General features: G+C 72.3%; 56 protein-coding genes and 1 pseudogene (2 of these 57 running past the window's edge). 27 read left to right on the plus strand and 30 right to left on the minus strand.

Features of this window, described 5'->3' with window-relative positions; genetic code table 11:
- A protein-coding gene (locus ACIA3K_RS06310) for a hypothetical protein (RefSeq protein WP_357121764.1) crosses the window boundary here: on the plus strand, positions 1-163 show its 3' portion. It extends 131 nt beyond the left edge of the window; the window shows 163 of its 294 coding nt (coding positions 132-294); its start codon lies off the left edge, out of view; it ends in the stop codon at positions 161-163.
- Here the strand turns inward: ACIA3K_RS06310 and ACIA3K_RS06315 are convergent.
- The 7 genes from ACIA3K_RS06315 to ACIA3K_RS06345 form a co-directional block, all read right to left on the minus strand.
- Positions 147-554 carry a hypothetical protein gene (locus tag ACIA3K_RS06315; RefSeq protein ID WP_396799491.1) on the minus strand — a complete coding sequence of 136 codons (408 nt, stop codon included), beginning with the start codon at positions 552-554 and terminating at the stop codon, positions 147-149. The genes ACIA3K_RS06310 and ACIA3K_RS06315 overlap by 17 nt on opposite strands.
- Positions 555-686: 132 nt before the next feature.
- Complete coding sequence (locus ACIA3K_RS06320) at positions 687-1,862, minus strand: alginate lyase family protein (protein WP_396799492.1); 1,176 nt, start codon at positions 1,860-1,862, stop codon at positions 687-689.
- 166 nt (positions 1,863-2,028) lie between these two features.
- Positions 2,029-2,322: a DUF6510 family protein gene (locus tag ACIA3K_RS06325; RefSeq protein WP_396799493.1), complete on the minus strand. Its 294-nt coding sequence runs from the start codon at positions 2,320-2,322 to the stop codon at positions 2,029-2,031.
- A gap of 39 nt (positions 2,323-2,361) precedes the next feature.
- Positions 2,362-3,126 (minus strand): ferredoxin reductase, encoded by a 765-nt coding sequence (locus ACIA3K_RS06330; RefSeq protein ID WP_396799774.1) that lies wholly within the window; start codon positions 3,124-3,126, stop codon positions 2,362-2,364.
- Positions 3,127-3,133: 7 nt separating this feature from the next.
- Positions 3,134-3,733 carry a sulfite oxidase-like oxidoreductase gene (locus tag ACIA3K_RS06335; protein WP_396799494.1) on the minus strand — a complete coding sequence of 200 codons (600 nt, stop codon included), beginning with the start codon at positions 3,731-3,733 and terminating at the stop codon, positions 3,134-3,136.
- A 76-nt stretch (positions 3,734-3,809) separates the two neighbouring features.
- Positions 3,810-4,832 (minus strand): TerC/Alx family metal homeostasis membrane protein, encoded by a 1,023-nt coding sequence (locus tag ACIA3K_RS06340; RefSeq protein ID WP_396799495.1) that lies wholly within the window; start codon positions 4,830-4,832, stop codon positions 3,810-3,812.
- 209 nt (positions 4,833-5,041) lie between these two features.
- Positions 5,042-5,452 carry a DUF2267 domain-containing protein gene (locus tag ACIA3K_RS06345; RefSeq protein ID WP_357121748.1) on the minus strand — a complete coding sequence of 137 codons (411 nt, stop codon included), beginning with the start codon at positions 5,450-5,452 and terminating at the stop codon, positions 5,042-5,044.
- Between the two features lie 159 nt (positions 5,453-5,611).
- Between ACIA3K_RS06345 and ACIA3K_RS06350 the strand changes: the two genes are divergently transcribed.
- Together ACIA3K_RS06350 and ACIA3K_RS06355 are read left to right on the plus strand one after the other, a co-directional pair.
- Positions 5,612-5,899, plus strand: a complete 288-nt coding sequence (locus ACIA3K_RS06350) for a DUF2795 domain-containing protein (protein ID WP_396799496.1) — start codon at positions 5,612-5,614, stop codon at positions 5,897-5,899.
- 42 nt (positions 5,900-5,941) lie between these two features.
- Complete coding sequence (locus ACIA3K_RS06355; protein ID WP_396799497.1) at positions 5,942-6,610, plus strand: DUF1345 domain-containing protein; 669 nt, start codon at positions 5,942-5,944, stop codon at positions 6,608-6,610.
- A 296-nt stretch (positions 6,611-6,906) separates the two neighbouring features.
- Here the strand turns inward: ACIA3K_RS06355 and ACIA3K_RS06360 are convergent, their stop codons facing one another.
- The 4 genes from ACIA3K_RS06360 to ACIA3K_RS06375 form a co-directional block, all read right to left on the minus strand.
- Positions 6,907-7,878: a pirin family protein gene (locus ACIA3K_RS06360; RefSeq protein WP_396799498.1), complete on the minus strand. Its 972-nt coding sequence runs from the start codon at positions 7,876-7,878 to the stop codon at positions 6,907-6,909.
- Between the two features lie 169 nt (positions 7,879-8,047).
- Positions 8,048-8,857: a hypothetical protein gene (locus ACIA3K_RS06365; RefSeq protein WP_396799499.1), complete on the minus strand. Its 810-nt coding sequence runs from the start codon at positions 8,855-8,857 to the stop codon at positions 8,048-8,050.
- A 508-nt stretch (positions 8,858-9,365) separates the two neighbouring features.
- Complete coding sequence (locus ACIA3K_RS06370) at positions 9,366-9,932, minus strand: hypothetical protein (protein WP_396799500.1); 567 nt, start codon at positions 9,930-9,932, stop codon at positions 9,366-9,368.
- Positions 9,933-10,603: 671 nt separating this feature from the next.
- Entirely contained in the window at positions 10,604-10,915 is a 312-nt protein-coding gene (locus ACIA3K_RS06375; protein ID WP_396799501.1) for a MazG-like family protein, read from the minus strand.
- A gap of 212 nt (positions 10,916-11,127) precedes the next feature.
- On the opposite strand from ACIA3K_RS06375, the gene ACIA3K_RS06380 reads away from it, so the two are divergent.
- Positions 11,128-12,510, plus strand: a complete 1,383-nt coding sequence (locus tag ACIA3K_RS06380; RefSeq protein ID WP_396799502.1) for a hypothetical protein — start codon at positions 11,128-11,130, stop codon at positions 12,508-12,510.
- 58 nt (positions 12,511-12,568) lie between these two features.
- On the opposite strand, the gene ACIA3K_RS06385 is transcribed toward ACIA3K_RS06380, so the two are convergent.
- A complete protein-coding gene (locus ACIA3K_RS06385; protein WP_396799503.1) occupies positions 12,569-13,282 on the minus strand; it encodes a hypothetical protein in 714 nt (237 codons plus the stop codon).
- Positions 13,283-13,674: 392 nt separating this feature from the next.
- Positions 13,675-14,106 carry a VOC family protein gene (locus ACIA3K_RS06390; RefSeq protein WP_396799504.1) on the minus strand — a complete coding sequence of 144 codons (432 nt, stop codon included), beginning with the start codon at positions 14,104-14,106 and terminating at the stop codon, positions 13,675-13,677.
- 54 nt (positions 14,107-14,160) lie between these two features.
- Between ACIA3K_RS06390 and tsaA the strand changes: the two genes are divergently transcribed.
- On the plus strand, positions 14,161-14,574 hold the full coding sequence (gene tsaA, locus ACIA3K_RS06395) for a tRNA (N6-threonylcarbamoyladenosine(37)-N6)-methyltransferase TrmO (protein ID WP_396799505.1): 414 nt from the start codon (positions 14,161-14,163) through the stop codon (positions 14,572-14,574).
- A 21-nt stretch (positions 14,575-14,595) separates the two neighbouring features.
- On the opposite strand, the gene ACIA3K_RS06400 is transcribed toward tsaA, so the two are convergent.
- Together ACIA3K_RS06400 and ACIA3K_RS06405 are read right to left on the minus strand one after the other, a co-directional pair.
- On the minus strand, positions 14,596-15,225 hold the full coding sequence (locus ACIA3K_RS06400) for an MBL fold metallo-hydrolase (RefSeq protein ID WP_396799506.1): 630 nt from the start codon (positions 15,223-15,225) through the stop codon (positions 14,596-14,598).
- Positions 15,225-16,310: an S-(hydroxymethyl)mycothiol dehydrogenase gene (locus tag ACIA3K_RS06405; protein ID WP_396799507.1), complete on the minus strand. Its 1,086-nt coding sequence runs from the start codon at positions 16,308-16,310 to the stop codon at positions 15,225-15,227. The genes ACIA3K_RS06400 and ACIA3K_RS06405 overlap by 1 nt, the downstream gene beginning before the upstream one ends.
- A gap of 182 nt (positions 16,311-16,492) precedes the next feature.
- Here ACIA3K_RS06405 and ACIA3K_RS06410 point away from each other — a divergent pair, with 182 nt between their 5' ends.
- The 3 genes from ACIA3K_RS06410 to ACIA3K_RS06420 all read left to right on the plus strand — a co-directional run bounded on the left by ACIA3K_RS06410 (position 16,493) and on the right by ACIA3K_RS06420 (position 19,703).
- Positions 16,493-16,912 (plus strand): hypothetical protein, encoded by a 420-nt coding sequence (locus tag ACIA3K_RS06410; protein ID WP_396799508.1) that lies wholly within the window; start codon positions 16,493-16,495, stop codon positions 16,910-16,912.
- 70 nt (positions 16,913-16,982) lie between these two features.
- Positions 16,983-18,158: a low temperature requirement protein A gene (locus ACIA3K_RS06415; protein ID WP_396799509.1), complete on the plus strand. Its 1,176-nt coding sequence runs from the start codon at positions 16,983-16,985 to the stop codon at positions 18,156-18,158.
- Between the two features lie 75 nt (positions 18,159-18,233).
- On the plus strand, positions 18,234-19,703 hold the full coding sequence (locus tag ACIA3K_RS06420) for a cryptochrome/photolyase family protein (protein ID WP_396799510.1): 1,470 nt from the start codon (positions 18,234-18,236) through the stop codon (positions 19,701-19,703).
- Here ACIA3K_RS06420 and ACIA3K_RS06425 read toward each other — a convergent pair whose 3' ends face one another.
- Genes ACIA3K_RS06425 through ACIA3K_RS06445 form a run of 5 tightly spaced genes read right to left on the minus strand, consistent with a single transcriptional unit; the run spans position 19,704 to position 23,590 of the window.
- Positions 19,704-20,576, minus strand: coding sequence for an SDR family NAD(P)-dependent oxidoreductase (locus ACIA3K_RS06425; RefSeq protein WP_396799511.1), 873 nt, complete (start codon positions 20,574-20,576; stop codon positions 19,704-19,706).
- Positions 20,563-22,053, minus strand: coding sequence for a flavin-containing monooxygenase (locus tag ACIA3K_RS06430; RefSeq protein ID WP_396799512.1), 1,491 nt, complete (start codon positions 22,051-22,053; stop codon positions 20,563-20,565). Before ACIA3K_RS06430 ends, ACIA3K_RS06425 begins: the two co-directional genes overlap by 14 nt.
- A 58-nt stretch (positions 22,054-22,111) precedes the next feature.
- The gene (locus ACIA3K_RS06435) at positions 22,112-22,639 is read right to left on the minus strand and encodes a PH domain-containing protein (protein WP_396799513.1); all 528 of its coding nucleotides are present in this window, start codon (positions 22,637-22,639) and stop codon (positions 22,112-22,114) included.
- 10 nt (positions 22,640-22,649) lie between these two features.
- Positions 22,650-23,111: a hypothetical protein gene (locus ACIA3K_RS06440; protein WP_396799514.1), complete on the minus strand. Its 462-nt coding sequence runs from the start codon at positions 23,109-23,111 to the stop codon at positions 22,650-22,652.
- A complete protein-coding gene (locus tag ACIA3K_RS06445) occupies positions 23,111-23,590 on the minus strand; it encodes a hypothetical protein (RefSeq protein WP_396799515.1) in 480 nt (159 codons plus the stop codon). Before ACIA3K_RS06445 ends, ACIA3K_RS06440 begins: the two co-directional genes overlap by 1 nt.
- Positions 23,591-23,634: 44 nt before the next feature.
- Here ACIA3K_RS06445 and ACIA3K_RS06450 point away from each other — a divergent pair, with 44 nt between their 5' ends.
- The 7 genes from ACIA3K_RS06450 (at position 23,635) to ACIA3K_RS06480 (ending at position 32,891) form a co-directional block, all read left to right on the plus strand.
- A complete protein-coding gene (locus tag ACIA3K_RS06450; RefSeq protein ID WP_396799516.1) occupies positions 23,635-24,612 on the plus strand; it encodes a helix-turn-helix transcriptional regulator in 978 nt (325 codons plus the stop codon).
- Positions 24,613-24,729: 117 nt separating this feature from the next.
- The gene (locus ACIA3K_RS06455) at positions 24,730-25,335 is read left to right on the plus strand and encodes an ATP-binding cassette domain-containing protein (RefSeq protein WP_396799517.1); all 606 of its coding nucleotides are present in this window, start codon (positions 24,730-24,732) and stop codon (positions 25,333-25,335) included.
- Entirely contained in the window at positions 25,332-26,609 is a 1,278-nt protein-coding gene (locus tag ACIA3K_RS06460) for a hypothetical protein (RefSeq protein ID WP_396799518.1), read from the plus strand. Before ACIA3K_RS06455 ends, ACIA3K_RS06460 begins: the two co-directional genes overlap by 4 nt.
- A complete protein-coding gene (locus tag ACIA3K_RS06465; RefSeq protein WP_396799519.1) occupies positions 26,606-28,372 on the plus strand; it encodes an ABC transporter permease subunit in 1,767 nt (588 codons plus the stop codon). The genes ACIA3K_RS06460 and ACIA3K_RS06465 overlap by 4 nt, the downstream gene beginning before the upstream one ends.
- Positions 28,369-30,768 carry a tetratricopeptide repeat protein gene (locus tag ACIA3K_RS06470; RefSeq protein WP_396799520.1) on the plus strand — a complete coding sequence of 800 codons (2,400 nt, stop codon included), beginning with the start codon at positions 28,369-28,371 and terminating at the stop codon, positions 30,766-30,768. Before ACIA3K_RS06465 ends, ACIA3K_RS06470 begins: the two co-directional genes overlap by 4 nt.
- A gap of 72 nt (positions 30,769-30,840) precedes the next feature.
- Positions 30,841-31,464 (plus strand): ABC transporter ATP-binding protein, encoded by a 624-nt coding sequence (locus tag ACIA3K_RS06475; RefSeq protein WP_355049939.1) that lies wholly within the window; start codon positions 30,841-30,843, stop codon positions 31,462-31,464.
- Entirely contained in the window at positions 31,461-32,891 is a 1,431-nt protein-coding gene (locus ACIA3K_RS06480; RefSeq protein WP_396799521.1) for a DUF6297 family protein, read from the plus strand. Before ACIA3K_RS06475 ends, ACIA3K_RS06480 begins: the two co-directional genes overlap by 4 nt.
- 12 nt (positions 32,892-32,903) lie before the next feature.
- Here ACIA3K_RS06480 and ACIA3K_RS06485 read toward each other — a convergent pair whose 3' ends face one another.
- From ACIA3K_RS06485 to ACIA3K_RS06510, 6 genes are all read right to left on the minus strand, one after another.
- Entirely contained in the window at positions 32,904-33,935 is a 1,032-nt protein-coding gene (locus tag ACIA3K_RS06485; protein WP_396799522.1) for a poly(3-hydroxybutyrate) depolymerase, read from the minus strand.
- Between the two features lie 217 nt (positions 33,936-34,152).
- Positions 34,153-35,871, minus strand: a complete 1,719-nt coding sequence (locus ACIA3K_RS06490) for an AIPR family protein (RefSeq protein WP_396799523.1) — start codon at positions 35,869-35,871, stop codon at positions 34,153-34,155.
- A gap of 21 nt (positions 35,872-35,892) precedes the next feature.
- Positions 35,893-38,865 carry an ATP-binding protein gene (locus tag ACIA3K_RS06495; protein WP_396799524.1) on the minus strand — a complete coding sequence of 991 codons (2,973 nt, stop codon included), beginning with the start codon at positions 38,863-38,865 and terminating at the stop codon, positions 35,893-35,895.
- Positions 38,866-39,107: 242 nt separating this feature from the next.
- Complete coding sequence (locus ACIA3K_RS06500) at positions 39,108-39,788, minus strand: hypothetical protein (protein ID WP_396799525.1); 681 nt, start codon at positions 39,786-39,788, stop codon at positions 39,108-39,110.
- 208 nt (positions 39,789-39,996) lie between these two features.
- The gene (locus ACIA3K_RS06505) at positions 39,997-40,599 is read right to left on the minus strand and encodes an MBL fold metallo-hydrolase (protein WP_396799526.1); all 603 of its coding nucleotides are present in this window, start codon (positions 40,597-40,599) and stop codon (positions 39,997-39,999) included.
- Positions 40,600-40,647: 48 nt separating this feature from the next.
- Complete coding sequence (locus ACIA3K_RS06510; protein ID WP_396799527.1) at positions 40,648-41,253, minus strand: hypothetical protein; 606 nt, start codon at positions 41,251-41,253, stop codon at positions 40,648-40,650.
- 164 nt (positions 41,254-41,417) lie between these two features.
- Between ACIA3K_RS06510 and ACIA3K_RS06515 the strand changes: the two genes are divergently transcribed.
- The 3 genes from ACIA3K_RS06515 to ACIA3K_RS06525 all read left to right on the plus strand — a co-directional run bounded on the left by ACIA3K_RS06515 (position 41,418) and on the right by ACIA3K_RS06525 (position 43,876).
- Positions 41,418-42,518, plus strand: coding sequence for a DUF5919 domain-containing protein (locus ACIA3K_RS06515; RefSeq protein ID WP_396799528.1), 1,101 nt, complete (start codon positions 41,418-41,420; stop codon positions 42,516-42,518).
- A gap of 74 nt (positions 42,519-42,592) precedes the next feature.
- Positions 42,593-43,468, plus strand: coding sequence for a pentapeptide repeat-containing protein (locus ACIA3K_RS06520; protein WP_396799529.1), 876 nt, complete (start codon positions 42,593-42,595; stop codon positions 43,466-43,468).
- 165 nt (positions 43,469-43,633) lie between these two features.
- On the plus strand, positions 43,634-43,876 hold the full coding sequence (locus ACIA3K_RS06525) for a preprotein translocase YidC (RefSeq protein WP_357121644.1): 243 nt from the start codon (positions 43,634-43,636) through the stop codon (positions 43,874-43,876).
- Here the strand turns inward: ACIA3K_RS06525 and rnhA are convergent.
- Complete coding sequence (rnhA, locus tag ACIA3K_RS06530; RefSeq protein WP_396799530.1) at positions 43,873-44,337, minus strand: ribonuclease HI; 465 nt, start codon at positions 44,335-44,337, stop codon at positions 43,873-43,875. The two genes, ACIA3K_RS06525 and rnhA, sit on opposite strands and share 4 nt — an antisense overlap.
- An 83-nt stretch (positions 44,338-44,420) precedes the next feature.
- Here rnhA and ACIA3K_RS06535 point away from each other — a divergent pair, with 83 nt between their 5' ends.
- Both ACIA3K_RS06535 and ACIA3K_RS06540 read left to right on the plus strand, forming a co-directional pair.
- Complete coding sequence (locus tag ACIA3K_RS06535) at positions 44,421-45,149, plus strand: tyrosine-protein phosphatase (RefSeq protein WP_396799531.1); 729 nt, start codon at positions 44,421-44,423, stop codon at positions 45,147-45,149.
- A 49-nt stretch (positions 45,150-45,198) separates the two neighbouring features.
- Positions 45,199-46,308, plus strand: a complete 1,110-nt coding sequence (locus ACIA3K_RS06540; RefSeq protein WP_396799532.1) for a serine hydrolase domain-containing protein — start codon at positions 45,199-45,201, stop codon at positions 46,306-46,308.
- 10 nt (positions 46,309-46,318) lie between these two features.
- Here the strand turns inward: ACIA3K_RS06540 and ACIA3K_RS06545 are convergent, their stop codons facing one another.
- The gene (locus tag ACIA3K_RS06545; RefSeq protein ID WP_396799533.1) at positions 46,319-47,563 is read right to left on the minus strand and encodes a lycopene cyclase family protein; all 1,245 of its coding nucleotides are present in this window, start codon (positions 47,561-47,563) and stop codon (positions 46,319-46,321) included.
- A gap of 303 nt (positions 47,564-47,866) precedes the next feature.
- Here ACIA3K_RS06545 and ACIA3K_RS06550 point away from each other — a divergent pair, with 303 nt between their 5' ends.
- From ACIA3K_RS06550 to ACIA3K_RS06565, 4 genes are all read left to right on the plus strand, one after another.
- Positions 47,867-48,361 carry a hypothetical protein gene (locus ACIA3K_RS06550; protein WP_396799534.1) on the plus strand — a complete coding sequence of 165 codons (495 nt, stop codon included), beginning with the start codon at positions 47,867-47,869 and terminating at the stop codon, positions 48,359-48,361.
- 88 nt (positions 48,362-48,449) lie between these two features.
- Positions 48,450-49,061, plus strand: coding sequence for a class F sortase (locus ACIA3K_RS06555; RefSeq protein WP_396799535.1), 612 nt, complete (start codon positions 48,450-48,452; stop codon positions 49,059-49,061).
- 105 nt (positions 49,062-49,166) lie between these two features.
- Complete coding sequence (locus tag ACIA3K_RS06560; RefSeq protein ID WP_396799536.1) at positions 49,167-50,273, plus strand: magnesium and cobalt transport protein CorA; 1,107 nt, start codon at positions 49,167-49,169, stop codon at positions 50,271-50,273.
- A 151-nt stretch (positions 50,274-50,424) separates the two neighbouring features.
- On the plus strand, positions 50,425-50,844 hold the full coding sequence (locus tag ACIA3K_RS06565) for a YchJ family protein (RefSeq protein ID WP_396799537.1): 420 nt from the start codon (positions 50,425-50,427) through the stop codon (positions 50,842-50,844).
- Between the two features lie 88 nt (positions 50,845-50,932).
- Here ACIA3K_RS06565 and ACIA3K_RS06570 read toward each other — a convergent pair whose 3' ends face one another.
- Together ACIA3K_RS06570 and ACIA3K_RS06575 are read right to left on the minus strand one after the other, a co-directional pair.
- Complete coding sequence (locus tag ACIA3K_RS06570; RefSeq protein WP_396799538.1) at positions 50,933-52,192, minus strand: MFS transporter; 1,260 nt, start codon at positions 52,190-52,192, stop codon at positions 50,933-50,935.
- A gap of 743 nt (positions 52,193-52,935) precedes the next feature.
- A pseudogene (locus ACIA3K_RS06575) lies at positions 52,936-53,760 on the minus strand (hypothetical protein); the annotation flags it as partial.
- A 173-nt stretch (positions 53,761-53,933) separates the two neighbouring features.
- Between ACIA3K_RS06575 and ACIA3K_RS06580 the strand changes: the two are divergent.
- The 3 genes from ACIA3K_RS06580 to ACIA3K_RS06590 form a co-directional block, all read left to right on the plus strand.
- Positions 53,934-55,064, plus strand: a complete 1,131-nt coding sequence (locus tag ACIA3K_RS06580) for a peptidoglycan-binding protein (protein ID WP_396799539.1) — start codon at positions 53,934-53,936, stop codon at positions 55,062-55,064.
- Positions 55,065-55,194: 130 nt separating this feature from the next.
- Positions 55,195-55,608, plus strand: coding sequence for a VOC family protein (locus ACIA3K_RS06585; protein WP_396799540.1), 414 nt, complete (start codon positions 55,195-55,197; stop codon positions 55,606-55,608).
- Between the two features lie 60 nt (positions 55,609-55,668).
- On the plus strand, positions 55,669-55,851 hold the beginning of the coding sequence (locus tag ACIA3K_RS06590; RefSeq protein WP_396799541.1) for a glutamate synthase-related protein. It continues 1,392 nt past the right edge of the window; 183 of the gene's 1,575 nt are visible here — the first part of the coding sequence; the start codon lies at positions 55,669-55,671; its stop codon lies beyond the right edge, outside the window.

Here is a 55,851-nt window from a genome sequence, read left to right on the forward strand (position 1 = left end):
ACACGACCTGATCGGCCTGTCGATCTACCTGTGCGGGCAACTGCACGACGCGATCCGGGACCTCTATCGGCTCAATCCCGACGACGCGCCCGCGCCGCAGGCCCTGTTCGCGCGGTTCGTCGGCTGGACCCCGTACCGCCGCCCGCTCATCGCGCCGGACTGAACCACCGGGCCAGCCACGGGGTGAGCGCGACGAGCGCGACGGCCAGGGCGGTGATGACGGCCTGCCCGATCCGCCCCGGGGTGACGCCACCGGCCGGGTCGAGCACGTAGTTGGCGTACCCGTTGGCGGCGGCGTCCGTCACCAGCACGGCGCAGCCCAGCGCGAGCCCCGCCGAACGGCGGGCCGCCAGCAGCAGCGCCGCCAGCGGATCCCACAGGGTCAGGGACGCGAAGTAGACCGCGAGCCAGCCGGGCAGCGCGAGTTGCGGCCGGAGACCGGGGACGAACAGCTGGAGTACGTGCACCACGCCGCCGTACGCGACGACCAGCACGGCCGCCGCCACGACCAGCCGAACCCGCAGGGGAACGCCGCGCCACCGACCGGTACTCATCGGGCCAGTCTGCCGCGTGGCCCCGGCACGAGGAGCACCCTGATCGACTCCGTTCACTGATGTAGGGGTGTCCGGGGCACTTCGACACCCCCACTTCGGCCAAACGGAGCCGATCAAGGGCTGAACCGCCGGCTACGCCGGGTTGTTGGCGTGGGTCAGGGTCTCCCAGGCCACGAAGAGGTTGTTCGTGCCCTGGGGACGCTTACGCTCGGTGTAGCTCTGGGTGTTGGCCATGCCGATGCCCATCCGGTTGTGCAGCGCGTTGAAGCCGACCTCGGTGATCGGGCCGAGGCCGAGGACGACCGAGCCGCCGCACACGCTCGACGGCACGGCGGTGCCGTTCTCGTACTTCGTGTGGAAGCCGAGCGCGTGGCGCAGCCGGTCCTGAAGCTCCGGGTAGAGGTCGCCGCCCTGGATGCGGGTGGTCTCGGCGACGTGCGAGATGGCGGAGAGGCTGTAGCCGGTGTGGACCCAGTCGCGGCAGGTCTCCTGCGCGTGGCCGTCGGTGTAGGTGGCCTGGCCGTGCCAGCGGGAGACGAGTTCGGCGGGCGTGTCGACGCTCGTGGCCGGCGGGTACAGGGGTCGGGCCCCGTCTGCGGCGATGTAGATGGACGCGGCGGCGGCGGCCCGGAACCGGGCGAGCGCCCGGTCGTACGACGTGCGGTCCTCCAGGAAGATCGAGATGCCGATCGCCGCCTCGGCGAGGGTCAGGTCCCAGTTGCTGGTGCGGGAGTCACCGGCGATGACCACGGGCAGGTAGACGGTGCGCAGCATGGTCGCGAAGCGGGCCTGGTTGGGCCAGTTGCCGTACGTGTACCGGATGATCTCGGCGGCGCGCGGCCACACCGAGCCGGCCCAGCCGGTCTGCAACGGGGCGTTGGCGTTGGTGTGCCGCTGGATCGTGGCGGACCAGGCGTCCATCAGGGCGATGGACTTCTGCGCGTACGCCGAGTTGCCGGTGATGTACCAGGCCAGCGCGTCGGTGTACGCGGCGATGGCGTCCTCACGCTCGTCGGTGCAGCCGTAGTTCGGGTTGGAGGTCTGACCGCACTCGACGGTCGCGCGCGGTGCGGGCACCCGGGACAGCGAGGCGTACCGGCTGCCCATCATCTGGTTGTAGGCGTCGCGCCACGGCTGCTCGCCAGCCTGCACCTTCGCCTTGACGAAGTCGAGCTGCGGCCGGCTGACCAGCACACCGGGATGGGTGAAGGTGGCCGGGGCAGCCTGGGCGCTCGGGGGTGCGGTGATGGTCACCGCGCCGGCGGCGAGCGCGATGACCACCGCCAGGAGTACGCGTCGACAGCGCATGGGGGCTCTCCTCAGTACGGGTGGAGGAATAGTCAACTGTCTTAACAGTTGACGGACATCCGACCCCATACCGGGAAAGCGGGCAAGAAGGCATCGATAAATTCAAGACTATGGAAAATCAAGTATTTATCCACTATCCAGCGCTCGCCCCCGCTGAGCTGCCCCGTCAGAGCGGCTCGGGAAGCGCCTGCTCCATCGGCATCGGCACCTGGAGGTAGGTGACGCCGCGCATGTCCAGCCAGGCCCGGTCCGGCCCGCGCACCAGCCGCACCATCACCGACTCGCAGGACGGGCAGCGGCCGACCAGACCCGGGGCGTGCGAGTAGACGTGCAGGCTGGCCATCGAGCCGGTCATTCCGCAGTTCTCGCAGCGACCCATCGCGGTGCTCAGGTCGACGGCGAACAACTCGCGCAGCGGGCCGTCGAGCATGTTGCCGTCCAGGTAGGACATGTTGGTCATCGGATCTCCTCGACAAGACGGTGAGCGGCGGGCGCGCTCTCAGCCGGTGGGGCCGAAGCGTTCGGTCCTGATCCGCCGCGACTGATGGCCCAGCCCCACCAGCAGGTCGGCCACGGCCTCCACGAACCCGGTCGGACCGCAGACGTACGTGAGCGGTTGCAGATCCGGCGGCCAGCCGTGGGTGTTGACGTCGGCCAGGCCGACCCGGTGCGGCTCGCCGCGCCACCCGTCGGGGGCCTCGCGCGTGTAGACGTACGCCACGTCCAGGCCGAAGTCGTCGCGGCCCCGACGGCGCAGCTCGTCGGCGTAGATCACGTCCTGCGGCGTCCGGACCGAGTAGATCAGCCGGAACGGCACCTTGCTGCCGAACTCCCGCCGCGCCCGGATCATCGCCATCAGCGGGACGATCCCGGAACCGCCGGCCACGAGCTGCACCGGATCGGTCTGCTCCGGACGCCAGATGAACCAGCCACCGAGCGGTCCGCGGATCTCCACCGGGTCGCCGGCGGCGAAAACATCGATGAGGTACGGGGACACCTCGCCGTCGTGGACCCGCTGGACGGTCACCTCGATGCGCGGGCCGCCGGGCCCGTCCACGACCGGCCCGGCGATCGAGTACGACCGGGCGGCCTGGTAGCCGTCCGGGGCGGTCAGGCGCACGTCGACGTGCTGGCCGGGCAGGTGCCCCGGCCAGTCGGGCACCTCCAGGACCAGCGTCTGCGCGGACGGCGTCTCCACCCGGCGCTCCACCAGCCGGGCCACCTGCCACTTGATCGGCGCGCGGGCCGGGGTGCCCGTCGCCACGGCCCGCTCAGTCACCCTGGTACCGCTGCTCGCGCCACGGGTCGCCGTAGTCGTGGTAACCGGCGGTCTCCCAGAAACCCGGCTCGTCCATCGTCTTGAGCCGGATGCCACGCACCCACTTGGCGGACTTCCAGAAGTACAGGTGCGGCACCAGCAGCCGGGCCGGGCCGCCGTGCTCGGCCGGCAGCGGCGCGCCGTCGAAGGTGTGCGCCACCCACGCCCGGCCGCCGCGCAGGTCGTCCAGGGGCAGGTTGGTGGTGTAACCGCCGTAGGAGTGCGCGAGCGCGAAGTGCGCGCCAGTGTCCACACCCTCGAGCAGGGTGTCCAGGGAGACGCCCGTCCAGGAGGTGCCGAGCTTCGACCAGTGGGTGACGCAGTGGATGTCGACGGTCGGCGTCTCCTGCGGAAGCGCCATCAACTCCTGCCACGACCACCGGTACTCGGCGCCGTTCTCGGCGGCGATGACGAACTCCCAGGTGTCCAGGGAGACCCGGGGTGTCGGGCCGGCCGAGAGCACCGGGAAGTCCTCGGTCAGGTACTGACCGGGCGGCAGGGCCGGCTCCTGTGATCGGGGCCGACCCGAAAAGCCCGGTGACACGATTCCCATTGCACAGTCGTACCACCCGGGCCGGCCGGGGCGGGAGCTTTCCGGCGTACCCCCTCGTGGGCCCGGCGCGGCGCGGTCAGTGCCGTTCGGTCACGACCTCGCGCTCGGCGGGCGTGCCGCCCCGGGTGGCGCGCAGGCTGGTCAGGGTGACCACCACCAGCACACCGATGATCACGCCGAGCGAGGCCAGCGTGGGGATCTGCGGCACGCTCTCCCAGATGCCGTGCGCCCAGTGCAGACCCAGCTTGAGCCCGATGAACGCCAGGATGATCGCCAGGCCGTAGCTGAGGTGCACCAGCCGGCTCAGCGCCGCGTGCAGGACGAAGTAGAGCGCCCGCAGGCCGAGCAGGGCGAAGGCGTTGGTGGCGAAGACCAGGTACGGGTCCTCGGTGATGCCGTAGACCGCCGGCACCGAGTCGACGGCGAAGACGATGTCGGTGGCCAGCACCGCGACCACCACCAGGGCGAACGGGGTGAGCGCACGCCGCGCGCCCTCCCGGACGGTCATGCGGGTGCCGTGGTAGTCGTCGACCACCGGCATGACCTTGCGCAGCAGCTTGACCGAGCGCATCTTGTTGATGTCGACCTCCTGCTCGTGCCCGGAGAGGGCGTCGCGCAGGAGCTTCACCGCGGTGGCGATGAGGATGATCGCGAAGAGCAGGAACGCGAAGTCGAGGGTCTGCAACGCCGCCGCGCCGAGGGCGATGAAGACCGCCCGCAGCACCAGGGCGCCCGCGATGCCGTAGAGCAGCACCCGCTGGGCCAGCACGGCCGGCACCGCGAACGCGGCCAGCAGCAGCATGAAGACGAAGAGGTTGTCGACCGAGAGGGACTTCTCGACGAGGTAGCCGGTCAGGTATTCGACGCCCTGCTGGGAGCCGTAGCGGGCCCAGAGCCACCCACCGAACGCCAGCGGCAGGGCGATGTAGAAGGTCGACCAGCCGATCGCCTCCCGCATGGACACCTCGTGCGGCTTGCGCGTCACCAGGAAGTCCAGCACCAGCAGGAGCAGCACGCCGGCGATCGTCACCGCCCAGAGGGTGGGCGTACCGATCGAGGCCAGGTCACTCGCCGCGGCCAAGGGGGACAATTCGGTCATGGGGTCTCCTCGAACACCGTGTCATGTTCGAGGTCTCCTTCACCCATCACCCGATGGGCAACCACCCGAGGCACGCCGGGCGTGCCGTACTGACCGGAATGGTTCGTGGGAAGTACTCCCCTCGCCACGACCAGGTTAGGCCAGGCCGGATCGACACGCCAAGCCGGACGTCGATGGTTGCCCTGGCCAACCGCTGTGTGCCCCCGCCCTCAGGCGCGGCGCAGCGTCGCGCCGGGGGCCATCGCCTGCTCCACGAGATCCCGGTAGTCACGCGGCAACTGCGTCGCCACGTCGTCGAACTCGCCGCCCGTGATCGCCTCACGCAGAGTGGTGAACACCGCCCGGACGGCGTCCCGCGCCGCCGGCTCCTCGACCCGCGCCCGCAACGCCACGCGCGCCACGAACTCGGCCGCCCCGAAGCGGTCCGCCTGCTCGGTGCTCGGACTCGGCTTGAGCACCAGTTGCAGCGGCTGCGGCAACTGGGCCGCCAGGTCCAGCACCTCGCCACCGGTCAGCCGCTCGGCGAACGTCTCCAGCACCGCCCGGGTCAGCTCGACGGCCTGCTCCGACGACGTACGGGTGCGCTGGGAAACCTGGTCGACGAAGGTGTCGTAGTTCATCGCGTACTCCCTCGAACGGTGTCTGCGGCGCCTGCGGGTACCCGCGGCGCCCCGCTGGAAACGACGCCGGATTTCCCCTACCGACCCGGGCGTGACCCGGCGGCGGACGGGTAACCGCCGCCGGACGCGACCAATCCATGCCCCGAGGGAGCCCCAGACATGGCGAGCTACGCGGACGTCCTGCAGTACCTGTCGAGCCTGGACTACCCGGCCGAGAAGGACGACGTGATCCGCGAGGCCGAACGCGAAGGCGCCCCGCCGGACGTGCTCAAGGCGCTGCGCGCGCTGCCCCCGGTCGACTACGCCAACGGCACCGAGGTGGCCCGCTCGGCCGGCATCGAGGCCGCCCCCGAGGTCGGCCCGGCGCAACACGCGACGGCCCAACGCGCCACGCAGGCCCGGGACAAGAAGCACAACCGGGTGTCGCAGCACCTGCGCGGCATCTGACCGCGCGGTGGAGGCGTCCGCAGTGGCGAGCCGGCGTCGCGGATGACCGGCGCCGGTCCGCTGTCCCGCCCGCCGGACGGAGGCATCCCCGCCGCGACGCAGCTCGTCATCGTGGCGGTGGTCGGCATTGTCGTAGGCAGCGTCTTCGCTCTGACGCTGTCGCCCGCGCTGTCCCCGCTGGCCGGCTGGGACGCCGCCGCGCTGAGCTGGCTGGTGCTGGTGTGGCGCAAACTGTGGCCGATGGACGCCACCCGCACCGCCCAACTCGCCGTGCACGAGGACCCCAACCGGCCCACCCGGGACGTGGTGCTGCTGATCGCCTGCCTCGCCAGCCTGCTGGCCGTCGGGCTCGTCCTCGCCAGCGCACACGCCGCGCCACCCGGAGTGCGCCGCGACCTGTACGGCGCGCTCGGCGTCCTCAGCGTGGTGCTGTCCTGGCTGGTCGTGCACACCGTCTTCGCCGCCCGCTACGCGCGGATCTACTACACGGGCCCGGACGGCGGGGTGAACTTCAACCAGAGCGAACCGCCCCGGTACTCGGACTTCGCGTACGTGGCGTTCACCGTCGGGGCGACGTTCCAGGTCTCCGACACCAACCTGACGAGCAACGAGATGCGCCGGACGGTGCTGCGGCACTCGATGGTGTCGTACCTGTTCGGCGCGTTCGTCATCGCCGTCACGGTGAACCTGCTGGCGGGGTTGGCACGCTGAGTGTGTCGGCGCGGGCCGGTGCTCGACGGTCTTGCCGGAGCTGCCGGACGCTCGCCGGGACAGGCGGGCGCCCCTTGGCCACGAACCGCGACCGGGGGCGCCACGCAGGCCTGCCCAGGCGGTGAACCACGTCCGAACCGGTCGCAGTCACCAGGCGGTGGATGCCCGCCCGAACCGAGCGGTCAGCACTGCCGGGTACAACCATACGACAGAACATCCTCCGTACGGTCAGTTTTTGCTGAACTGTGGGCCAGCCCACGTCAGCTCCCGGCGGCCGTTGCGGAGAACGCGTCGGGTCAGCCGTGCAGACCGCCGGTGCGATCGCGGGCCTTGAGCCGGGTGGTGGGCAGGGCGGGCGCGGGCAGCGGCGACGCCGCGTCGTCGGCCACCACACCGAAACGCCGCCCGGCCATCCAATCCTCCCGAGCCGTGGCGATCTCCTCGTGCGAACGGCCCACGAAGTTCCACCACATGACCAGCGGCTCCTCGAACGGCGTACCGCCCAGCAGCAACAGCCGCGCCCCCGCCCCGCCGCGCACGGTCAGCTCACGCCGACCCGTACCCAGGTAGAGCAGCGCCCCCGGCTCGAAGCCCACCCCGGCGGCCTCGGCCGCGCCGGACATCGCCAGCACGGCGTACTCGAAGTCGGGTCGCAACGACAGCGTGGTGGGCGCCGACCCGCCCAGCTCGAGCTGCACGCCCACCAGCGGGGTGTGCACCACCGCCGGCGACCGCTGACCGGCGAACTCGCCCACCAGCAGCGTCGCCTCGACCTCACCGTCGCGCCAGCGCGGCAGGTCGGCGTGGTGGGCGAAGTCGGCCGCGCCGGCCCGCGCCGGGTCCGGCAGCGCCACCCAGAGTTGCACCCCGTGCATGACCGGCGGGTGCGTGGCCGGCGACCGCTCCGAGTGGGCGATGCCATGCCCGGAGGTCATCACGTTCAACTGGCCGGGTCGGATCGCCTGGACGTTGCCCAGGCTGTCCCGGTGGATGATCTCGCCGTCGAGCAGCCACGTCACCGTCTGCAGCCCCGTGTGCGGGTGCGGCGGAACCTCCATGCCGGGTCGCTGCTCCACATCGTCCGGGCCAAAATGGTCCACGAAGCACCACGCGCCGACCATCCGTCGGGGCCGCTGCGGCAGCAGACGCCGCACCGTCGTGTACCGACCGAGCGGCACGTCGTGGCCGGGCAGCAGCACGCTGCCGGGATCGACGTCGGCCACGCCGGGCGGTCGGGTCTGCGCCAGCATCGATTCGGTACGCTCCACCGCCCGACTGTACGCTCGCGCGCTCCCCCGACAGCCGCGCTTCCGGTTCGGGGTGACCGCCACCTCAACCGCCGGGGCGTTCAGGCTGGCGCTCGAATCCCGCCTGACGTACCCCGGCCTCGATTCTTGTCACCGCGCCTCGGTTCTCGTCACCGCGCCTCGGTTCTCGTCACCGCGCTTCGGTCACCGTCACCGCGTTGACGCCCGCGACCAGGTCCAGGAAGATCCGGTTGGGCGAGCGGTCCCATCCCGGCGTGCTCACCAGATCCCCGGCGGCGACCCCGTTCCACCGCTGGTCGCGGACCACCACCGAGCCGGCGCCCGCGCCCGCCCGCACCCGCACCGGCGGCGCGCCCGGCACCCGGACGGACAGCCGGTTGGTCCCGCCGGTCAACCGCACCGCCATGACGCCGCGATCCACGGGCGGCAGGATGAGGTCGGTGCGAGCGGAACCGCCGACAAGGTCCACTCCCAGCAGACGCGCCCGCGCCAGATCCAGCACCTGGTCGCTCACCCCGCCCTCCAGGCGAAGACGCCAGGCGACCCGCTCGCTGAGCAACACCCGTACGGCCCGTCCGTCGGACGCGCCGGCGGCCACCACGCCGAGCCGGACCGTCTCCCCGTCGAGCACCGGCCGGGCCGCCACACCCGTGCCGGACGGGCTGCTGATCCGGTAGAGGTCGTCACCCAGGTCCGTCACCCGCAGGTCGAACGACGTCAACCCGTCGACGAGCACGAAGGTAGCCTTCTGCCGGCCCGCCAACGGCGCGGTCATCGTCTGGTCGGACGCCGCCGCAGCGTCCTGCCTCGTGTCCTGTGGACTCGTGTCGCTGTAGGTCTGACCGAGGCGGTAGGGGTCACTCACGATCACCGCGACCGCCATGACCCCGAGCACCAGTACGACGGCAGCGGCGGTCAGCAGCAGGCGGGCACCGACGGACCAGCGTCCCGACGCGACCTCCGCTTCCGGCGACCCCACCTCCGTGTCCTGCCGCGATCGCCGTGCAACGTCCCGGCCCGCAGGTGAGCCCGCGTCGTGCGCTGGGCGCGGACCTGCGGCCTGCGCCGGTGGCCGGCCTGCGGCCTGCGCTAGGCGCCGCTCTGCCTCCTGCGGCGGGCGCAGCCCTGTCTCGGGCGGCGGTTCCGCTGTGCTGGTCTCCCGGTCCCGGCTGGCCGGCTCGGACCCCGGTTGGCTGGTCGCCGGGTCGTCGGCCGACAAGTGCGCCGCAGCCGTCCGAGCTGCCGCCATAGTCTGCGCGAATTGCCGACCTGCTCGGCCTGTCGCCTGATGCTCGCTGCCGTCACCCACCACGGCCATGCCCTGTCCCTCCGCCGGTCCCCGCCGGAGGGTACGGGCGCGATCGTCGATCGGATCACCGCGCGCCGACAACACCACTGCGCTACGTCGCCACGCGGAATCCTGAACAGCGCCTGGAAATGCGGCGATGGCCGGCACCCGTTGTCGGGTGCCGGCCATCTGCGGTCTCTTAGCTGTTCCAGTACTGGCCGACGAGGTCGGTGGCCTGCTGCTCCCACTGGGCGTAGGCGTCGGGGTAGGCCGAGACCTGCACGGTCTGGGCGGCGTCGGTCAGGGGCATGTCCTGCCAGCCGTCGACCTGGCGCAGGCCCTTGAGGAACGCGGTCGTGGAGTACTCCGGGTCGGTGATCTGCTCCGGCGTGCCCCAACCGGAGGTGGGGCGCTGCTGGAACAGGCCCAGCGAGTCGTGGTCGTTGGCGTCGCCGAGGTGGCCCAGGTTCTCCAGCTTGGACTCCTGCAGGCTCGTCGCGATCGAGATGACCGCCGCCCGCTCGGGCAGACCCGCCTTCTTCGTGGCCGCGATGATGGCCTTGACGTTGGCGCTCTGCTCACCGTTGAGGGTGATGTGGGACTGGTCGCCCTGCGGCTTGGGTGCGGTGGTCTGCACGGCTGCGGTGGCGGGTTTGGCGTCCACGGCCGGGGTGGCGGCGTGGGCGGCGATGGGGCCGGCGAAGACGCCACCGGCGAACGCGAGACCAGCAACAGACAGCATGCTCTTACGGAAGATCGTGTTCATCAGGGGTTGCTCCTTCGGGGGTAGGAAACACCCACACACCACCCGTTCGGGGGGATCGGTGACGCGGGGTGTCAGCACCTCGTCCGGGCGCTTGCAAAGTCTGGGGGGGCCTGCGAGCCGGGGGGCTCGTGGCGGCCGGTCCGTGTGTAACGACCTGCCGGCCGGGGCCATTCCCCGCAGGCGGCGGCCCTGTCATCAGGGGTGCTCGTCGCGCCGGGACCAGGTGTAACGACCCGGGGCTCGGGGTCATTCCCGGGGCCCGGGGGGGGCGGTGACCCGCCTTTGCTCTGCTTCAACCAAGGAAACACCTGCCCAACCGATAATCGGACACCGGGTGTCTCCTCGGTTGAAGCAGAGCAAAGGACGCGCGGTGATGAGGCCCGACCCGACGGGCGGCAGGCGGTGACCTGAGACTCCTGCGATCGTCGGGGGACCACGACGCCCCGGCGCGCCACCGACTCCCCTGCCCACCGAGGCACAGCCGGTCACCCCGTGAAGACCCCCCACAGCCGGACATACAGCCGGCCAGGCGCGATCGGCGGGCGCAACCGAGCGATGATCGGCTCGACGTCGCCGAAGTCGGGGTGTCCGGGGCCGGTTGATCGCGCGGTATCGGCGAACTCGTGTCGATCACGACGCCCGCACCACCGTCGGCGGCAGGGCGGTGGGCCTCACTCCCCCAGGCGAGATCGGACCTTGTTCGCACACGACTCCAGAACGGTCTGCGCGTCGAGTCCCAGGCTCTCGATCGCCACCAGCGCGGTGAACACCACGTCGGCCAGCTCGGCTGCCACATCCTCGCGCGTGTGGGTGACACCCTTGCGCGGATTCTGCCCGAGCAGACCGATCCAGGCGGCCGACGCCTCGCCCGCCTCCTCGGTCAGCTTCAGGATGCGGCAGGTCAGTTCCGTCTCCCCGGTGCCGTTCGCGGTGTCCAGCCAGCTCCGCGCAGCACGGGCCGCCGCCCAGATCGAGTCGTCCACGACGACAGTCAACCGCATCGGACCGGACCGACCGACGATCGGCCCGCGCCGTCGAGACCGAACGCCACCTGCTTCCTTCGGAGCCTGACCGTTCGGTCAGCGTAGCCATTGACTCCGGTCGACGGCGGTCCTAGGTTCAGGGCGCTACCGGCCGGTAGGCAACCGTCCCGCCTGGTCGCCCCGCAGGCGACATCCGTCCGATGGGGAGCACGATGCTGTCCGTACCCGTTCGCACCCTTCGCCGCCTGGTCGCCGCCACCGCGACACTGACCCTGGCCGTCGGGCTGATCGGCCCCGCACCCGCCGCCGCAGCAGCAGGCGCCGCGGCGGATCGCGGCACCGACGGCGGTCAGCCGCTGCCCGGTTACACCTTTCAGAACCCGCCGCTGACGCCGTTGACGGTCGGGGGCAAACAGACGACGGTCCGTCAGGGCGTGCACCGGCACGCCGCGTACATCATCGAGGTTCCCGCCCGGTGGAACGGCGACCTGGTGCTGTGGGCGCACGGCTACCGGGGGCAGGGCACGGTGCTCTCGCCGGAGCCGCCGGGCTTCGAACTGCGCCAACGGATGCTGTCCCAGGGGTACGCGTGGGCGTCGTCGTCGTACGACCGCAACGGCTTCGACATCCGCTCCGGGGTGCTTAGCACGAAGGATCTCGCGGAGCACTTCGGACGGACGGTGCGCCGGCCGCACCGCACGTATCTCGCCGGGGTGTCGATGGGTGGGTACGTGCTCGGTCGCTCGCTGGAGCAGTATCCCGGCTACTACGACGGTGCCCTGCCCATGTGCGGGGTGCTCGGCGACCAGACGCTGCTCGACTTCTACCTGGACTACAACCTGGTCGCGCAGGCGCTCGCCGGGGTGCCGGCCTATCCCACGCCGGCCGACTACCTGAGCAACGCCGTGCCGCGCATCCAGGCGACGCTGGGACTGGCCGGGCTCACGCCGACCGGCCCGGACACGACCACCGAGCGGGGCAAGCAGTTGCGGGCCGTGACGGTGGACCGTTCGGGCGGGCCGCGTCCCGGCGCGGAGGCGGCGTTCGCGGTGTGGAAGGACTTCCTCTTCTCGATCATGGTGACCGACGGCGGCGACTCCCCCGCCCAGCGGCCCGGGCAGCTCGCCACGAACCTGCTCACCCGCTACCGCCCGAACAGTCCGGTCGACCTGAACTCGACCGTGCGGCGGGTCCCGCCGGAGAACGTCCGGCAGCGGCTCCTGCCGACGCTCACGGAGGTGCCGCGCATCGCCGGCCGTCCCAGCGCGCCGGTGGTCAGCCTGCACGACCTCGGCGACCTGTTCGTACCGTTCAGCATGGAGCAGGCGTACGCCACCGACGTGGCACGGCACGGTCGTAGCCGGCTGGTGGTGCAGCGGGCCATCCGGGCCGCGCAGCACTGCGAGTTCAGCCCGGCCGAGGCCGGCGCCGCCTGGGACGACCTGGTGTCCTGGGTACGCACCGGCAAGCGCCCGGCCGGCGACACCGTGACCGATCCGGCGGTGGTGGCCCGACCCGACTACGGCTGCCGGTTCAGCGACCGGAAGGCGTACGCCGCCGGGGATGGCACCCGCCGCCTCTACGCCCCCTGCTGACAAAGACGAGACCGGCCGGCCCCCGCGACGGGAGCCGGCCGGTCTGTTCAGGATGCGGTCACCAGAGCTGCTGGACGATGTCCGCCGCCTGCTCCTCCCACTGCGCGTACGCGTACGGGAAGGCGGAGACCTGCACCGTCTGCGCGGCGGTGGTCAGCGGCAGGTCCTGCCAACCGCCCACGTTCTTGAGGGCGTCGAAGAACGCCGTGGCGGCGTACTCCGGGTCGGTGATCTGCTCGGGCGAACCCCAACCGGACGACGGACGCTGCTGGAACAGGCCCTGCGAGTCGTGGTCGTTGTACGCGCCGAGGTGGCCGAGGTTGTAGAGCTTCGACTCCTGCAACGAGGTGGCGACACCGATCACCGCGCCACGGTCGCCGACGCCGGTCTTCTTGGCCGCGTCGACGATCGACCGGGCGTTGTCGAGCTGCGCCTTGTCGAGCGGGATGCGCGACTGCGCGCCCTCGATGCCGTGCGGGATCAGCTCGTCGCGGCTCGGCTTGCCGGCCGGCGGCTTGCCGGTGGCGGAGCCGGTGGTCAGGCCGGATTCGACGGGCTGCTCCTGGTGCTGCACGTGGGTCGTGGCCTTGCCGGTGGCGAGGTCGATGGCGGCGACGGCGCCCTGGTGCGGGCCGGAGGTGACCGGGGCGGCGGTCGCGGTCGGCGCGAGCGCCAGACCACCGAGGGCGGCCACACCCACCACGCTGAGCGCGGTCTTGCGGTACGAGTCCTTGGCGATGGCGGGGAGCCATCGAGTGAAGTCGGGCTTCACGATGGTTCCTTTCGATCGTGCGGAGCGCTCCGGGGTGAACGCCCCTCGGGAGGGACCGCGGGAAAGGGGTTTGGGCTCCGGCGGTACGGGGGACACAACCGGGTTGACGAGTCGGTCATTCCGGAAATGCCGGAGTCACCCCGAGCTGGGGACCCGGTCACTCCCGGAAATTCGGATGGCCGGCCGGACCCGGGTGCCGGGTGGGCGGAACCGGACCATCGACGCAGACGGGTCAACCCGGATGAGCCACGCCGAACCGGACGAGCACGTGCCAGAGCTGCTTGAGGTGCGCAAGGGTGTCGGCCAACGGACCGGGATGACGGGACCCCGGAACTCGGCGTCGACCTCCTCGACGGGCAGCGCGAAGCCGGGGTGCCAGCGCAGCGTCGCCGTCACGGCGTGTCCGGCTTCGTCTCCAGCTCCTCGAAGACGGTGATGTGCAGATCGGCGGGGGCGTCGAGGCGCGCGTTGCGGGACTGCCACGGCGTCAGCGTCGGCGGCGCGACCTCGCTCGCACCGGCGGCAACGAGCCGGGCCGTGGTCGCGGCGGCGTCGTCCACCTCGAAGGCCACCCGGATGCGCGGTGCGACCTGACGGCCCACCTCGACCTCGTCGATCAGGCGCTTCTGCGCCGGGTTGGCGATCTCCAACGTGGCCCGGCCGGCGTCCAGGATCACCACCCGTGCGTCCCCGTCGCTGGTGAACTCGGCCTCCACGGGCAGGCCGAGAGCGTCCCGGAAGAACGCCACGGCGGCCTCGTGATCGGCTGCCTCCACGACGAGGCGCAGCTGACGGACGACAGGTACGGGGTGCTCGGCGGCCATGCGCCGGATCGTAACGCCCTAGTCTGGCGGGGCACCGTCCCGAAGGGAGCAATGATGGTCGACGCGTACCTGCTGCGTCCGGTCGGGCGGGTCGCCTCGCCGCTGACCGACGCGGCGACCGCGCCACGGCAGGGCGACGAGGGCTCCCCACCGGCCTGGCTGGTGTTCGAGCCGCCGGTCGAGCCCGCCCTGCGCGACCTCGACGTCGGCGCGGAGCTGCTGGTGCTGACCTGGTTGGACCGGGCCCGGCGGGACGTCCTGGCGGTGCGTCCACGCGGTGACGAGACCCGCCCGCTAACGGGTGTGTTCAGCACCCGCTCCCCGCACCGGCCCAACCCGATCGGGCTGCACCGGGTACGGGTGCTGGCGGTGGACGGGCTGCGCGTCGAGGTCGCCGACCTGGAAGCCCTCGACGGCACCCCCGTGCTGGACGTGAAACCGGTGCTGGGCGCGGCCGACGAACGCTGACGCGTCCGCCGGCCGCTCGGGTCAGCGCCCGCGGGCCAGCCACTCCGGCAGGTGCGGGGCCTCCGCGCCGATGGTGGTGTCGTCGCCGTGGCCGGTGTGCACGACCGTGTCCGGTGGCAGGGTCAACAGTCGGGTACGGATCGACTCGACGATGGTGTCGAAGTCGCTGTACGACCGCCCGGTCGCGCCCGGCCCGCCCTGGAACAGGGTGTCGCCGGTGAACACCGCGCCCAGGTCCGGGGCGTGGAAGCTGCACGCGCCGGGACTGTGCCCCGGGGTGTGCAGCACCTCCAGGGCGGTGCCGGCCACCTCGACGCTCTGCCCGTCGCGCAGTTCGCCGTGCGGCGGCAGGTGGGGGTGGACCAGGTCCCAGAGCACCCGGTCGTCGGCGTGCAGCAGGATCGGGGCGCCGGTGGCCTCGGCCAGTTCGGGAGCGACCCGTACGTGGTCGTCGTGCGCGTGGGTGGCGAGGATCGCCCGCACTCGGCGACCGTCCACCAACGCGAGGATCGCGGCCACGTCGTGGGGCGCGTCGAGGATTACGCACTCGTCGTCGTCGCCGATCACCCACACGTTGTTGTCCACCTCGAAGGTCTGCCCGTCGAGCGAGAACGTGCCGGCGGTGACCGCGTGGTCGACCCGGACGGTCATCAGAACACCACCACCGAACGCAGCACGTCGCCGTGGTGCATCCGCTCGAACGCGTTCTCGACCTCATCGAGGGCGATCTCCTCGGTGACGAAGGCGTCCAGGTCGAGGCGGCCCTGCCGGTACAGCTCGGTGAGCATCGGGAAGTCCCGGCTGGGCAGGCAGTCGCCGTACCAGCTGGACTTGAGCGCGCCGCCGCGCCCGAAGACGTCCAGCAGCGGCAGCTCGATCTGCATCTGCGGGGTCGGCACGCCAACCAGCACGACCGTGCCGGCCAGGTCCCGGGCGTAGAACGCCTGCTTCCAGGTCTCCGGTCGGCCCACCGCGTCGATGACCACGTCGGCGCCGAAACCGCCGGTGGCCGCGCGGATCGCCTCGACCGGATCGGTGTCGGAGGCGTTCACGGTGTGCGTGGCGCCGAACTTCCTCGCCCAGTCCAGCTTGCGACTGTCGGTGTCCACGGCCACGATCGTCGTGGCGCCGGCGAGGGCCGCGCCGGCCACCGCCGCGTCCCCGACGCCGCCGCAGCCGATCACCGCGACCGAGTCGCCGCGGGTCACGTTGCCGGTGTTCATGGCCGCGCCGAGGCCGGCCATCACGCCGCAGCCGAGCAGGCCCACCGCGGCCGGCCGCGCCGCCGGGTCCACCTTCGTGCACTGCCCGGCGTGCACCAGCGTCTTCTCGGCGAACGCGCCGATGCCCAGCGCCGGAGCAAGTTCCGTGCCGTCGGTGAGGGTCATCCGCTGCTTCGCGTTGTGGGTGTTGAAGCAGTACCAGGGCCGGCCGCGACGGCAGGCGCGGCAGTCGCCGCAGACCGCCCGCCAGTTGAGCACCACGAAGTCGCCCGGGGCCACGTCGGTGACGCCCTCCCCCACCTGTTCGACGATGCCGGCCGCCTCGTGGCCGAGCAGGAACGGGTAGTCGTCGTTGATGCCGCCCTCGCGGTAGTGCAGGTCGGTGTGGCAGACGCCGCAGGACTGGACCCGGACGATCGCCTCACCGGGGCCGGGGTCGGGCACCACGATGGTGGTGACCTCGACCGGTGCGCCCTTGCTGCGGGAGATGACTCCCCGGACTTCCTGGCTCACTGCGCCTCCTGGTGGTGGTCGGTGGCGGGACCCGGGGCCGGGCGGTGAAGCGGGCTCGGCGGTGGGCCCCGGGCGAACCTACCGCGATCACCACGGCCGGCCCAGTCGGCCGGGGGGCGGGTTATCGCGGGTCACGCGGGGTACGCGGGCCACGATTCGGACCACGGCCACCGGGAGTGATCATGAAAATCGCGCACCTGCCGCTGCGGGCCAGCATCGGCGCGTACTTCCTCGACTCGGGCCTCGGCAAGCGGAGCCTGGAGGGCGAGGCCGCGCAGGCCGTGCACGGGATGGCGGTGGCGGCGATGCCGCAACTCGGTCAACTGGACCCGCCGCGGTTCGCCAAGCTGCTGTCGTACTCGGAGATCGCCCTCGGGGCGGCGCTGCTCGCGCCCTTCGTGCCGACGCCCCTGGTGGGGCTCGGCCTGACCGCGTTCGGCGCGGGTCTCGTGCAGCTCTACCTGAAGACGCCGGGGATGCGGCGGCCCGGCAGCATCCGACCGACGCAGCAGGGCGCCGGCCTGGCCAAGGACGTGTGGCTGGTCGGCGCCGGCCTGACGCTCGTGCTGGAGGGGCTGACCCACCGCCGTCGGCGCGGCTGACCTGGCGGAACCGCGCCGCCGGCACCCGCTATCGTGTCGCCGACCCCGACGGTCGGCCTGAGGAGCTGCGGTGACCCACAGTCGTTCGGTGCGGCCGTTCTACCGGCCCATGCGGCCCCGTCGCCGGGACGAGCCACACCGCGCGGCCACCCCACTGGAACTCTTCTTCGACCTGTGTTTCGTGGTGGCCGTGGCACAGGCGGCGTCCGCCCTGCACCACGACGTCGCCGAAGGGCACCTCGACCACGCGCTGCGCAGCTACCTGATGGTGTTCTTCGCGATCTGGTGGTCGTGGATGAACTTCACCTGGTTCGCCTCGGCGTACGACACCGACGACGACGTCTACCGGATCACGACACTGGTGCAGATCACCGGGGCGTTGATCCTGGCGGCGGGGGTGCCGCGCGCGTTCGCCGAGGGCGACTTCACCGTCATCACCTACGGGTACGTGGTCATGCGGCTGGCCGCCGTCGTGCAGTGGAGCAGGGCCGCCGCCGGCGATCCGACGCACCGGGCCGCGGCGCGCAGGTACGCGATCGGCGTGACCGTCGTGCAGCTCGGCTGGCTGCTGCGGCTGGCGCTGCCCGACGACTGGGGCATGGTCACGTTCCTGCTGCTGGCGCTCGCCGACCTGCTCGTTCCGGCGGTGGCCGAGCGGCCGGGCATGACGCCCTGGCACCCCGGGCACATCGGCGAACGGTACGGGCTGTTCACGCTGATCGTGCTCGGCGAGGCGGTGCTGGCGATCTCGGTGGCGATCCAGACCGGGCTGGACGCGGGCGACCACGGTCTCTGGGCGCTCGCGGCGGCCGGCGCGGTCATCGTGTACGCGCTCTGGTGGCTCTACTTCGACCGCCCGGTCGAGGCGCCGGACCGGCTGCCGTACTCCCTGGTCTGGGGCTACGGCCACTACCTGATCTTCGCCGCGATCGCCGCCGTCGGCGCCGGCCTGCCCGTCGTGGTGGACCACGAGCGGCACCTCGCCCACGTGTCCGGTACGACCGCCGCGTACGCGGTCGCCGTGCCGTTGGCCGTCTTCCTGCTCACCGTCTGGGTGCTGCACGTCCGCCGTCAGCAGCACGGCGCGGTGGTGGTCGCCTATCCGGTCGTCGCCGGGGTGGCGCTGCTCGTGCCGCTCGGACCGGCTCCGGTGCCGGTGCTCGCGCTGCTGCTGGTCGCCCTCGTGGCCGTGACGGTGGTGCTGCGCAAACGTGACGTCGGGGCCGTCACGAGCCGCGCCGCCTGACATCGATCTGGATCAGACATCGATCATCCGGCCTGCCGGCGCGCGGGACGACCCGAAAATGGGCAGAATTGCGGGATGCTACGCCGCCGATGGTTGCTGGCCGACCAACTCGGGCCACATTTCCTCGACGACCCCGATCAACCGGTCCTCCTGGTGGAGATCCGGGAGCTGTTCCGCCGCCGCCCGATGCACCGGCAGAAGGCGCACCTGATCCTCTCCGCCCTGCGCCACCGCGCCGCCGAGCTGGGCGACCGGGCGTTGCTGCTGCGCACCGACACGTTCCGCGAGGCGCTGACTCAGGTCGGCGAGCCGGTGGAGGTGTGCCACCCGCACTCCCGGGCCGCGCTGGAGTTCGCCCGCTCGGTGCCTCGCCTGAGCGTGCTGCCACCGCGCGGCTTCATCACCAGCCAGTCCGACTTCGCGGCCTGGGCGGACCGCACCCGGCGCGGCCCGCTGCGGATGGCCGACTACTACCGGCAGGCCCGTCGCCGGCACGACGTGCTGTCCGGGCCGGCCCGGATCTCCGCGCCGGCCCCGACGCCGCGCCGCCCGCGTGGTGAGGCCCCCGCCGTGCCCGCCACCCCGCCGCCACCGCCGCCCATCGTCGAGGACGACATCGACGCGCAGGTCCGCCGCGACCTCGACGGGTGGGCGGCCGACGGGGTGCGGTTCGTCGGTCGGGACGGCCCCCGGCGGTACCCGGCCACGCACGACGAGGCGCAGGCCCGGTTGGCGCACTTCCTCGCGCACCGGCTGCCCGGGTTCGGCCGGTACGCCGACGTGATGAGCGCCGACGACCCGCTGTTCGCGCACTCGACGCTCTCGTCGTCGTTCAACCTGGGGCTGCTGCACCCCGAACCGGCCGTGCGCGCCGCCGAGCAGGCGTGGCGGTCCGGCCTCGCCCCCCGTACGGCGGTGGAGCCGTTCATCCGCGGGCTGCTCGGTTGGCGGGAGTTCCTCTGGCAGTTGTACTGGTACCACGAGCCGCAGTTCCGGGGCGCGAAGTGGCTGACCGCGAGTGAGCCGATGCCGCAGTGGTTCGCCGACCTGGACGCCGACGCGGTGGAGGCGCGCTGTCTGGCCGACGTGCTCGCCGCCGTGCGTGACCGGGCCTGGACGCACCAGAGCCCCCGGCTGCTGGTGCTGGGCAACTACGCGTTGCAGCGCGGCTGGCGTCCCGCCGAGGTGGCGGACTGGTTCCAGCGCTGCTTCGTGGACGGCACCGACTGGGTGATGAACGCGACCGTGATCGGCATGAGCCAGTACGCCGACCTGGCCCGGGTGGACACTCGCCCGTACGCGGTGGACGGCACCGACATCGACGAGATCAGCGATTACTGCGCCGGCTGCCGGTACGCGCCGGAGCGGGCGCTCGGCGAGTTGGCCTGCCCGTACACCGGGGGTTTCGAGAGCTTCCTGCACCGCAACCGGGAGCGGTTGGTGGCCGACCCGCGACTGGCCGCCGAGCTGGCCCGCCGCGACGAGCCCGAGCACCGGGAGGCGGTGCTGGCCCAGGAGGAGAAGCGCGGCGGCAGCCCGCCCTGATCAGGTGGGGTCGGCGACCGGCGGCGGGACCGGCGCGGGCCGGGTCACGCCCCGGTTGAGGCCGACCATCAGCACCCGGTAGTACGACGCCGGCATGATCCGGGCCAGCAGGTCGGGCACCTTCGCCGACCAGCCGATGAGCACCCGGCCCCGCCGTCGCTCGACGCCCCGCAGGATCACCTCGGCGGCCCGCTCCGGCGCGATCGTGAGCAGCTTCTCGAACTGCGCCCGACCGGCGGCATACTCCTGGGCCGGCACGCCGCTGCCGACGCGGGCGTTCTCGGTGATCCGGGTCCGGATCCCGCCCGGGTGCACCGACGTCACGCCGATGCCGTCGTCGACCAGCTCGTGCCGCAGCGCCTCGGTCAGACCCCGGACGGCGAACTTGCTCGCCGCGTACGCGACCTGCCCGGCCGGCGCGATCAGCCCGAACAGGCTGGAGATGTTGACCAGGTGCGCGCCCGGTTCGGCCTTGAGCGCGGGCAGCAGCGCGTGCGTCACCTGTGCCACCGCCCGGAAGTTGATCTCGATGACCCAGCTGAACTCGTCGAACGTGACCTGGTCGAACCGGCCGCCGAGGCCGACACCGGCGTTGTTCACCAGCAGCCGGATCCGCGGATGACGCTGGCCGATCTCGGCCGCCACCCGCGCGGTGGCCGCCGCGTCGGCGAGGTCCACCCGATACGTGTGCACGCGCCGGTCCGGGTGGGTGAGGCCGATGGCGGCGACGACGGCGTCCAGCCGCTCGGCGTCGCGGTCCAGGAGCACCAGGTCGGCGCCCCGATCGGCCAGGCCGTGCGCCAGCGCCGCGCCGATGCCACTGGCCGCGCCGGTCACCACGGCCGTCGCGCCGGCGAACTCAAACCTCCGCACGATCGGTGCTCCTTCCCTGGCGGGCGCGGCGGGAGAACCGCACGCCCTCGTCGGCGAGCCGGCCGTGCCGCATCAGCAGCACGTCGCGAACGTAGTTCTGGTGCAGCCGCCACGGCGTCCGCGCGCCCTGCCGGGGCAGGGCGGCGACACCGCGCAGCACGTACGAGGAGCGCAGGTCGATCAGCGGCGCCCGCTCGTCACCGGGTGGCGGCAGCGGGGTGACGACCTGCTGGCCGGTGCGGTCCAGGTGGCGCAGCAGCCGGCAGACGTAGCCGGCGACCAGGTCGGCCTTGAGGGTCCACGACGCATTGGTGTAGCCGATGGTCAGCGCGAGGTTCGGTACCCCGGAGAGCATCATGCCCTTGTAGGCGACGGTGTCGGCCAGGTCGACGTCGACACCGTCGACGCGCAGCGTCAGGCCACCGAGGGCGAGCAGGTTGAGCCCGGTCGCGGTGACCACGATGTCGGCGCTCACCTCGTCGCCCGAGGCCAACCGGAGGCCGTCGGCGGTGAACGTGTCGATGGTGTCGGTCACCACCGACGCCCGGCCCTGCGACACGGCGGTGAAGAGATCGCCGTCGGGCACCACGCAGAGGCGCTGGTCCCACGGGTCGTAACGGGGCGAGAAGTGCCGGTCGACGTCGTACCCGACCGGCAGCAGGCGCGTCGCGGCCCGGCGCAGCAGCCGTCTCACCAGCCCCGGCGCGCGCCGGCTGAGCTGGAACGTGGCCGTGGACAGCAGCACGTTCTTCCACCGCACCACCGGATACGCGACGCCCGCCGGCAGCCGACGCCGCAGGGCGTCGGCCAGCCGGTCGCGTGCGGCCAGGGCGATGACGTACGACGGTGAGCGTTGCAGCATCGTCACGTGGGCGGCCCGTCGCGCCAGGGCCGGCACCAACGTCACGGCGGTCGCGCCGCTGCCGATCACCACCACCCGCTTGCCGGCGTGGTCGAGGTCGTCCGGCCAGTGCTGCGGGTGCACCAACCGCCCGGTGTACGCGTCGACGCCCGGCAGAGCGGGCGTGTAGCCCTCGTCGTACCGGTAGTAGCCGGTGCAGGCGAACAGGAACGAGCAGGTCAGCACCACCGTCTCGGCGGTGTCGGTGCGCTCGGCGTACACCGTCCAGCGGGCGGCGTCGCTGTCCCACTCGGCGCGCGTCACCCGGTGGGAGAAGCGGATGTGCCGCTGCACGTCGTACTCCCGGGCCGTTTCGCGCACGTACTCGAGGATGCTCGCGCCGTCGGCGATCGACCGCGCGTCGGTCCACGGCCGGAACGAGTAGCCGAGGGTGAACATGTCCGAGTCGGACCGGACGCCCGGGTAGCGGAACAGGTCCCAGGTGCCGCCGACCGCGTCGCGCGACTCCAGCACCGCGTACGTCTTGTCGGGACAGTCGCGGCGCAGGTGGCAGGCCGCGCCGACGCCGGACAGGCCGGCGCCGACGATGAGCACGTCAACGTGGTCGGAGGGCATCGCTTCCTCCATCCGGGGCGGTGGTCGGACCCTAACACCGCGACCGAACGGCCGTTAACTAGCGCCGGACCACCTGCGGGCCGGAACGGCGGGAAGCCCGCTCGGCGTCGAGCCGAGCGAGCATCCCTTCGAAGTCGTCCGAGGAGAGGACCGGCCCGACGTCCTTGCGCCAACCCATCTCCCGCGAACGCCGCTGCACCGCCGACTCGAACGCGCCGCCGGTTGTGCGCACCCAGCAGGCGTCGCGCACGGTGGGTTCGCCGAGGAACAGCGCGGGACGCGCCTCGAACCCGGTGACCTCCGACCACCGGAACGTCCGCGTGCGGAAGATGTGCCGCAGCCGTACGCCCTCGTCGTTGACGTAGATCCCGGTCAGATGCATCCGGAGGGCGAACGTCAGCCACACCCCGAGGATCGGCAACGCCCCAGCCATGCTCAAGGCGTCGCCCCGGTGGACCGTGCCCCCGGCCAACCCGCGCCCGACAAAGACCACCACGAACGCCGCCATCGTCGACCCAGCCAGCACCATGAATCCGGTGAACACCTGCCGGAAGCCCCACGGATCCATCCGCCCCCATCTGCGCATGGCCCGCAGGCTAGTCGGTGGACGCTCGCGTCGATTCCATGATCCAGTTCGTCTCCCAGGTGCGTTCGCCGTCGACCGAGAACGCCTGCTCCCAGCGGGCCGTCGTCGCGGTGATCCCGGACCAGATGAACCGGCACCGGACCGGACGCCCCTCGTGCTGGTCGTCGGCGTAGAAGCGGCCGACCCCGTCGACGAAGCGACCGACCACCGGCGGCTGCTCCAACTCGCCGCGACCGCTGTTCATCCAGTAGATCGACCACTGCTCGCTCGCCGGGTCGAAGATCCTGATCGTGGCACCGGAGAAACCCCTGGTGGGAAAGGTGATCTCGTCGAAGTTGCCACCCCCGCCGAAGAAGCTGCGCGCCACCGACACACCGGGGAACTCGTCCCACTCGTCGCAGCCGGTCAGCCGTTCGCGGAGCCGCCGGTTGACCACGTTCCAGGTGCCCACGTAGAAGTCGAAGTCGCCCATCAGTGGCCGACCGGCCCGTCCGCCCGCGAGTCGCCCAGGTAACCGGCCAGGTCGGGCGTCTCCGGGGCCAGCAGGTGCCGGACCCAGGCGGTCCGCTCGTGCTCCAGCACCGCCAACTCCCAGACGCAGCCGACCTCACGCCGTCCCAGCTCGACGAAGTGGGTCGGGTCGTCGTCCGGGCAGTCCAGCACCGGCTGACCGGCCACCGCGATGTGCACCTGCAACGCGTTGTCCCACACCCAGGTGTACGCCAGCAGGTAGGCGCCGGTGTCCGCGCCCCGGTGCAGCACCACCCACCCGGCGGCCGGCGTGCCGTCGCGCACCGCGCGGGCCAGCAGCGCTGGCAGTACGTCGTAGGCGGCCTTCTCCACCGCCGGTTCGATCGGCTGCCCCGGCTGGTCGATGTGGTAACGCTTGAGCTGCCAACCGTCCACCACGATCGGCTCGAGCGTTCGTAGATCCTTGTCGTCGAATGCCATGCCTGGACGGTAGGACCACTCCACTGACAGCTAGTGTCAGTGGAGTGCGGGCCAGTCGACTCATTTCCGTCCTGCTGCTGCTCCAGTCGCACGGCCGGCTGACCGCCGGCCAGCTCGCCGAGCGGCTGTCCGTCTCCCCACGCACCATCTACCGCGACGTGGAGTCGCTGCACGCCGCCGGCATCCCGCTCTACGGAGAGGCCGGGCACGCCGGCGGTTACCAACTCGTCGACGGCTGGCGGACCCGGCTGACCGGCCTGACCGCCGAGGAGGCCGAGCGGCTGTTCCTGGCCGGGCTGCCCGGCCCCGCCGACGAGTTGGGCTACGGAGACGTCGTGGCGGCGCTGCGACTCAAGCTGCACGAGGCGCTGCCGACCACGTTGCGCGACCGGGCCACCCAGCTCCAGCAGCGCTTCCACCTGGACACACCCGGTTGGTACGCGGACGGCGACGCCTCCCCCGAACTGGCCCGCACCGCCGAGGCCGTCTGGCGGCAGCAACGCGTGCGGGTGCGTTACCGCGGTTGGCGGGGTGAGGTGACCCGGGTGCTGGAGCCGTACGGCCTGGTGCTCAAGGGCGGCCGATGGTACGTGGTGGCCACTCAACCGGGCCGGTCCGAGCCGGCGACCTACCGGGTCAACCAGATCCTCGCGCTGACCCCCCTGACCGAGGAGTTCGACCGGCCGGCCGACTTCGACCTGCCAGCCTGGTGGCGTGAGCACGTGGTGCGGTTCCGCGCCCGACTGCACCAGGACGAGGCCACCGTACGCCTGTCCCCCGCCGGCCGGGCGCGGCTGCGGGAGATCGGCAGTGATCCGGTGGTGGCCGCCGTGGACGCCAGCGCCGGTCCTGCCGACGCCCAGGGTTGGGTGACCGCCGTGCTGCCGATCGAGTCGTTGACCCACGCCCACGGCGATCTGCTGCGCCTCGGTGCCGACGTGGAGGTGCTGACCCCGGTGGCGCTGCGCGAACTCCTGGCGGCCACGGCCGCTGGGCTGGCTGCCCTCTACGGCTCCCGGTAGGTGCCGTCGCCCTCCACAATGGAAGATCGGCGGGACATCGACTGTCGGCCACGTGTGCCACCCTGGGACGGTCGCCAGCGGTCACCGGAGGTGAGGGCAACGTTACGACTACGCGCGATGGTCGCCGTCCCCGGCACCGGGCCGGTCACCCTCGACGTCGCGGCCGGCGAGACGGTCGCGCTGGTCGCGCCGCCCCGGGTCGGCACGGCTGTGGCCCGGGTGCTGGCCGGCCTGGCCGCCCCCGTCACCGGTCGGATCATGGTGGGCGAGCGGGACGTCACGGCCCTGCCGCCGCCGCGCCGGCAGATCGGCTACGTGCCGGCGGGCGGCGCGCTGCTGCCGCAGCTCACCGTGCGCCGCAACATCGAGTACGGCCAACGCAAACGCGAACGGGTGCACGAGATGGCCGACGACTGGACGGCGACGGTGGTGGAGCGGCTGGAGTTGGCGCCGACGCTCGACCTGCTCCCGCACGTGCTCTCCGACGCGCAGCGGTTCCGGGTCGCGCTGGCCCGGGCCGCCGTCTGCCTGCCCGAGGTGCTCGTCGTGGACCTGCCCGTCGACCCCGCCGGCGGCAGCCGCCTCGGCGACCTGCTGCCCCGACTCGCCCCGTCGCAGACGCCGGGGGTCGCCACACTCGTCTGCACCGCCGATCCGTCCACCCTGGCCGAGATCCCGACGCGGCACCACCTGGTCACCGAGCCCGATGAGGTCCCACGGTGAGTCCGGCCGGCGGCCTCACCCGTCGTACGCTGCTGCGCGCCGCCGCCGTCGGCGCGGCGGCGACTGCGGCCGGGTGCGGCGGCGGCACCCGCTCGGTACAGGTGGCGGTGGTCTGGAGCGGCGGTGAGCTGGACCGCTTCCGCGAGGTCGTGGCCGCGTACCCCGCTCCGGTGCGGGTGGTCAGCGCCGGCAACGACATCGACGCGTTCCTGCGCGCCCGGCACCTCGCGGGCACCTCGCCGGACGTGGCGATCCTGTCGCGTCCCGGCCTGGTCACCGAGTACGCCGCGCGGGGCTGGCTGCGCCCGGTGCGACCGTCGACCGAGTACGCGGTGCCGATCGGTCTCGGCGACCTGCTGATGGCCGGGGGGCAGCGCTACGGCCTGTGGGTCAAGGCCGCGCACAAGTCCCTGGTGTGGCATCTGCCCGCGATGCTGCCCGAGCCGCCGACGAGCTGGGACGAGCTGGTCTCGCTGACCCGCCGCCTCGGCGCGCTCGCCCGCGACGGCGGCCCGGCGCCCCTGGCCATCGGCGCGGCGGACGGCTGGGTCCTCACCGACTGGTTCGAGAACGTGCTGGCCGACCTCGCGCCCACCGCCTACGACGCTCTCGCCGCGTCCGAGGGGGGTGACTGGCAGGGCCGGGCGGTGCGCGACACCCTGGACCGGCTCGCCGAGCTGTGGAGCATCGACGGCGCGTTCCCCGGCGGTGGCAAACGTGCCCTGCTCACCCAGTACGAGGAGTCGGTGATCCAGGTGGTGCGCTCACGGCGGGCGGTGATGGTCTTCGAGGCCGACTTCACCGCCGAGGTGGTGGGCCGGTTCCGCAGCGGCGCCGAGGAGCCGGTCACCTTCCGCTTCCCGAGCGCCGGGGCGGGCAGCGGCGCGCTGATCGTCGGCGGCGACGTCGCGGTGGCCTTCGACCACGACCGGGGCGGCCTGGAGCTGGTCGAGTGGTTGACCCGGGCCGACTCGTTCGGTCCCTGGCTGCGGGCCGGCGGCTACCTGTCGCCGAACACCACGATCGCGCTGACCGAGTACGCCGACCCGGTCCGCCGGCAACTGGCCCGCGAGATGCGCGGCCCGGACACCCTGCACTTCGACCTCTCCGACCAGTTGCCCGGTGCGTTCACCGGCTCGGACGGCGTCGGCATCTGGCGCATCATGCAGGACTTCTTCGCCGACGTCACCGGCGGCGTGCCGGCCCGCCGGGCGATCGACGACGCCACCGGGCAGCTCGCCGCGGCGGCCCGCGACGCGGGCGGTGACCGGTGAGCGAGACCCGGGTGCTCGGCGAGCTGGCGGTGCTCGACGACGTGGGCCCGCCGCGCCGGGGCCGCGCCTACCCGGCGGCCGGTGCGACCTCCGCGCTGCTGCTGCCGGCCGCGCTGCTGCTCGGGGCGCTGGTGCTGTGGCCGGTGCTACGCACGCTGCACGCCAGCGTCACCACCGACGGTCGCTGGGTCGGCGCGGAACACTTCCGGGCCGCCCTCGCCGCGCCGCACACCGGCGCGGTGGTCGGCCGTACGGTGCTGTGGGCGGTGCTGGTGCCGGCCGTGGTGACGGCGCTGGGCTACCTGTTCGCCGTCGTGTCGCGCCGCTCCCAGGAGGGCGGCCTGGTCCGCCTGATCCTGCTGGTGCCGGTGGCGTTGCCGCTGGTCGTCACCGGCGTGACCTTCCGGCTCATGTACGACCCCGACCCGACCCGTGGCCTGGTGACCCTGCTCGCCGCGCGGGTGACCGGTCGCTCCAATGAGGACGCCCCGCAACTGCTCGGGCCGGGCCTCGTGACGGTGGCGTTGATGTCGGCGTTCGTCTGGGCGTGGGTGGGGCTCGCCGTGCTGGTCTTCCGGGCCGCGCTGGACCGCGTACCGCCGAGCCTGGCCGACGCGGTACGCGCCTACGGCGGCGGCCGGCGACACGTCCTGTGGGACGCGCAGTGGCGGCCGCTGTTGTTGCGTACCGTCGCGGTGGTCTTCGCCCTGGTGGCGCTCGGCACGAGCCGCACCTTCGACCTGATCCTGGTGATGACGCCCGGGTCGGTCCGCGACGACGCGGCGGTGCTCGCCCTGCGGGTGTGGCAGACCTCGGGTGGCACCACCACCGGGCAGGGCGCCGCGCTCGGCGTCGTCTGGCTGGCGGCGGTGGCCGCCGGAATGCTGGTGGCGGCGTTCTTCGTCCGCCAGGCGTGGCCGCCGCCGCGCGTCGAGGCGACGCCCGACGCGGCTCCGACGCTGCCGCCGCGCCGGCTGTTCCGGGTGCTCGCCGCCGCCGCTGCGGTGGCCTGGCTCTTTCCGCTGGTGGTGCTGCTCGCGACTTCCGCGCACGGGCAGGTCGACGCCGCCGCGCAGGGCTGGTGGTCGGCCCCGCCCGGCGCGGGCTCCTACGAGGCCCTGCTCGGCGGCGACGAGCTGTGGCGGGCGCTCGGCTTCACCCTGCTGCTGGCCACCGTCGTCACCGCGACGGTTCTCGTCGTCGGGCTGCTGGCCGCCTACCCGCTGGCGTGGCTGACCGGGCCGGCCGCACAGGCGACCGGCCTGCTGCTGATGGCCGCCACCGTCGTCCCGGTGCAGGTGATCGCCGGGCCGGTCAACGAGGTGCTCGGTTTGGTGCTCTCCTCCGGCACCGCACGCGGGTTGGCGCTGGTGCACGTGGCGCTGGGGGTGCCGTTCGCGGTGCTGGTGCTGCGTAACGCGTTCGCCGACCTGCCGGCCGACCAGGTACGCGGCGCTCGGCTGGGCGGCCGGCGGTGGTGGGGCACGCTTCGTCGACTGGCCCGGCACAACCTGCCGGCCGTGGTCGCCGTCTCCGTGCTGGAGTTCGTCCAGGTCTGGAACGACCTGGCGGTGGGCCTGCTGTTCAGCGGCCCGGAGGCCACTCCGCTCGGGTTGTTCCTGGCCGGGCAGAGCCGCGGCTTCGTGTCCAACAGCGGGGTCCTGGCCGCCGGTTCGGTGCTGGCCTCGGTGCTGCCGGTGGCGCTCATGGTGCTCGCCCGGCGGCAACTCGTCCCCGGCCTGGTCTCCGGGGGCGTACGGTGACCCGCCCCGCCAAGGCGCCCGGCCGTGGGCCGAGGTGGCCGTTGCTCGCCGCCGTCTTCTCGCTGCTCGGCGGCGTGCTCGGCAACGTGGGCATCAATCTGCTCTCCGAGCTGGTGAGCAGCGCGCTCGGCCCGGCCGCCGAGCTGCTCGGCCCGGCGAGCATCGTGGTCGGGCTCGTCGGCGCGATCGGCTTCGCGGTGTACGCGCATCAGCGCCGGGCCGGGCGGGAGACCGGTCCGGAGCCCACCGAGGTGGTCAGCACGCCGGCCGAGGATGTGCCGACCCTGCCGTACACGGCGGGGTTCACCGGCCGCGACGAGCACGTGCGGGCGGTGCTGGACCTGCTCGGGCGCGAGCACGCCGTGGCGGTGCTGGGCCGGCGGGCGGTCGGCACGTCGGCCTGCGCCATCGAGGCGGCGAACCTGTGCCGGGCGGACTTCCCGGACGGGCAGTACCACTTCGACCTGCGCCGGGGTGGACGACCCCGTTCTCCCCGGCAGGTGCTCACCGCGTTGGCGGGGGTCCTGGGCAGCGCGCCGCCGGTGTCCGGTCGGCCGGACGCCCTCGCGGCCGCGGCCGCCGCGATCCGCCGCAAGATCGACGGTCGCAAGATCCTGCTGGTCCTGGACAACGTCGACCGGCCCGAACAGGTCCGCGCGCTGCTACCGCCGACCGCGCGTACCTGTCGGCTGCTGCTGGCCGGCGGACCCGCGCTCAGCGGGTTGAACGGAGTGGTGGAGCACTGGATCGCCGAGCCGGGCCCGGACGAGGCAGTCGAACTGTTCGCCGCCGCTGGCGGCGCCGCCCCGGCGGCCCGGGTCCGCCGCGCCGACCCGCGTACCGACCCGGCCGTGCGCGAGATCGTCGACCTGTGCGGCCGGCAGCCGCGCACCGTCCGCGCTCTCGGCTACCGCACGGCCCAGCACGGCTGGCGGCACATCGACGTCCTGGACGCGCTGCGCCGGGCGGTGCGCACCCCGCCGCACCAGCGGGTCGCCGTCTCGCCGGCCGCCCAGCTCGTCACCGAACGGGACACCGCCTACCGGGCGTTGACCCGCGAGGCCCGCCGGCTCTACCGCCTGATGTCGCTGGCGCCGGCCCCGGTGGACCGGCCGACCATCGCCGCGCTGGCCCGCCGGCACCCCGAGCGGATCACCGGGCTGCTGGACCAGTTGGCCGCCGCCGCGTTCGTGGTCGGCGCCCCCGGCGACCGGTACGAGGTCCGTCCCCTGCTCGCAGCCAGCGCCCGCCTGCACCTGCGCGACGCCGATCCGGCCCGTTCCCGGGTCGCCGCGCAGGCCCGACTCACCCGGCATCTGGCCCGGCGGGCGGAACGGCACGCCGCCAACCTGACCGTGCTGGGCTCCCCGCCGGACCGGGAGTGGTCGCTGCCGCTGGACGACGACCCGTACGGCTGGTTCGACCTGCACCAGGAGTTGCTGCTCGCGGTCGTCCGGGTGCCCGCCGGGGCGGCCGAGACGCTGCCCCGACGGGTACGCCGGTGGTGGTTCCGGTTGGCCGTGGCGCTGTGCGGGTGGCTCGCCCACGTCGAGCGGCTCGACGAGTGGGAGCAGGTGTGCCGCACCGTCCTGGCCACCCCGACGGCCGACGACCGACCGGAGATCGCCGGCTGGGCGCACAACGAGCTGGGCGTGCTGCGTCGACGTCGGCACGACCCGCAGGGGGCGGCGGCGGCGCTCACGCTCGCGGTGGCCGAACGCGGCCGGCGGGGCACCGCCCAGGCGCGGATGAACCTCGGCCTGGCCCTGCTCGACCTGGGGCAGCTCGACGACGCGGTGGAGCACCTGGAGCTGTCCCGCCGGCACCGCTCGTCCGCGGACCGGGCCGGGCACGCCCTCACCCAGCTAGGGCTCGGCGCGGCGCAGCTGGCCCGGGGCGAGCTGGACGCCGCGCACCACCATCTGGTGCGGGCGGCGAACACGTTCCGGTCGGTGGGTGACGCGCGCGGTTACGCCGCCGCGCTGACCAACCTGGTGCTGGTGCACGCCAGCCTCGGCGAGCACCTGGACGCGGCGCAGGCCTGGCGTGCCGCGCTGCGCGAGTACGAGTCGGTCAACGACGCGACCAGCCGGGCCGCGGCGCTGCTCAACGCGGGCGCGACGCTGCTGACCAGCGCGCCGGGGCAGGCGCGGACGGCGTACGAGCTGCTGGCCGAGAGCCGACGGCTGCGCGAGGACGTCCGGCCCACGGCGGGGCTGGGGCGTACCCTGCTCTACCTGGGCGACGCCGCCGCCGCGCTGGGCGACCGGTCCGACGCGCGGCGGCTGTGGGCGGACGCGGCGACGGTCGCCGAGGAGGTCGGCGACGACCGGGCGCTGGCCGCCGCCGACGGACGCCTGGTACACGACGTCGACGCGCCGCCGGCCACCCCCTGAGCGGTGTGTCCCCCCGGGTCGGCGTGATGTCGATCGCTCGTCGTGGTCGGTGGCGTCGGTCTGGGAGAGTGTGTGACCGTGGACGCTCTCTCGGTGCGGGGACTCAGCCGCAACTTCGGCAACCTGGTCGTGCTCGACGATGTGACCTTCACGCTGCCGCCGGGCCGGATCGCGGTGGTGCTGGGGCCCAACGGCAGCGGCAAGACCACTCTGCTGCGCTGCGTGGTGGGCGCCGACCGGCCGGACGCGGGCGAGGTGCGGGTGCACGGGTACCGGGCCGACGAGACCGACCCACAGGTGCGCTCACTGGTGGCCGCCGCCCTGGACGACATCGACTTCTTCCCCGACCTGTCCGTGGTCGAGCACCTGGAGCTGGTCGCGTACGCCCACGGGGGCAACGCCGAGCCGGTCGAGGAGGTCCTCACCGAGCTGGGCCTGGAACCGGCCCGTGATCAACTCCCGGTCACCCTGTCCAGCGGGCAGCGCCGCCGGCTCGCGCTGGCGTCCTGCTTCGTCCGGCCGCGTCGGGTGCTGATCCTCGACGAGCCGGAGCAGCGCCTCGACGTCGCCGGACGGCAGTGGCTCGCCGACCGGCTGCGGCGCGAACGCGACGCCGGCACCACCGTGCTGATGGCCTCGCACGACCCGGAGCTGATCGACGCGGTCGTGGACGAGCGGATCGAGATCGGCCGGTGACGGCCGCGCCGACCACGATCGCCGAAGCGCCCGCCGGGCTGCCCACGGCCCGACAGGTCCGTACGCACCTGCGCCGCGCCCGCCGCCGCCACCACGAGCACTCGCTCGGCGATGTGCTTGGCGACGCCTACGTCATGGTCCTGTTCGTGGGCATGTACGGCTGGTTCGCGATCAGCGCCAGCCGCAACATGCTGGACTCCCCCACGGTGGGGCAGGCCGAGCCGGGGGTGCGGTGGTGGCTGGCCCTCGCCGCGCTGCTCGCCGGCGCCGGGCTCGTCTGGCGCGGCCTGCGCGCGTTCGGCCCGCTGCTGGTCACCCCGGCCACGCAGAGCTGGGTGACCAGCGCGCCGATCGATCGGCGGGCCTGGCTGGCACCGCGCCTCGCGGTCCTGCTGACGGGCGCGGCGGTGGGCACGGCCGCGCTCGGCGTGGCCGTGGCGGCGCTCGGCGGTGTCAGCGATCCGGCCACCCTGGGCTGGGCGGCCGCCGCCGGCGCGGGATGGGGCGCCGCCACGCTGGCGCTCAGCGTCGTCGCCCAGGGCAGCCGGGCGGGACGGCGGTGGCCGGCCCTGGCCGGCGCGGTCCCGATGGTGGCCGCGGCCGTCATCACCGCCGTCGTGGTGCTCACCGGCCGCCTCGGCGAGGGACTGCCCCGGCCGTCGTCGACGCCGACCATCGCGCTGGTCGCCGTCGCCGTGCCGCTCGCGGTCGTCGCCACGGTGTTGGCGGTACGCGCGCTGCCCCTCGTCGACCGGGCCACCCTGACCACCGGCGCGCAGTTCGCCAACGCCGCCGCCACGGCCACGATCCTGCTCGACCCGAGCCTGCTGACCGGCCTGGTGGAGAGCCGTCGTTGGCGGCGGGTCGGCCGGGTCCGCAGCAGCCGATTCCTGCCCGGTCCGGGCTGGTGGGCGTTGCTCCAGGCGGACGTCCGACGACTGCGCCGGCACCCCAGCGCCCTGCTGATCTGGGCGGGTCTCGTCGGTGTCCAGTACGCGGCCGCGCTCGCCCTGCCCGGCCTGGCCGGGGCCGCGCAGGTGGTGCTCGCGTACCTCGCCGTCGACCGGCTGACCGGCGGGCTGCGCGCGGTCAGCCGGTCAGCCGGGCTGCGGCGTGCGCTCGGCGGTAGCGACGCCCTCCTGCGCGGCGTCCACGTGGTGGTGCCGGCGATCGGCGCGGGCCTGTGGTGGCTGCTGACCCTGCCGAGCCTGCCCAGCGTCGACGCGGGCCCGACCTGGCTCGCGCCGACGCTGGTGCTCGGGGTGGTGGCCGCCGCCTTCCGGGCCGGCACCCGCCCGGCGATCGACTACGGCGGCGCGACGGTCAACACGCCGTTCGGAATGGTCCCGGTCGACCTGCTGCGGCAGGGCTCCCGGGGGCCGGCGCTGCTCGCGGTGGTCGTCCTGCTCCAGCTGTTCCTGGGCTGAGGGCCGTCGCCGTCAGCCGTCCAGGCGGCGGACCATGTTCATGATCGTTTCGAGCTGGGCGCCGCCCTTGATCGGGAAGTTGGTCGCGCCCAGGTAGCCCCACCAGTCCCAGCAGCCGTTGGGGTTGCTCAGCGCCGTACCCGCCTGCGGATAGAGCACGACCAGGTTGTTGGTGTCCGCGTACTGGTTGAGGTTGGCCCGGTCGACGAACGCCGTGCCCACCGACCCGGCCCCCTGCACACAGCCGTGCAGCGCGACCAGCAGCCGGCACGACTGGCCGGCCGCGCACGCCGACGGGACGTACGCGTAGCCGTTGGCGTCCATGCTCAACCCGTTGGCCCAGCCGTTGACGGCGAACGTGTTCTGGTCGAAGCGCACGAGCGTGCCGCCCAGCGTTCCCGTGTTGCGCGCGTTGACTCCGCCGAGCAGTTTGCGCAGCAGGGCGTTCTGCGGGTCGGTGCCGCAGTCGTTGAGGTAGGGCGACGCGGTCGCCGTACATCCCAGCGTGCCGTACGGGGTTACCCACGCGTGACCGGCGGCCGAGCCGCTGTCGTACTGCACGCTGGCACCGAAGCGCTGGTAGTAGCGGACCAGGTCGTCGGTGACGGACTTCTCGACGGCGGTGTCGTTGTTGCCGTGGAACACGTACACCGGGTCACCGGAGAGGTTGCCGACCGGGTCGACCCAGCCGTACGACGCCCAGGTGCGGGTGTACGTCTCCAGCGCCGACACGTTCGTCGGGTAGATGTTGTCACCGCAGCCGTAGAGCGCCTGGGCGACGGTGTTCTGGGAGCAGTAGTAGGGGCCGGCGGCGAAGACGGCCGCGCCCCGGATCCGGGACGAGTAGGCGACGTGCAGCTGGGTGGCCATGTAGCCACCGGAGGACACCCCGGCCACGTACACCCCGGAGATGTTGTAGGTGCCCAGCGAACCGGACACCGGCGGCGTGGTGGCGGGGGTGGCGGCCTGGGCGGGGGCCGCGACGGTCAGGATCAGCAGCAGGACGGCGGTCAGGGCGGTGGCGGCTCTGCGCGGTGTGGTCATGGACGCTCTCCTCGGCAGCGCCGGCGGGGGCGTCGACGCGCGCCGAAGCTACCGTGACGTGGACCACACCCGACATGAGCCCGACCGACACGCTTGTCGATGCCATTGTGTGCGCCGCCCACCCACGAGAGTCGTGGTGACGCGCCTGCCGAGGTCCCATCCGGACCCTGTCGAGCTGCCCCGAAAATGGGGCTTCAGCGGTCACGAGTCGCGGCTGTCATCCCCCTAACACCGCCGCTCGGACGGCGTCGGCGAACCGGCGGTTGCGGACCATCTGCCCGAGAGGTACCCCACTTCGCTGTTCGACGTCGATGATGCGGCCGAGCGTGGGCAGGAGTTTAAGGACAGCCTGCTCGGAGGCACCGGGATCCCACAGCAGATCGAGCAGCCGCCGACACTGCTCGCTGGCGCGCCGGGGATTGGTGGTGAGGCGCTCTGTCCCGAGAACCTGCCACCGCAGCGCCGCCATCAGGTGATACCGCGCGGGTCGGAGCGTGGTCCGGATCCGCCTGGTACGCAGCAGCCACTCCAGGCGGTAGTGTGCGGCCGCCGCCGCGTAGTACGCGTCCGGGAGATGGTCCTCTTGGAACAGAGCACCGCGATGACGCTGGGTCAGCTCGCGGTAGTGACCGGCCGCCGCCGGTTCGCCGAGGAACATCGCGGCGTAGGCGCGGGTAAGTTGGGCTCGGTTGACCACCCGCGTCTTCTCCACCTCGTTGCGGGCTGCGTACTGCTTGGAGCGGCGCTCGTACCACAGTCGATGCGCCGCCGGTTGCGCCGCGAACCAGTCCTCCAGCCGTCGATGGAAATCCTCCCGCGTCGACAGCTCCTCCTCGCTGACCGCAGTTTGCCGGTTGGTCGCGGCGATGATGCCGGCGATGACCTTCTCGTCCTCGCTGTGGACGATGCGCACGCTGACCTGCACGTCGTCGGTGAGTCGGTCCCGTTCGTCGAACAACACGTGACAGGTCTGGCAGCCGTTGACCACTTGGAAATCCCGGATGTGCACCTCGTCGCCAACCACGTTGAGTCCTCGGGTGACGATCGTGACGCCATTGTTCAGGACGGCGAAGCGACGGTGCTGAAGTGGATCTCTGATCGCGTCCCGGATCTGGCCGTTGACCCCGTTGTAGCCCTGGAAGTCCCGTACGTTCTCGTGGAACAGAGCCTTGCGAATGTTGCCGGCCGGATCGGTCAGCACCTGGGACACGAGTTCGCGGGCTGGCAGCAGGCCGAACAGTGACTGGACCACGCCGGGCATGGTCGGCGGTGAGAGCTTCTTGAGCATTTCGAAGGTGGCCGGCACCGCCTGAGTGGCGCGCTTGTACAACTCACGCAGTTCGTCTCGGGTCACACAGCGCACGTCGACCACGTCGAATCGGCCGGAGCGCATGAGCCCTCGCTCCGCCGATGCCGCCTTCTTGCGGAGCAGGTCCGCCACCTGTCCACCGGTGGTGACATACCGGACGTGCAACTTGGGCCGCCCGCCGGAAAACTTCGCGATGTTCGCGTAGACCGCCCGGAGGCACCCTCGGAGATTCTCCACATCGGGGGATGCCGGGTACGGCAGGTCAGCCTTGTCGACGACGTGCGCGAGGTTGTCTGCCAGGTCGGCTATGACCTTCGATTCGAACTTGGGGCTGGTCTTCGCCTGCACGACGATGATTTGTACGTCCAACTGACGTGCCTGTTCGGTCGCCGCCCGGACGTCCGCCTCGTCGTGGAGCAGATCACCGTTCACCAGAATGCCGAACACGTCGATGCCGAGGTCATTGCCGCCACCCATCCGGAAAGCGTCAGGGGTGAAGTCGCTTTCGTAGAACGAGCTGAGCACGCAGAAGCCCGCGAAGGCCTCGAACGCCTCGTCCGGTGGCAACCCAACAAGGTCGTGGTCGGTCTGGAACTGCCGAACCAGGCTGTTGATGACGATGTCCATGCTGTTCCCCTTGCAAGTCTGTCAACTCCGGGCGCGGACCAGTACCTCTTCCACGGTGAGTGCGCTCGTCGGGTGGTGGCTGAGGCACATCGGTGTTGCCAGCTTCTGGAAGCCAAGTCCTTCACCCACGGCGTAGAACTGCCCGGCGGTCAGCCGGGAGATGTCCAGGACCGCGCTCGCCTTGGCCTGCGCCACCTCCCTCGCCGCCGCGATCTGGATGGGGCTGTTGAGGAAGCCGAAGAACTGGGTGGCGGCGTTGCCGACGATCCGGTTGTGGATGCCCTTGGGCGCCTGCGTCGCGAAGATCAGGCCGAGGCCGTACTTACGGGCCTGACTGGCCAGAGCGAGCGTGCTCTCCGTGCAGGCCGTCAGCGCGCCCGAAGGCGCGAGCGTCTGCGCCTCGTCCATCACGAAGAGGCCTCCGAGTGGGCGATCACCGGCGGGATGCTGCTTGATCCACGCGAACAACGCCATCTGCAACTGGTTCACGAAGCCCTGCCGCTGCTCGTTGTTGGGCAGCCCGACGAGGCTGATCACCGAGATCCGCGCGCGTTTGCCGGCCGACGGGGTCAGCAGGATGCCCGGGTCCAGGGGCACGCCGGCTCCGCCGAACAGCGGATCGAGGATCATCGCGGCCTTGAGGGTCTCGGCCATGTCGTGGGCCAGCTCACCGGCACGCGTCAGCGTGGTCGCGGTGTCGGGCAGGTCCGCGAGCATCGCGACGAAGTCGCGAAGACCGGTGCCCCCGGTGCGCGCGAAGTACCCCAGCGCCTCGCGCAGCACCGCCCGTCCACGATCCATCTTCGCGGTCTTGCCGCCCATGCGCGCCCGCGGCGCGAGCCCGGCCACCGCCGTGTCCAGGGCGAGCGCGAGTTCGTCAGGCTCGTCGAGCACGGCGGCGAAGTCCGGCAACGGCTGCAGACTCAGCGGACGACCAGCCTCACGACGAGGGGTCCACACCACCACGTCCGTGCTCGCGAGGTAAGCCGCTGCCCTCTCGGCGTCTCCCGGCTGCCACGACGACGGGGCTTCCGGCCACGGATCACCGAGCCGCGCCAGGTCGTTGTTGGGATCGAGCACAATCGTGGAGACCCCCTGCAGGGCACACTCCTCGATCAAGCGCCGGATCAGCACGGTCTTACCCGATCCCGAACCGGCGAAGATGGCCGTGTGCTTGCGCAACGACTCCAACGGCACCCGGACCTCCGCGCCGGTCTCGACCACCGTTCCGAGAAACAGACCGGCGCCGCCGTTGGTCTCCGAACGCCGTACCCCGCCGGACGGATCGTGGGTCGCCGCCGTCCGGCGGGGATCGCCGCCGTCGCCCACCTCGCTCGGTGACGGTCCGGCTGGATCCGGACGATCCGATGGGCCGGTGGGCCGCCCAGGGCCGCAAGGTCGCGCAGCCGTAGTGCCCGGCGGCGCACCGAAGACCGTCCGAAAGAGCGTGGTGTTCCCGGCGGGGCGGCCCAGTCGCAGCCAGTCATCGAGTGCCGGATCGTTCTCGTCGAGCAGGACGGCCAGCCCGGCGAAGGTGCGCAGGTCGTCGATAGACACCCCAGTGATCAACCCGCCCGCGGCCTGGAACTCGTGCAACAGACGTCGAGTGACCGGCCCCTTGGGCCAGAGGCTGTTACGCAGTAGTACCGCACGCCTCTTGCTGATGCGAGGATCCAGTCTGACGAGCTGTCGGAGCCGCTCGATTCGTGCCTGCACGGCTCGGTGGTGAGTGTGTGACAGCGCACGAAATGACCAGTGCGCCTCATCCTCGGTCTCCTCGTCGAGACTCTCCCGGAGCCAGGCGTGCATCGATGGGTTGCCGTCCTCGCCGAGCACGACCTTGTATCGCCCGTGCAGATCTCCCTGCTCGACCGTCCATGCCCGCAAACCGGCTCCGAGAAGGCGGGGCATGTCGATGTCCTCGCGGGCCGGATCCATGACATGGTCGACGTCGAGCGATTCGCGCAGCTCAGCAAACCTCCTTTGCACGGACTCGATGTCCTGCGGCCGAGCGGCCGGCTCCGGATCTGGCGGCGCGACCTGTTGGTCCAACTCGTGCAGGGGTTCGACATTCTCGGTCATGAGGCAGACGCGTAGGTGCTCGTCCACCCGCTCGAGCAGGGATCGCGGTGTGTAGTCGGGAGCGGCGGCGAAGGCCGCCGGCAGCACCGGCCAGGTCGGGTACGGCGGCGTGAATCCGACGGACTCGAACAACGGGCCGAAGCGTGCGGCAACCAACTCCGTTCCGACATCCGGGGACGGCAGGCGACTCAGCCGTGTCTCCCGCCGAAACCGGTCACGTACGGAGTCGAGCGTGTGGTTACTGATCAGTTGCCAGGAGGTCGGCAGGCACGCCACCACCGTCACCGTGCGACGCAGTGCTTCTCGCAACTGCATCAGTCCATGCCCGAGATCCTCGGCGACAGCCACAGACTCCGTTGGCGCGGCTTCGGGCTGGCTGTGATCGACAACGGAGGTGCGGGCCTGGGCGATGACAGTGTCGATCTGATCGACCGCGAGCATGCTGGCACCGGTAGTCGCCAGTAGCCGCGAGACCTCCTCGGCAATTTCCTGTGCCGTCTTTGTCCGACTTGTCAGACCCCAGCGGGCATGTTCGCCGGGGTCTTCATCGGGGATGGACGTCAGGAACGCCTCGCCCAGATCCTGAATCGCGTCGTCCGTGGCGGCCAGCAGCACCAGCGCTCGCACCGTGTACCGGCACTCGCGCCCCAGGTCGGGCTCCGCCCGTCGCAGGGCGGTCACGAAGGCGTCGAGCGCGTTCGTGGTCAACTCCTGTCGACCACGAACCTGGTCGCGTAGCTCCCGTCCCACGCCGGCGCGCTCACACAGCCGGTCGAGAAGCACCTCCAACTGCGTATGTCGGTAGGAGCCGGAACGTCGCAGACCGCGCAGAAGCGTCTGCACGACGTTGGGCCAGAAGGCCCTGCCATCGGAGATGCCGAGGAGAAAGAAATAGCCGCCGCCGCGTTGCACCTGCTCACGTGCCCAACGCAGAAGGTGGGTCTTGCCGGCGCCGTGCTGCCCTTCGAGGACCAGCCCGAGCGGGCTACGTCCGGTGCTGGTGACCGCTTCTCCGTACGCCCGCAGGAGGGCAGCCCCGGCCTCGCCGTTGAGCGCGTCGATGTGGATGTCCAGCGGGGACCAGACGTCCTCCTGGGTGGGTGCCCAGTCCAGCCGCCGCAACTCCAGCAGGGCTTGCCGCTGGGTCTCGTCGATCATGACTGGTCGATTGTGATGAGGTGCTTGTCTTCACCACCGATGACGACCGCCGCGTCCCGGACTGCCTGCGTCAGCGCCTTACGATTGGGATCCGGCTCGAGCTGGATCTCCCGACGCCGATCCATCGTCCGGAGCACACGATCGAGATCGTCGCGGGCCACATCCTCCAGGCTCCGACGCAGGCGCGCCAGGCTGACCAGGCTGCCGGGCGTCTCGGCCAAACGCAGGTACGCCTCCCGTACCCGATCCTCGATCCCGTCCGGCTCGCCCGCCACCCGGTCGTCTCCCACCAGGGCAGGCTGCCCGTCCACGTCGGTGGTGCCCGGCGGGCCGACGTACAGGTCAGCCAGCTGCAGATTGTGGGCCGTGAGAAGGCGGTTCAGGTGCGTCAGCGTCCCGTAGTGCAGCAACCAGGCGGACGAGACCCGATCGGGCGCGGCCGAGCCAAGCTCGTGGCGAGCACGTTCCCAACCCTTCTCGGTCAACTCGTGAATGATCGTGCCGCGCAATCCCTTACGCCAGGCGATGAACCCGGCTTCTTCGAGTTCCTGCCGGACGCTTTTCTCGATCCGCATGCGGAACTGCTCGTACAAGTCCGGATTGGACGCTTCCGAGACGTGGGTCATCAGCGCCACGAGCGCCTGCCGAGCTGACGTGCCGAGAGGATTGGTCGACATGAGGCAATTCTCCGGTTGTGTGCGAGGGGGCACGGACGACGGCATGCCTCAGGGACCGGTCGTGGATGGGGAGACCACGCCGCCGAGAAGAGCATCATTGCGGCAGGGTTGAATGAGCGCGAGCCCGCAAAGGCACCTGAAAGGCGTGAAGCGCTGTCGTATTCCGGACTTTCGATCAAGACTGAAAGACATTGATTCCGCGCGTCGCTCAGGCGGTGTCGCCCGGTGCGAGGTGGCGGTAGCCAGGGACGGTCTCGGCGAACCAGCCGGCCACGCTTGCCAGGCCACGGTCGTTGAGCTGCGCGTCGTGGATGGGGTACGCGGCCTCGGCGCCCACCGCGCGGGCGAAGCGGATCGCCTCGTCGAGGCGGAGCCACGACCCCTGGGCGGGCACGAGCAGGGTGCGCACCGGCTCGTCCGGCACGTGCACCGAGTCGCCCGGGTGGTAGAGCCCGTCACCGACCAGGTAGCCGAGGTTGGGACAGTCGGGCTGACCGTCGTGGATCACGGCGTGCCGGCCGCCGTGGGCGCTCACCGGGATGCCGGCGGCGGTGAAGCGCTGCCCCGGACGTACCCGGGTGACCGGCAGCGGGGCGAGGTCGGGCAGCCGGGCCCCCTCGGGGGCGTACACCGGCACGCCGAGTCCGGCCAGCCGCAGCACGTCCACGTGGTCGGTGTGCTCGTGAGTGATCAGGACGGCGTCCGCGCCGACCAGCGCGCGCGGTTCGCTCCAGGTGCCCGGGTCGAGCACCAGCACCCCGCCGTCGTGCTCGACGCGGACGCAGGAGTGCGTGAACCGGGTGATCCGCATCCGGTGACGGTATCGTCGCCTTCGCCCGGGAGTTGGCCGTCGACGGCGTCACCGTCGTCCCGGTGACATGCGGACGATGTAGAGGAACTGCGCTCCGAACGCCGCGAGCGCGACCGCCACCCCGGCGACGACCATCAGCCAGTGCCAGTCCCCGACCATGCCGAGCACCAGAGCGACGGCCGACCCGACCAGGGCCGCGTTGACCGCGCCGACGAGCGCGGCCGTGGTGAGCAGGAACTCCCAGCGCCCGGGCCGGGTGCCCACCAGCATCCGGGCCGCGTCCGCGTCGTCCTCGGACGCCACCGCGTCGACGAAGAAGTCGTGTTCGCTGGCGAGACGGTGATGGTAGTAGGCGCGGATGCGCTGGATCCGCCTCATGTCCAGCGAGTTCTCCACGGTGGTCTCGACCAGCCGCAGGAAGGTCAGGATCCCGATGATCACCAGGATCGGCAGCACCGCGCCCAGGTAGGGCCGGACCACCTGGTCGTTGCCGGCGGCGAAGCCGAGGCCGATCAGGGCCGCCGACAGCACGGACAGGAAGATGGTGGCACGGCCGGTGGCCTCGTCGATGGTGCCGGCGCGGGACGTCTGCAGGGCGTAGTGCTCGGTGTTGAGGACGCTCAACAGCGCCTTCTCGCGTTCCGCGTCGTCCACACCGTCACCGTCCGCGCTCGCCCGACTCCGATACCGTCAATCTACGAGTGACACAGCGGGCCCGGCCGACGAAACCGCCGTTTGCGAACGGGACAGCGAGCGGCAAAGCCGGCACGTATCCTCCGCATCTCGGTGGGCATGGGCCACGGACGGAAGGGGACCGGATGCCCGAGTGGGCGGGTCGGGGCGACAGTGGCGGCCGGCAGCGACGCGCCTTCGTCGTCGGTGGGGCGCTGCTCGGCGTCGCGGTCGTGATGCTGCTGGCCGCCTGGCGCAGCAGCGGATTCCTCAGCGACCTGCTGCTCAACATCGGCTCCAGCGTGGTCCTCGCCGCCATCTCGTACGTCATCTTCGACCCGCTGTTCGAGGAGGCCCGCCGGGCGCGGGTGCAGGAGCACCTGAGCTTCGACCAACACGCGTTCGTGGCCCGGCTGCACCGCTGCGCACGCCGGGTACGCATCCTGGACACCTGGACGATCCTGCTGGAGGACACCCACCGGGAGGAGACGTTGCGGGCGGTGCGGACGGCCCTCGCGAACGGCGCCCAGGTACAGTTGCTCCTGCTCGACCCGGACTGCACGGCCGCCCAGCAGCGCTCGGAGGAGTTGGAGAGGCAGCGGGTGGACGTGCCGCGCCAGATCCGTACCAACCTGCGGCACCTGGCGCTGTTCCAGGACACCCTGGACGCCCGGTTGCGGCGCCGGTTGCAGGTTCGCCTGTACGACGCGTCCCCGTCGATCCAGCTCTACCAGTGGGACAGCCGGGCGCTGATCTCGTTCTTCCCGATCGGGAAGCTGTCGTTCAACGTGCCGCAACTCGAGGTCGACATGGACAGCCCCTGGGGTGGGTTCGTGCACGCGCGTTTCGAGGAGCTGTGGGAGCACGAGCAGGCAACCGTCAACTTGGAGCGGTACTGGTCGGTCACGGTGACGCTGCGCCACGACGACTCCGACGTGGTCACCATGCAGGTGCCCTACGTCAGCGTCGACGGGCAGCACTACGTCGACTGCGGCGGCGTCCAGGTGAACGGTCCGCTGACCGTGCGGGCCGTGCTGCCACCGCGTGCCGCAGGTGGCACTCCAGCGATGTTCGCGCTGGCGGAACCCGTCGAGGAGGACCCCACCCCGGCCGCCACCGTGCGCCGGCACTTCGATCAGAAGTACGGCGACGGCCAGCGGGAGATCCACCGGCTGGTGCCGCCACCGGGCGGTCCGCGTACCCCCGATCCTCGCTCCGCGGCGGCCAGCGACGCGCACGGACGGTGACCCCCGGGCCGGGCGGTGGCGACGGCCCCCGGGACAATGGGGTCGCCGCCCCGATCGCCAGGAGGACCGTTTCCGTGTCGACGCACCTCGCCCAGCCGTCGGGGTCGGCGCGTCTCGCCGCCGACTGCGCGCGCTGCTTCGGGTTGTGCTGCGTGGTGCCGGCCTTCGCCGCGTCGGCCGACTTCGCCATCGACAAGCCGGCCGGGCGGGCCTGCCCGAACCTGCGCCCGGACCACCGCTGCGGCATCCACACGGAGCTGCGGGAGCGCGGATTCGCGGGCTGCACCGTCTTCGACTGCTTCGGCGCGGGGCAGCAGGTCGCGCAGGTCACCTTCGGTGGGCGGGACTGGCGGGACGCTCCGGAGACCCTGCCGGCGATGGCCGAGGCCTTCCGGGTGCTGCGCCCGTTGCACGAACTGCTCTGGTATCTCACCGAGGCGCTGTCGCTGGACCCCTCGGCCGGGCTACGCGCCGAGCTGGACCGCGCCCGCGTCGAGATCACCGGGCTCGCCGAGGGCGATCCGACCGGCCTGCGCGTCGTGGACGTCGACGCGCACCGGGCCCGGGTCAACCCGCTGCTGTCGCTGGCCAGCGAGGCGGCGCGCGCTCCCGGAGGCCTCGACCGCCGGGGCGCCCAGCTCCTCGGCGTGGACCTGCGCCGGACGGACCTGCGCCGGGCCAACCTGCGCGGCGCGCTGCTGATCGGCGCCGACCTTCGCGGCGTGGACCTCGGCCTGGCCGACGTCACGGGTGCGGACCTGCGCGGGGCCGACCTGCGCGGCGCGGACCTGCGGACGACGCTGTTCCTGCACCAGGCGCAGCTCGACGCCGCGCGCGGTGACGCGCGTACGGCCCTGCCGGCGACGCTGACCCGGCCGCCGCACTGGACGGCGCTCGCGCTCACCCCGGTGCGCGCCCCCGCCGCGAGCCGCCGTGGGCGGCGACGCTGACGACGGTACGAGGTCCGCGTCCACCGGCTGATCCCCGCGCCGACCGAGCGCCCCGTCGCCGACAACCCCGGTCGCCGAGCCGGCGGCTGCCGGCGGACGAGGTTTCGTGGGTGACGCGCCGGGTAGCCACCGCCGACGCGGACCGGCACCGACGGGAGGCACGGCGTGGGCTACCGAAAGCGTGACGGTGAGCTGCCGGGCGACCCGCAGCACAGCGAGGACGAGGCCGGCCAGGTGCCGTTGGTGCAGGTCGAGACGGACACCGAGGTCCCCGCGCCGGCCGACACCGACGAGCGGCCGGACATCGTGACCGAGGGCGACAATTCAGGTGTCGCCGGGGGCTCGTCGGGCAGCAGCGGCGGCGGGTCGAGCATGCCGGGGCACCCCGACGCGACCCGCCGGGGTTAGCGGCTCGCCAGCGCCGCACGCGCCTCGGTCATGCCCTTGTTGGCCAGACCGTCCGCGCGCTCGTTCTCCGGGTGACCGTTGTGCCCCTTGACCCACAGCCAGGTGACCTCGTGGCGCTCGCAGGCCGCCTCCAACCGCTGCCACAGGTCGGCGTTCTTCACCGGTTGCTTCGCGGCGGTACGCCAGCCGTTGCGCTTCCACGACGCCAGCCAGCTCGTGATGCCGTTGCGCACGTACGTGCTGTCGGTGTGCAACTCGACGGTGACCGGCCGGTTCAGGCTCTCCAACGCCTGGATGGCCGCCATCAGCTCCATCCGGTTGTTGGTCGTCGGCGTGGCCTCGCCCCCGCACAACTCGCGCTCGTGGTCGCCGTAGCGCAGCAGCGCCCCCCAGCCGCCCGGCCCGGGGTTGCCGCTGCACGCCCCGTCGGTCCAGATCTGCACGCCCCTGCCCTCCGCCATGGCAGGCAACCTACCGGGCGGCGACCCCGCGCCGGCCGTTCGGGGGCCGCCACGCCGGGACCGGAGGCACTAGGGTCTGCCGGATGGAGCGGCATGTCGCGTTCGACCGTCTGCACAACTTCCGCGACCTCGGGGGTTACCGCACCGAGGACGGGCGCACGGTTCGCTGGCGGTTGCTCTACCGTTCGGACTCGCTCGGCAAGCTGGCGGGCGCCGACCTGGACCGGTTCGACGCCCTCGGTGTGGGCACGGTGATCGACCTGCGGTATCCGTGGGAGATCGCCGCGCGGGGTCGAGCGCCCCAGATCGACGGCCTGGCCTGGCACAACCTGAGTATCGAGCACCGCCCCTACGACCAGGCCACGATCGACCCGCAGCTCGACCCGTGGCGCTACCTCGCCGATCGGTACGGCGAGGTCGCCGAGGACGGGGTCGCCGAGCTGCGCCAGGCGTTGCAGGTGGTCGCCGCCGCCGAGGCGCCCCTGGTCTTCCACTGCGCGTCCGGCAAGGACCGCACCGGTCTGCTGGCCGCGCTGCTGCTCGCCCTGCTGGGCGTCGACGAGGAACAGATCGTCGCCGACTTTGCGCGCACCGAGCTGGCCACCGAACGCCTCATCGCCGACTGGCAGGCCCTCAACCCGGACCGTGAGCTGCTCTGGCCCGGGTACGGACGTGCTCCCGAGGCCGTCATCCGGCACTTCCTGGCCGACCTGACCGCCGCGTACGGGTCGGTGGTCGGCTACGCCACCGACCGGCTCGGCGTCGACGAGGCGTTGACCGCCCGGCTCCGTGACCGCCTCCTCACCCGATGAGGGAAAATCGCGCGCACCGGCGCGGTCCGATCTGTCAGAGTCGTTCGCCGTGGACGGAAACTGGGACGGCCTGGGGGCCGACGTACGGCGCACGATCGACGAGCTGATCGCCACCGGGCGCGAATCCGGGGTGCAGGTCGCCGCGTACCTCCACGGGTCGCCGATCCTGGACGTGCACGCCGGGAGCGCCGACCGGGCCACCGGCCGCACGCTGACCGCCGACACCCCGATCTGGAGCGTCTCCACCGGTAAGGCCCTCACCGCGACCGTGACGCACGTGCTGGCCGAGCGCGGCGAGCTGGACTACGACCTGCGGATCGTCGACGTGTGGCCGGAGTTCGGCCGGCACGGCAAGGACGGGATCACCCTGCGGCACGCGCTCACCCACACCGCGGGTGTGCCCGCCCTGCCGGTGGACGTGACGCCTGCGGACTTCACCGACTGGGACCGGATGTGCGCGATCGTGGCCGACGCCGAGCCGATCGCCGCGCCCGGCGCGGTCAAGGCGTACCACGCGTGGACGTTCGGCTGGCTGGTCGGTGAGGTGGTCCGCCGGGTGACGGGCCGGCGCGTCTCGGCGGTGCTCGCCGAGGACGTGGCCGGACCGCTCGGCGTCGCGGACGAGCTGTACCTCGCGGTACCGGCCGCCGACCTGGACCGGCTGGCCCGGGTCGAGGACCGCAACCTGTCGGCGCTGTTCGACTTCGCGAGCGCCAACCTGCCGAACTTCGACCGGGTCGCCCCGCCCGGCGTCCGTCCGGGCGCGCAGGTCGGCAGCCGGGCCGACGTCCTCGCCGCCGAGGTGCCGGCCACCGGCACGATGACCGCTCGCGCGGCGGCGCGGATGCTCGCCGCGCTGATCGGCGAGGTGGACGGCGTACGGCTGATCTCGCCGGCCCGGCTCCGGGCCGTGACGACGCCGGACGGGCCGCCCGGCCCGGAGTGGGTGTTCGGGCAGGAGACGACCTGGGGACTCGGGTACGCGGTGGACGACGACGGCTCGTTCGGCGCGGCCGGTAGCGGCGGCAGCCTCGCGTACGCGTACCCCGAGCTGGGGTTGACGGTCGCGGCGACGAAGACCCTGCTGGCGGCCGGCGACGGTGACCCGATGGAGGACCTGCGGGTGCTGATCCGCGACACGGTGTCGGCCCGGCGCTGACCGGGTCGGGTCAGTTCTCCGAGTCGGGAACGGGTCGCTGCGGACCGCCCACCACGGCCGCCGGGATGGCCGGAGCCGGACGGGCGGGCCGAAGGCGGTCGCGGAGGCGTTGCGCGGCGTCACCGGCCGTGGCGGCGATCATCGGCCGGAGCCGCGTCGAGTTCATGATCGCGATCTCCTCGGCCGGGGTGGTGACGCCGTCGAGGAAGCGCAGGACCCGCTCGGCCGGGTTGCGGTCGAAGAGCCGGTCGAAGAAGTCGGGCCCACCCACGCCACCGGAGTCCAGCGCCCGCAGCGCCACCGCGTCCATCCAGCGGTGCCGGGCCGGATAGGCGGGAGCCGGCACCGGCGGCCGGCCGGCGGCGAGCGCGCGGGCCACCTGGTCGGCCTGGCGGTACATGGCGGAGAAGGTGAAGCCGGTGGAGGGGCGGGTCGCGCCACCGGCCGTGCCGAGGCGTACGACGCGCGGGGAGGGCCGGGCCGGGAACGGCGCGTCGGTCATCGGGATCACGCCGTTCTCGACCTCGCGGACCCGCAGCCCGCCCGGGTCGAGCCCGAGCAGGTCGCGGTAGTCGGCCAGCGCCGCGTCGTACCCGGCGTCGGTGAGCAGGTCGGGCGAGAACTCGGTGTACTCGACGAGGGCGTACCGGTCGCTGACCGGGAGCACGTACCCGAAGGAGACACCCCGGGCGGGCTGCGGGGTACGGAAGTCCATGAGCACCGCCCGCCGCGGGTCGAACACCGGCCGGTCGGCCTCCAGCCACCAGCCACGAAAGTGCTGCAACCAGGTCGTCCGGCCGGCGCGGGCCGGTGGCCGGGGGCGGGAGTCGAGCGCCCAGCCGGCCCGGATCGCACGCCCGTCGCCGGTGCGTACGACCACCCCGGTGCCGTCGTCGCGGACCACGTCGGCGGGTGCCGCGATCCGGATCGCGTCCAGCCGGCGCTCGGCCTCGGCAGCCCGGTCGTAGACCGGGCCGGAGCGCAGCATGGCGTACCGCAGGGGGGTCAGGTCCAGGACGCGACGCCGCGCGGGCGTAACCACCTCGACCTGGTGCCAGCTCGCGCTGAGCAGCGGATCGAGGTCGGTGTCGGGGTGGCCCCAGAACGCCCAGGTGCGGTCCTGACCGCGCCGACGGACCGGGTCGACGACGGCGATCCGCAGGCCCCCGACGCCGTGCCGGTCCAGCGCGGCGAGCACCAACGAGGCAGCGCCCCCGCCGCCCACCAACACAAGATCAACGTCGAGGCGAGTCACGGACACCACGCTGCCACACACCACTGCCAGGGCACCCGTCGCACCGCGATCTTGCAGTTGCGGTGGCGACATACAGGGCATGGCACGCATGTCGGCGACCGAAAGTGCAAGATCGGCGCAATCTCGTCGGCCCGCACCAGGACCCGCCTTCGGGTGGACACGTGACGGCAACGAAGGTTTCTCATTTTCACCTGATCGGGGTCCCAACCCACCTAGTGTTGGGCACACCGGTGCTAGTCACGGAGTTGGCCACCCGAACGACGTCCCACGCAGTCAGCGGACGAAAAGTGAGGGAAGACGCGTATGAAGGTCTCAACAGCACTCTGCTCGGCGGCGCTCGGCGTGGGTCTCGGCACGCTCCTGCTGCCGGGCGCCGCACTGGCCGACACCGTCGTGTCACCGGCCACCACCCCGGTCGGAGGAACCGTCGTGCTCACCGCGACGACCTGCAACCCGAAGTCGGGTGACGTCATCTTCCGGGTCACCGGACCCAACCGCGACGAGAACGTCCGATCCACCACGGCCGCCGCGGGCGGCGGGCTCAGCGCCGAACTGTTCACCGCCGGGTTCACCCTGGGCACGTACACGGTGGCCGCGACCTGCGGCGACGGCAGCTCGGCGGGCAGCGCCACCTTCACCGTCACCCCGATCGGCGGTGCCCCGGCCGGCTCGGGCGGCGACCACCGAGACGGACGCGACGCCGGCGCGCTCGCCGCCGGCGGCACCCTGCTCGGCACGGCCGCCGCGGGCGCGGTGCTGCTGGTACGCCGACGCCGCCCGGTGTCGACCGTCGCCTGACCGGCGACCGCTCCATCCCAAGAGGACGGGTGCCCGTGCCGGTACGACCGGCGCGGGCACCCCGACGAGCCCTTACGGAGGTGCGCACGTGTGGTGGCGGCGAAGCCTGCCGGCGGTGGTCGCCCTCCTCGGCGTCAGCGGGCTGGGACTGATCACGGTCGGCCTCACCGCCGACCCGGAACGGCCACCCGGGCCGTCGTCCGACGCGCCGACCCGCACCCGTCCCGCACCGGACCTGGCCCCACTCCCCCACGCAGCGCCCGTCCGGGTGCGGATCCCCGCCATCGACGTACGCGCCGAGATCGTCCCCGTCGGCGCTGACTCCGCCGGGGTGCTGGAGGTGCCGCCCCTGGACCGGCCGACCCTCGCCGGCTGGTACCGGTACGGGGTGAGCCCCGGCGAGACCGGCAACGCCGTCCTGGTGGGACACGTCGACTCCCCGGCCGGCCCGGCGGTCTTCTTCGACCTCGGACGCCTACGCGCCGGGCAGGAGATCCAGGTGACCCGGGCCGACGCGCGGGTCGCCACATTCACCGTGGACGGCGTCCACGCGTACCCGAAGGACCACTTCCCCAGCGGCCTGGTCTACGGCCCGGCGGACGTCGCCGGGCTACGCCTGATCACCTGCGGCGGCCGGTTCGACGACGCGACCGGCAACTACGTGGACAACATCGTCGTCTTCGCCACCCGTACCGCCTGAGGTGAGCGCCGCACTGTCGGGGGCCGGACGCCGCTGCGCGGAGTCCGGTGGCACCATGCCCTGCGAGCACCGTGGCCGCGACGGTGCGCGGGGAGGGGGCGCGTCGTGGATCAGCGAGCGGTACGGGACCGGGCCGGTCGGGGCGTACGCGCCCTGGCCCGTCGACTGCTCGGCCGCCCCGGCGGCGAGACACCCGCGCCCCGCCGGTCCAACCCGGACGCGGTGGTCGACTGCGCCGTGTACGTCAAGGGTCGCCGGGAGCCGGGCCGGCCGCACTACGACGACGCGTACGCGCACGCCCGGCATGGCCGCGACGCCTTCGTGTGGCTCGGTTTGCACGAGCCGGGGCCGGCGGTGCTCGCCGCGGTGGGGCGTACCTTCGGCCTGGACGAGCTGACCGTCGAGCAGGCGCTCGCCGACGGGCACCGGCCCACGGTGCAGCGACACGGACCGGTCACCCTGCTGGTGCTGCGCACGGCCGGGTACGTCGAGCACGCCGAGCTGACGGACACGTCCGAGGTGATCGACACCGGTGACGTGATGGTGCTGCTCGGTGACCGGTTCGCCGTGACCGTGCGGCACGGCGCGGCCGGGGCGCTGCGCGACGTCCGCGCCGACATCGAACGCCGGCCGACGATGCTCGCCGCGGGTCCCTGGGCGGTGGCGTACGCGGTCTGCGCCCGCATGGTCGACACGTATCTGGAGGTGGCCGGGCACGTGGAGCGCGACCTGGAACGCGTCGAGGAGGCGGTGTTCGCCCGCGACCGGTCGGCCGACATCCAGCACATCTACCAGCTCAAGCGGGAGGTCGTGGAGTTCAAGCGGGCGGTGCTCCCGCTCCAGACGCCTCTGCGGACGCTGCTCGACCCGACCCGCGACGGACCGCCGCGTGCCCTGCACCGCTGGTTCGTGGACGTCGACGGCCGACTGGGTCGGGCCGTGGACCGGGTGGCCGCGTACGACGACCTGCTCACCTCGATCGTCCAGTCCCGCCTGGCGCAGCTCGCCGTCGAGCAGAACAACGACATGCGCAAGATCGCCGCGTGGGCCGCGATCGCCGCCACGCAGACCGGCATCGCCGGCGTCTACGGCATGAACTTCGATCACATGCCCGAGCTGGCCTGGCGTTACGGGTACGCGGGCGCGCTGGCCCTGATGGCGGTGGCCGCGCTCGCCCTGTACCGCCTGTTCCGCCGCTCGGGCTGGCTCTGACCCCTTTCCCGCGATCTTGCACTTTCGGTCGCCGATATGCACCCTTTGCCAGCAATGCGGGGACAGTAAGTGCAAGATCGGCGACGGGTCCGGATCAGGGTCGGCGGCGGCCGGTCGCCGGGGCCAGCCGGTGGTGCGGCAGGATGGCCGGGTGGGCAAAGCGGGACGAGGCCGGCGGGCGAACGCGACGACCGGCAAACTCTGCCCCTGCGGCACCGGCCAGGCGTACGCCGACTGCTGCTCCCCCGCGCACGTCGGCACCGCCCCGGCGTCGACCGCCGAGGCGTTGATGCGCTCACGGTTCAGCGCGTTCGCGCTGGGCGACACCGACTACCTCCTGCGCAGTTGGCACTCCTTGACCCGGCCGGAGCAGCTCGATCTGGACCCGGCTCAGCGGTGGATGCGGCTGGAGATCGTCGAGACCGAACGCGGTGGCCTGCTCGACGCCACCGGCACCGTGACGTTCCACGCCCACTACCGCGCGGCCGGCCAGCCGGGCACGCTCACCGAACGCAGCCGCTTCGCCCGCGAGGAGGGCCGCTGGGTCTACGTCGACGGCGACCAGTCGTAGCGGGACGCCCGAGCGCGTACCAATTGGTCCGCCGACTCGCCCGGGCCGCCGGCATCGCGACCTGGGCGACCGCCGCCGGGCCGCGCCTTCAGCCCGGGCCGCGCACACCGGCCGCGGCGACTCCGCCGCGCACGGCCGCGGGGCGCCGGCGGCGGATCAGCAACGCCAGGCCCACGATGAGGTACGCCCCGGCGGCCACCGCGAACGCGACCGCGTTACCGGCTGCCGTGGCGACCAGCCCGTACCCGGCGTACGTCCCGATGATCAGCACGTCGGTGAGCATCCCGGCCAGCGAGGTGACGGTGGCGCGGCTGCCGCCGGTGATGCGGGCCTGTAGTCGCGCGTCGGCCAGGACGGTGGCCAGTTGCGCGGCCGCGAACGCCACCGCGAGCAGCACGAAACCGGCCGGATGCCGGACGAGTGCGCCCCCGGCCAGCGCGATCGCGACGAGCCCCAGCAGCGCGGCGTAGCCGCGACGGCCGAGCCGTTCGCCCACCGGGGCGAGCAGCCCACCCACGGTCACGCCGGCCCACAGCAGCAGGAGCAGCAGCGGCACCGCCCGCGCGCCAGCGCCGGTGTCCAGGGCCAACAGCGGCGTGTACTCGTCCAGCGCTCCCCAGTCGGCGGCCACCACGGCGACCAGCAGCACGGCGGCTCGCACGGGTGGCCGCGTACGAACCTGCCGCACACCGGCCCGCAGCGTCTCGGTCCAGGTCAGCTCGTCGTCGTGGTCGTCCGGGCCGGACACCACGTCCGGCGGCGGGCGGTGCTCGGGGAACCGGGTGGCGACGGTCGCGGCGAGCAGGCAGGCGAACACGCTGCCCGCGCCGACCGCCGGGTACCCACCGGCCGCGAACACCGGGCCGGCCAGCACCCCCGTGACCACCACGCCCAGGACGCCCGCGGTGCGCGCGCGACCGAGCACGCGGGCGTACCGGTCGCTGGCGTCGAGGCGGGCCAACTCGGTCCAGACCAGCGCCTCCAGCGCGCCGGAGACCAACGCGCCACCGGCGCCCCAGAGCAGGAAACCGACCGCGAAGGCCGGATACGACGGGAACAGCACCCAGAGCGCGTAGCCGGCGGCGGTCACCAGCGGGGCGAGGCACAGCAGTCGCCGGCGCGACACCACGTCGGCCCACGCGCCGGACGGCACCTCGAACAGGATTCCGGCGCCCGACCAGATGACGAACAGCGACGAGATCTGCCCGACCGACAGGCCGGTGTCGGCGAAGAGCACCACGTACAGCGGGTAGAGCAGGACGAGGTCGCTGAGGAACGCGTACCCGTAGAGGGTCGCCGAGAGGCGGCGCACCGCCGGGTCGGGCACGCGCGCGGCGAGATGGTTCATGAGGGCCTTCCCGTGGGAGTGGACGCGGACGCCGGACGTGCGGTGTGCGCGGTGGCCCACGGGTGTGGCCTACGGGACGGGATCAATGTCGCCAGGTCATGTCGGCGATGGTAGACCGGCCGCGCCGACGCCGGCCAGGCGTTTCGACGGGCCGGGCGAGACGGGAGCGGGGCGGAATCCCGGTGGATTCCGCCCCGCTGGCCCGCTCCTGGGCCCGATCCGGCTCAGCGCCGGTCGGGGTCCACCGGCGGGATGACCGTCGTGGTCTCGCTGTCGTCGCCGGTGCGCTGCCCGGGGACCGTACCGCCGCTGATCACCTGGGTCGTGTCGGCGTCCCGGTGGGGACCCACCACCTGCGTCGTGTCGTCCGTGGTCGTCCGGGTCGGGGTGGCGTCGGCAGGCGTCTCCCGGCCGACGACCTGGGTGGTGTCGTCGGTCGACGACCGCTCCTGCGTGGCATCCGGGTCGGTCGGGCGGGTCACCACCTGCGTGGCCTCCGCGTCGGACGGCCGGGTGACCACCTGCGTGACCTCGGGATCGGTCTGACGAGGGGTCACCTGGGCGGCATCCGCGTCGGACGGGCGGCTCACGATCTGCGTGGCGTCGGGGTCGGAGGTGCGGCTCACGATCTGCGTGGCCTCGGGGTCGGAGGTGCGGGTCGCGGCCGACGTGCGGTCCGCGTCGGCACGGGCGGCGGCCGACCGGGCCGTTTCGGCATCGGCACGGGCAGCTTCGGCTCGGGCGTCCGCCGCGCGGGTCTCCTCGGCGCGGGCGGCCTCGGCGCGGGCCTCCTCGGCGCGGGCGGTCTCGGCGCGGGCCTCCTCGACGCGGGCGGCCTCGGCGCGGGCCGACTCGGCCTCGGCGTCGGCGCGGGCGGCGCGGTAGGCGCGGGTGTGCGTGGCGATCAGCTGCGACTCCTGCTCGGCGCGGGTCAGCCACGACTCCCAGCGGCTCTGCATCGGACGGATGAGACCCCCACCGACTCCGACCACGAGGATGCCGCCGACGGTGGCCAGCACGGCGATCAGCACCGGGGTGGTGACCGCGGTGGCCACGCCGATCTGGTTCAACGCGGCGATGACGCCCAGGCCGAGGATGAACACCGAGGCGATGCCCGCCAGGGCCCGGCCGTACGACAGCCCGCCGAGCGCGCCGCCGATGATGTCCTTGACGGCGTTGGCGATGGCCGCGGCGACCACGACGATGACGATCGCGACGAAGGCGCGGGGCAACCACGCGACCACGGCGGTGATGAGGTCGGAGATCGGGTTGGGTCCCCAGATGCCGAAGGCCAGCTGGAGGGTGAGCAGCAGCACCGCGTAGTACGCGAGCTTCGCGACGATGTCGCTGGCGTCGTACCGCGAACGGTTGAGGGCCCGACGGATCCCGCCGCGCTCGACGGCGCGGTCGAAGCCGACCCGTTCGAGGACCTTCTCGACGATCTTCAACACGGCCTTGGCGATCAGCCATCCGGCCACCAGGATCGCCACGAAGGCGACCGCCTTGGGCAGGAAGAGCATCACCGAGCGGAGGGCGTCGCCTACCGCGTCGCTGACGTTGTCACTCATATGGTCATTCCTTAAGGGGCAGCGCGGACAGTCCGCCCCGACCTACCCCCACCAGCGGACACGGAAACGCGATTGGCCCTGGCGCGCGGCCGGGTCTGGCAATATTCTCCGTGGTGCGTGCGGCCACTGGAGCTACTTTTCATCCCCCGCCGTCGGCCGCAGGAGGAGATGTCATGCACGTCGAGCATTCCGAAGTGGACCGCCGGACACTGCTACGCGCCGGTCTCGGCGCGGCCGCGGTCGCCGTCGTCGGGAGCGAACTCGCCTTCTCGGGCGCGGCGCAGGCCGCCCCCGGCACGGACCTGGACTGGATCATCGGCTGCGACGAGTGGGGCGCCCGCCCACCGGCGGACCCACTGTCGGTCAGCGCCATCGCCACCAACAAGATCATCGTGCATCACATGGCGTTCCCGAACGTCACCGACTACTCCCGCGAGCAGGCGGTCAAGCTGGCCCACGACTGCCAGGACCTGCACATGGACGGCAACGGCTGGTCCGACACCGGTCAGCACTTCACGGTGAGCCGGGGCGGCTACGTGCTGGAGGGCCGCCGGGGCAGCCTGGAACGCCTCGAAGCGGGCGACCGCCAGATGATCGCGGCGCACTGCCCGGGTGAGAACGGCCGGGCCATCGGCATCGAGAACGAGGGCACCTACGTCACCGAGACGCCGCCGCAGGCGCTGACCGACTCGCTGGTCAAACTCTGCGTGACGATCTGCCGGCAGTACGGTCTGCACGCGTACGACATCTTCGGCCACTGGGACTTCCGCACGACCGATTGCCCGGGCGCGGCCTTCTACCGGCAGTTCCCCGAGCTGCGGCGGCGCGTGCACGCGGCCCTCGGCACCCCGCTCGGTGACGTGCCGGCCCGTCGCTGGCCCGACCTGTGGCGGTTCGTCAACTCGCCGTCGGTCCGGGTGGTGCAGCACCTGCTGGCCTTCCGGGGCTACGCCGTGACGGTCAGCGGCACGTTCGACGCCGCGACCGTGGCCGCCGTGCAGGACTGGCAGGCCCGCAACGGCATCCCGGTCGACGTGGACGCCACGCTCACCACGGCGACCTGGGAGACGCTGGCGCCCGAGTTGGACCAGCACGCCAGCGGAGCGCCGGTCACCGCGGTGCAGGAGATCCTGGCCAAGAAGGGGTACGCGGTCACCGTCACCGGGGCCTACGACCACGCCACCCGCACGGCGGTGCAGGACCTTCAGGCGCTGCACGGCCTGCCCCGCAACGGCAAGCTCAGCACCAGCACATGGTGCACGATCGTCGGCGGGTCCGTCCGCGAGTCGTTCCGGCACCGCTGAGCCACCGGGTGCGGTGCGGGTCGAACCCGCACCGCACCGGCCCGCCACAAGCGCGAAGGCGGGCGCGCCTCGTTGTCGGCCCTCCGTCGGTCTGCGACGATGGCCGCTGACCAGGACCGAGGAGGGTGCTGTGCAGTCGCGACTCAACCCGTACCTGAATTTCCCCGGCACTGCCCGTCAGGCGCTGGAGTTCTACCACCAGGTGTTCGGTGGCGAGCTGGTGGTGAACACCTTCGGCGAATTCGGTAACCCGGATCCGGAGCTGTCCGACCAGATCATGCACGGTCAACTTGAGTCGCCGAACGGCTTCACGCTGATGGCCTCTGATCTTGCGCCCGGAGTGGCGTACCAACCCGGGACCAACATCACGATCAGTCTCAGCGGCGACAACCATGACGAGTTGACCGGTTACTGGAAGCAGCTCTCCGCGGGCGGCTCGGTGACGGTCCCGTTGGAGCTGCAGATGTGGGGCGCGGAGTTCGGCCAGTGTGTCGACCAGTACGGCATCAGCTGGCTGGTCAACATCTCCCAGCCCGGGTCCTGACCAGCGCATCCGCGCGACCGGCCGGTTTGGCCGACGGCGCGGGCGGAAAGAGTGCTGGGCATGACCTGGGCCCGTCGAGCCGTACCCGCCGTCGCCGCCGCTGTCGCGGCGCTCGCCGCGAGAGACCTGATCCAGCGCGACCACGCGCTGCTGCGCAACTTCCCGGTGCTGGGCCGCGCCCGGTACCTGCTGGAGGCGATCGGGCCGGAGCTGCGGCAGTACATCGTGGCGGGCAACGACGAG

The sequence above is a fragment of the Micromonospora sp. NPDC051543 genome, assembly GCF_044454415.1.
In the GTDB taxonomy this organism is placed as follows: domain Bacteria; phylum Actinomycetota; class Actinomycetes; order Mycobacteriales; family Micromonosporaceae; genus Micromonospora.

What these genes read in the sequence shown, in the direction of transcription:
- ACIA3K_RS06315 (WP_396799491.1), bottom strand. Translation starts at nt 554, where the DNA reads ATGAGTACCGGTCGGTGGCGCGGCGTTCCCCTGCGGGTTCGGCTGGTC.
- ACIA3K_RS06320 (WP_396799492.1), bottom strand. Translation starts at nt 1,862, where the DNA reads ATGCGCTGTCGACGCGTACTCCTGGCGGTGGTCATCGCGCTCGCCGCC.
- ACIA3K_RS06325 (WP_396799493.1), bottom strand. Translation starts at nt 2,322, where the DNA reads ATGACCAACATGTCCTACCTGGACGGCAACATGCTCGACGGCCCGCTG.
- ACIA3K_RS06335 (WP_396799494.1), bottom strand. Translation starts at nt 3,733, where the DNA reads ATGGGAATCGTGTCACCGGGCTTTTCGGGTCGGCCCCGATCACAGGAG.
- ACIA3K_RS06340 (WP_396799495.1), bottom strand. Translation starts at nt 4,832, where the DNA reads ATGACCGAATTGTCCCCCTTGGCCGCGGCGAGTGACCTGGCCTCGATC.
- ACIA3K_RS06345 (WP_357121748.1), bottom strand. Translation starts at nt 5,452, where the DNA reads ATGAACTACGACACCTTCGTCGACCAGGTTTCCCAGCGCACCCGTACG.
- ACIA3K_RS06350 (WP_396799496.1), top strand. Translation starts at nt 5,612, where the DNA reads ATGGCGAGCTACGCGGACGTCCTGCAGTACCTGTCGAGCCTGGACTAC.
- ACIA3K_RS06355 (WP_396799497.1), top strand. Translation starts at nt 5,942, where the DNA reads ATGACCGGCGCCGGTCCGCTGTCCCGCCCGCCGGACGGAGGCATCCCC.
- ACIA3K_RS06370 (WP_396799500.1), bottom strand. Translation starts at nt 9,932, where the DNA reads ATGAACACGATCTTCCGTAAGAGCATGCTGTCTGTTGCTGGTCTCGCG.
- ACIA3K_RS06380 (WP_396799502.1), top strand. Translation starts at nt 11,128, where the DNA reads ATGCTGTCCGTACCCGTTCGCACCCTTCGCCGCCTGGTCGCCGCCACC.
- ACIA3K_RS06390 (WP_396799504.1), bottom strand. Translation starts at nt 14,106, where the DNA reads ATGGCCGCCGAGCACCCCGTACCTGTCGTCCGTCAGCTGCGCCTCGTC.
- tsaA (WP_396799505.1), top strand. Translation starts at nt 14,161, where the DNA reads ATGGTCGACGCGTACCTGCTGCGTCCGGTCGGGCGGGTCGCCTCGCCG.
- ACIA3K_RS06400 (WP_396799506.1), bottom strand. Translation starts at nt 15,225, where the DNA reads ATGACCGTCCGGGTCGACCACGCGGTCACCGCCGGCACGTTCTCGCTC.
- ACIA3K_RS06410 (WP_396799508.1), top strand. Translation starts at nt 16,493, where the DNA reads ATGAAAATCGCGCACCTGCCGCTGCGGGCCAGCATCGGCGCGTACTTC.
- ACIA3K_RS06420 (WP_396799510.1), top strand. Translation starts at nt 18,234, where the DNA reads ATGCTACGCCGCCGATGGTTGCTGGCCGACCAACTCGGGCCACATTTC.
- ACIA3K_RS06430 (WP_396799512.1), bottom strand. Translation starts at nt 22,053, where the DNA reads ATGCCCTCCGACCACGTTGACGTGCTCATCGTCGGCGCCGGCCTGTCC.
- ACIA3K_RS06435 (WP_396799513.1), bottom strand. Translation starts at nt 22,639, where the DNA reads ATGCGCAGATGGGGGCGGATGGATCCGTGGGGCTTCCGGCAGGTGTTC.
- ACIA3K_RS06440 (WP_396799514.1), bottom strand. Translation starts at nt 23,111, where the DNA reads ATGGGCGACTTCGACTTCTACGTGGGCACCTGGAACGTGGTCAACCGG.
- ACIA3K_RS06445 (WP_396799515.1), bottom strand. Translation starts at nt 23,590, where the DNA reads ATGGCATTCGACGACAAGGATCTACGAACGCTCGAGCCGATCGTGGTG.
- ACIA3K_RS06455 (WP_396799517.1), top strand. Translation starts at nt 24,730, where the DNA reads ATGGTCGCCGTCCCCGGCACCGGGCCGGTCACCCTCGACGTCGCGGCC.
- ACIA3K_RS06485 (WP_396799522.1), bottom strand. Translation starts at nt 33,935, where the DNA reads ATGACCACACCGCGCAGAGCCGCCACCGCCCTGACCGCCGTCCTGCTG.
- ACIA3K_RS06490 (WP_396799523.1), bottom strand. Translation starts at nt 35,871, where the DNA reads ATGGACATCGTCATCAACAGCCTGGTTCGGCAGTTCCAGACCGACCAC.
- ACIA3K_RS06500 (WP_396799525.1), bottom strand. Translation starts at nt 39,788, where the DNA reads ATGTCGACCAATCCTCTCGGCACGTCAGCTCGGCAGGCGCTCGTGGCG.
- ACIA3K_RS06505 (WP_396799526.1), bottom strand. Translation starts at nt 40,599, where the DNA reads ATGCGGATCACCCGGTTCACGCACTCCTGCGTCCGCGTCGAGCACGAC.
- ACIA3K_RS06515 (WP_396799528.1), top strand. Translation starts at nt 41,418, where the DNA reads ATGCCCGAGTGGGCGGGTCGGGGCGACAGTGGCGGCCGGCAGCGACGC.
- rnhA (WP_396799530.1), bottom strand. Translation starts at nt 44,337, where the DNA reads ATGGCGGAGGGCAGGGGCGTGCAGATCTGGACCGACGGGGCGTGCAGC.
- ACIA3K_RS06535 (WP_396799531.1), top strand. Translation starts at nt 44,421, where the DNA reads ATGGAGCGGCATGTCGCGTTCGACCGTCTGCACAACTTCCGCGACCTC.
- ACIA3K_RS06550 (WP_396799534.1), top strand. Translation starts at nt 47,867, where the DNA reads ATGAAGGTCTCAACAGCACTCTGCTCGGCGGCGCTCGGCGTGGGTCTC.
- ACIA3K_RS06570 (WP_396799538.1), bottom strand. Translation starts at nt 52,192, where the DNA reads ATGAACCATCTCGCCGCGCGCGTGCCCGACCCGGCGGTGCGCCGCCTC.
- ACIA3K_RS06580 (WP_396799539.1), top strand. Translation starts at nt 53,934, where the DNA reads ATGCACGTCGAGCATTCCGAAGTGGACCGCCGGACACTGCTACGCGCC.